The sequence below is a fragment of the Brevibacterium sp. R8603A2 genome, assembly GCF_023072605.1.
In the GTDB taxonomy this organism is placed as follows: Bacteria; Actinomycetota; Actinomycetes; order Actinomycetales; family Brevibacteriaceae; genus Brevibacterium; species Brevibacterium pityocampae.
The window spans coordinates 57,266-114,936 of sequence record NZ_JALLGN010000008.1; the positions used below are offsets into that span (position 1 = coordinate 57,266).

Annotated in this window: 44 protein-coding genes, 1 pseudogene and 1 riboswitch (1 of these 46 cut by a window edge); of the genes and pseudogenes, 23 read left to right on the forward strand and 22 right to left on the reverse strand. The window is 71.0% G+C overall.

Annotated elements, in window-relative coordinates; genetic code table 11:
- From MTQ12_RS09505 to MTQ12_RS09520, 4 genes are all read left to right on the forward strand, one after another.
- Window positions 1-188 carry the 3' end of an ABC transporter substrate-binding protein gene (locus MTQ12_RS09505; protein WP_247618402.1) on the forward strand. It extends 775 nt beyond the left edge of the window, so the window shows 188 of its 963 coding nt (coding positions 776-963); its start codon lies off the left edge, out of view; its stop codon occupies window positions 186-188.
- A gap of 90 nt (window positions 189-278) precedes the next feature.
- Window positions 279-1,205, forward strand: coding sequence for an iron chelate uptake ABC transporter family permease subunit (locus MTQ12_RS09510; RefSeq protein ID WP_247618403.1), 927 nt, complete (start codon window positions 279-281; stop codon window positions 1,203-1,205).
- Entirely contained in the window at window positions 1,195-2,214 is a 1,020-nt protein-coding gene (locus MTQ12_RS09515; RefSeq protein ID WP_247618404.1) for an iron chelate uptake ABC transporter family permease subunit, read from the forward strand. Before MTQ12_RS09510 ends, MTQ12_RS09515 begins: the two co-directional genes overlap by 11 nt.
- Window positions 2,211-2,966, forward strand: a complete 756-nt coding sequence (locus MTQ12_RS09520) for an ATP-binding cassette domain-containing protein (RefSeq protein ID WP_247618405.1) — start codon at window positions 2,211-2,213, stop codon at window positions 2,964-2,966. Before MTQ12_RS09515 ends, MTQ12_RS09520 begins: the two co-directional genes overlap by 4 nt.
- Window positions 2,967-3,186: 220 nt before the next feature.
- On the opposite strand, the gene MTQ12_RS09525 is transcribed toward MTQ12_RS09520, so the two are convergent.
- Window positions 3,187-4,338 carry a Ku protein gene (locus tag MTQ12_RS09525; RefSeq protein ID WP_247618406.1) on the reverse strand — a complete coding sequence of 384 codons (1,152 nt, stop codon included), beginning with the start codon at window positions 4,336-4,338 and terminating at the stop codon, window positions 3,187-3,189.
- 135 nt (window positions 4,339-4,473) lie between these two features.
- Here MTQ12_RS09525 and MTQ12_RS09530 point away from each other — a divergent pair, with 135 nt between their 5' ends.
- A complete protein-coding gene (locus MTQ12_RS09530) occupies window positions 4,474-6,918 on the forward strand; it encodes an ATP-dependent DNA ligase (RefSeq protein WP_247618407.1) in 2,445 nt (814 codons plus the stop codon).
- Between the two features lie 77 nt (window positions 6,919-6,995).
- On the opposite strand, the gene MTQ12_RS09535 is transcribed toward MTQ12_RS09530, so the two are convergent.
- Window positions 6,996-7,523, reverse strand: coding sequence for a hypothetical protein (locus MTQ12_RS09535; RefSeq protein WP_247618408.1), 528 nt, complete (start codon window positions 7,521-7,523; stop codon window positions 6,996-6,998).
- A 123-nt stretch (window positions 7,524-7,646) separates the two neighbouring features.
- Here MTQ12_RS09535 and MTQ12_RS09540 point away from each other — a divergent pair, with 123 nt between their 5' ends.
- The 5 genes from MTQ12_RS09540 to MTQ12_RS09560 all read left to right on the forward strand — a co-directional run bounded on the left by MTQ12_RS09540 (window position 7,647) and on the right by MTQ12_RS09560 (window position 16,227).
- The gene (locus tag MTQ12_RS09540; RefSeq protein WP_247618409.1) at window positions 7,647-9,311 is read left to right on the forward strand and encodes an amidohydrolase; all 1,665 of its coding nucleotides are present in this window, start codon (window positions 7,647-7,649) and stop codon (window positions 9,309-9,311) included.
- A gap of 230 nt (window positions 9,312-9,541) precedes the next feature.
- Window positions 9,542-9,689: riboswitch (glycine riboswitch) on the forward strand.
- 128 nt (window positions 9,690-9,817) lie between these two features.
- Window positions 9,818-12,949 carry an aminomethyl-transferring glycine dehydrogenase gene (gene gcvP, locus MTQ12_RS09545; RefSeq protein WP_247618410.1) on the forward strand — a complete coding sequence of 1,044 codons (3,132 nt, stop codon included), beginning with the start codon at window positions 9,818-9,820 and terminating at the stop codon, window positions 12,947-12,949.
- Window positions 12,946-14,136 (forward strand): glycine cleavage system aminomethyltransferase GcvT, encoded by a 1,191-nt coding sequence (gene gcvT, locus MTQ12_RS09550; RefSeq protein ID WP_247618411.1) that lies wholly within the window; start codon window positions 12,946-12,948, stop codon window positions 14,134-14,136. The genes gcvP and gcvT overlap by 4 nt, the downstream gene beginning before the upstream one ends.
- Before the next feature lie 136 nt (window positions 14,137-14,272).
- The gene (gene gcvH, locus MTQ12_RS09555) at window positions 14,273-14,668 is read left to right on the forward strand and encodes a glycine cleavage system protein GcvH (protein WP_247618412.1); all 396 of its coding nucleotides are present in this window, start codon (window positions 14,273-14,275) and stop codon (window positions 14,666-14,668) included.
- A gap of 14 nt (window positions 14,669-14,682) precedes the next feature.
- Complete coding sequence (locus MTQ12_RS09560; protein ID WP_247618413.1) at window positions 14,683-16,227, forward strand: L-serine ammonia-lyase; 1,545 nt, start codon at window positions 14,683-14,685, stop codon at window positions 16,225-16,227.
- A gap of 142 nt (window positions 16,228-16,369) precedes the next feature.
- Here the strand turns inward: MTQ12_RS09560 and MTQ12_RS09565 are convergent, their stop codons facing one another.
- Window positions 16,370-17,287: a siderophore-interacting protein gene (locus MTQ12_RS09565; RefSeq protein WP_247618414.1), complete on the reverse strand. Its 918-nt coding sequence runs from the start codon at window positions 17,285-17,287 to the stop codon at window positions 16,370-16,372.
- A 93-nt stretch (window positions 17,288-17,380) separates the two neighbouring features.
- On the opposite strand from MTQ12_RS09565, the gene MTQ12_RS09570 reads away from it, so the two are divergent.
- Window positions 17,381-18,733: an MFS transporter gene (locus MTQ12_RS09570; RefSeq protein ID WP_247618415.1), complete on the forward strand. Its 1,353-nt coding sequence runs from the start codon at window positions 17,381-17,383 to the stop codon at window positions 18,731-18,733.
- 192 nt (window positions 18,734-18,925) lie between these two features.
- Here the strand turns inward: MTQ12_RS09570 and MTQ12_RS09575 are convergent, their stop codons facing one another.
- Window positions 18,926-19,957 (reverse strand): proline racemase family protein, encoded by a 1,032-nt coding sequence (locus tag MTQ12_RS09575; protein WP_247618416.1) that lies wholly within the window; start codon window positions 19,955-19,957, stop codon window positions 18,926-18,928.
- Window positions 19,958-20,311: 354 nt separating this feature from the next.
- Between MTQ12_RS09575 and MTQ12_RS09580 the strand changes: the two are divergent.
- Window positions 20,312-22,342, forward strand: a pseudogene (locus MTQ12_RS09580) (heavy metal translocating P-type ATPase); the annotation flags it as partial.
- Between the two features lie 66 nt (window positions 22,343-22,408).
- Here MTQ12_RS09580 and MTQ12_RS09585 read toward each other — a convergent pair.
- A complete protein-coding gene (locus tag MTQ12_RS09585) occupies window positions 22,409-23,452 on the reverse strand; it encodes an NAD(P)-dependent alcohol dehydrogenase (protein ID WP_247618417.1) in 1,044 nt (347 codons plus the stop codon).
- Between the two features lie 192 nt (window positions 23,453-23,644).
- Here MTQ12_RS09585 and MTQ12_RS09590 point away from each other — a divergent pair, with 192 nt between their 5' ends.
- Both MTQ12_RS09590 and MTQ12_RS09595 read left to right on the forward strand, forming a co-directional pair.
- Window positions 23,645-25,084, forward strand: coding sequence for an APC family permease (locus MTQ12_RS09590; RefSeq protein WP_137318331.1), 1,440 nt, complete (start codon window positions 23,645-23,647; stop codon window positions 25,082-25,084).
- Window positions 25,081-26,877 carry a serine hydrolase domain-containing protein gene (locus tag MTQ12_RS09595; protein WP_247618418.1) on the forward strand — a complete coding sequence of 599 codons (1,797 nt, stop codon included), beginning with the start codon at window positions 25,081-25,083 and terminating at the stop codon, window positions 26,875-26,877. The genes MTQ12_RS09590 and MTQ12_RS09595 overlap by 4 nt, the downstream gene beginning before the upstream one ends.
- A 197-nt stretch (window positions 26,878-27,074) precedes the next feature.
- Here MTQ12_RS09595 and MTQ12_RS09600 read toward each other — a convergent pair whose 3' ends face one another.
- From MTQ12_RS09600 to MTQ12_RS09610, 3 genes are all read right to left on the reverse strand, one after another.
- Window positions 27,075-27,746, reverse strand: a complete 672-nt coding sequence (locus MTQ12_RS09600) for a CDP-alcohol phosphatidyltransferase family protein (protein ID WP_175406821.1) — start codon at window positions 27,744-27,746, stop codon at window positions 27,075-27,077.
- Entirely contained in the window at window positions 27,739-28,926 is a 1,188-nt protein-coding gene (locus MTQ12_RS09605; protein ID WP_247618419.1) for a PLP-dependent aminotransferase family protein, read from the reverse strand. The genes MTQ12_RS09600 and MTQ12_RS09605 overlap by 8 nt, the downstream gene beginning before the upstream one ends.
- A 177-nt stretch (window positions 28,927-29,103) precedes the next feature.
- Window positions 29,104-29,577: a MarR family transcriptional regulator gene (locus MTQ12_RS09610; RefSeq protein ID WP_137318327.1), complete on the reverse strand. Its 474-nt coding sequence runs from the start codon at window positions 29,575-29,577 to the stop codon at window positions 29,104-29,106.
- Between the two features lie 138 nt (window positions 29,578-29,715).
- Here MTQ12_RS09610 and MTQ12_RS09615 point away from each other — a divergent pair, with 138 nt between their 5' ends.
- From MTQ12_RS09615 to MTQ12_RS09630, 4 genes are all read left to right on the forward strand, one after another.
- On the forward strand, window positions 29,716-30,255 hold the full coding sequence (locus tag MTQ12_RS09615) for a general stress protein (protein ID WP_247618420.1): 540 nt from the start codon (window positions 29,716-29,718) through the stop codon (window positions 30,253-30,255).
- 29 nt (window positions 30,256-30,284) lie between these two features.
- The gene (locus MTQ12_RS09620; RefSeq protein ID WP_247618421.1) at window positions 30,285-30,716 is read left to right on the forward strand and encodes a hypothetical protein; all 432 of its coding nucleotides are present in this window, start codon (window positions 30,285-30,287) and stop codon (window positions 30,714-30,716) included.
- A 167-nt stretch (window positions 30,717-30,883) separates the two neighbouring features.
- Entirely contained in the window at window positions 30,884-31,315 is a 432-nt protein-coding gene (locus MTQ12_RS09625) for a hypothetical protein (protein ID WP_137318325.1), read from the forward strand.
- Between the two features lie 56 nt (window positions 31,316-31,371).
- Complete coding sequence (locus MTQ12_RS09630; RefSeq protein WP_247618422.1) at window positions 31,372-31,698, forward strand: hypothetical protein; 327 nt, start codon at window positions 31,372-31,374, stop codon at window positions 31,696-31,698.
- Between the two features lie 120 nt (window positions 31,699-31,818).
- Here MTQ12_RS09630 and MTQ12_RS09635 read toward each other — a convergent pair whose 3' ends face one another.
- Complete coding sequence (locus MTQ12_RS09635; protein ID WP_247618423.1) at window positions 31,819-33,300, reverse strand: M18 family aminopeptidase; 1,482 nt, start codon at window positions 33,298-33,300, stop codon at window positions 31,819-31,821.
- Between the two features lie 20 nt (window positions 33,301-33,320).
- On the opposite strand from MTQ12_RS09635, the gene MTQ12_RS09640 reads away from it, so the two are divergent.
- Together MTQ12_RS09640 and MTQ12_RS09645 are read left to right on the forward strand one after the other, a co-directional pair.
- Window positions 33,321-34,622 (forward strand): MFS transporter, encoded by a 1,302-nt coding sequence (locus MTQ12_RS09640; RefSeq protein WP_247618424.1) that lies wholly within the window; start codon window positions 33,321-33,323, stop codon window positions 34,620-34,622.
- Between the two features lie 68 nt (window positions 34,623-34,690).
- A complete protein-coding gene (locus tag MTQ12_RS09645; protein ID WP_247618425.1) occupies window positions 34,691-36,094 on the forward strand; it encodes a DUF1684 domain-containing protein in 1,404 nt (467 codons plus the stop codon).
- A gap of 193 nt (window positions 36,095-36,287) precedes the next feature.
- Here the strand turns inward: MTQ12_RS09645 and MTQ12_RS09650 are convergent, their stop codons facing one another.
- Window positions 36,288-38,243, reverse strand: coding sequence for a M13-type metalloendopeptidase (locus tag MTQ12_RS09650; protein WP_247618426.1), 1,956 nt, complete (start codon window positions 38,241-38,243; stop codon window positions 36,288-36,290).
- Between the two features lie 107 nt (window positions 38,244-38,350).
- Here MTQ12_RS09650 and MTQ12_RS09655 point away from each other — a divergent pair, with 107 nt between their 5' ends.
- Both MTQ12_RS09655 and MTQ12_RS09660 read left to right on the forward strand, forming a co-directional pair.
- Window positions 38,351-38,920 carry a low molecular weight protein-tyrosine-phosphatase gene (locus tag MTQ12_RS09655; protein WP_348983873.1) on the forward strand — a complete coding sequence of 190 codons (570 nt, stop codon included), beginning with the start codon at window positions 38,351-38,353 and terminating at the stop codon, window positions 38,918-38,920.
- A gap of 86 nt (window positions 38,921-39,006) precedes the next feature.
- Complete coding sequence (locus MTQ12_RS09660; RefSeq protein WP_247618427.1) at window positions 39,007-39,666, forward strand: copper resistance CopC family protein; 660 nt, start codon at window positions 39,007-39,009, stop codon at window positions 39,664-39,666.
- A 227-nt stretch (window positions 39,667-39,893) separates the two neighbouring features.
- Here the strand turns inward: MTQ12_RS09660 and MTQ12_RS09665 are convergent, their stop codons facing one another.
- The 5 genes from MTQ12_RS09665 to MTQ12_RS09685 form a co-directional block, all read right to left on the reverse strand.
- A complete protein-coding gene (locus MTQ12_RS09665; protein ID WP_247618428.1) occupies window positions 39,894-41,033 on the reverse strand; it encodes a glycerate kinase in 1,140 nt (379 codons plus the stop codon).
- Between the two features lie 278 nt (window positions 41,034-41,311).
- Complete coding sequence (locus MTQ12_RS09670) at window positions 41,312-42,544, reverse strand: MFS transporter (protein WP_247618429.1); 1,233 nt, start codon at window positions 42,542-42,544, stop codon at window positions 41,312-41,314.
- Window positions 42,545-42,609: 65 nt separating this feature from the next.
- On the reverse strand, window positions 42,610-44,253 hold the full coding sequence (gene pgm / locus MTQ12_RS09675) for a phosphoglucomutase (alpha-D-glucose-1,6-bisphosphate-dependent) (protein WP_137318316.1): 1,644 nt from the start codon (window positions 44,251-44,253) through the stop codon (window positions 42,610-42,612).
- Window positions 44,254-44,373: 120 nt separating this feature from the next.
- On the reverse strand, window positions 44,374-44,700 hold the full coding sequence (locus MTQ12_RS09680; RefSeq protein WP_247618430.1) for a rhodanese-like domain-containing protein: 327 nt from the start codon (window positions 44,698-44,700) through the stop codon (window positions 44,374-44,376).
- A gap of 78 nt (window positions 44,701-44,778) precedes the next feature.
- Window positions 44,779-46,473, reverse strand: a complete 1,695-nt coding sequence (locus MTQ12_RS09685) for an AMP-binding protein (RefSeq protein ID WP_247618431.1) — start codon at window positions 46,471-46,473, stop codon at window positions 44,779-44,781.
- A gap of 297 nt (window positions 46,474-46,770) precedes the next feature.
- Between MTQ12_RS09685 and dctP the strand changes: the two genes are divergently transcribed.
- A complete protein-coding gene (gene dctP, locus MTQ12_RS09690; RefSeq protein ID WP_247618432.1) occupies window positions 46,771-48,060 on the forward strand; it encodes a TRAP transporter substrate-binding protein DctP in 1,290 nt (429 codons plus the stop codon).
- 141 nt (window positions 48,061-48,201) lie between these two features.
- On the opposite strand, the gene MTQ12_RS09695 is transcribed toward dctP, so the two are convergent.
- From MTQ12_RS09695 to MTQ12_RS09725, 7 genes are all read right to left on the reverse strand, one after another.
- Window positions 48,202-49,707, reverse strand: a complete 1,506-nt coding sequence (locus MTQ12_RS09695) for an acetyl-CoA hydrolase/transferase family protein (RefSeq protein ID WP_247618433.1) — start codon at window positions 49,705-49,707, stop codon at window positions 48,202-48,204.
- A gap of 158 nt (window positions 49,708-49,865) precedes the next feature.
- On the reverse strand, window positions 49,866-50,654 hold the full coding sequence (locus MTQ12_RS09700) for a crotonase/enoyl-CoA hydratase family protein (RefSeq protein ID WP_247618434.1): 789 nt from the start codon (window positions 50,652-50,654) through the stop codon (window positions 49,866-49,868).
- Between the two features lie 136 nt (window positions 50,655-50,790).
- Window positions 50,791-51,552 (reverse strand): SDR family NAD(P)-dependent oxidoreductase, encoded by a 762-nt coding sequence (locus MTQ12_RS09705; protein ID WP_137318311.1) that lies wholly within the window; start codon window positions 51,550-51,552, stop codon window positions 50,791-50,793.
- 112 nt (window positions 51,553-51,664) lie between these two features.
- Entirely contained in the window at window positions 51,665-52,834 is a 1,170-nt protein-coding gene (locus MTQ12_RS09710) for an acyl-CoA dehydrogenase family protein (protein WP_137318310.1), read from the reverse strand.
- A gap of 184 nt (window positions 52,835-53,018) precedes the next feature.
- Window positions 53,019-53,672, reverse strand: coding sequence for a TetR/AcrR family transcriptional regulator (locus MTQ12_RS09715; protein WP_137318309.1), 654 nt, complete (start codon window positions 53,670-53,672; stop codon window positions 53,019-53,021).
- Window positions 53,673-53,935: 263 nt separating this feature from the next.
- Entirely contained in the window at window positions 53,936-56,173 is a 2,238-nt protein-coding gene (locus tag MTQ12_RS09720; RefSeq protein WP_247618435.1) for a TRAP transporter permease, read from the reverse strand.
- A gap of 69 nt (window positions 56,174-56,242) precedes the next feature.
- Window positions 56,243-57,376, reverse strand: coding sequence for a TAXI family TRAP transporter solute-binding subunit (locus tag MTQ12_RS09725; RefSeq protein ID WP_137318307.1), 1,134 nt, complete (start codon window positions 57,374-57,376; stop codon window positions 56,243-56,245).
- Between the last annotated feature and the right edge of the window lie 295 nt (window positions 57,377-57,671).

Sequence of the window (57,671 nt, forward strand, 5' to 3'; positions counted from 1 at the left end):
CCGATGCCGCCAAGGGCACCGAGGGTGCGCAGCCGGCCGAGCAGGTCCTCGACAACGACCTGGTGAAGCAGACGAAGGCCGCGCAGAACGACCGGATCATCTACCTCGATCCCATGACCTGGTACATCATCGGTGTCACCGGACCGCAGGCGCTGTCCGACATGGCCGAAGAAGTGCAGTCAGCCTGATCAGTGCGTAGCGCCGAGCCTCTTTTCTGCGAGACGCAGAAGCGAGGGCGGGCACTCTCCACCATCACGCTCATCGGAGCGGTGCTGGGAGTGCTCGCCCTCGCGGCCGTGTCCCTCTTCATCGGTGTCGCGGAGTTCTCCCTCTCCGATCTGCTGAGCGGGCAGGACAAGGCCGCCGAGGTGTTCGCCATCTCGCGCATCCCGCGCACCGTCTCCCTCATCCTCGCCGGCACCGCGCTCGCCGTCGCCGGCCTCATCATGCAGATGATGGCACGCAACAAGTTCGTCGAGCCCTCGACCGCGGGCACCGTCGAGTCCGCCAGCCTCGGACTCCTCCTCATCACCCTCGCGGTCCCGAACGCCTCGATCTTCCTCAAGATGAGCGCCGGGTCCGTGATGGCGCTGCTCGGCACCGGGCTGTTCCTCCTCATCCTCACCCGGCTGCCGCTGCGCAACACCCTCTTCGTCCCCCTCATCGGGCTCATGCTCGGCGGCGTCATCGCCTCGATCTCGACCTTCATCGCCTACGGCTCGAACCTCCTGCAGACCCTCAACGCCTGGACCACCGGCGACTTCTCCGCCGTCCTCAAGGGCCGCTACGAGCTGCTGTGGATCGTCGGCATCCTCACGCTCATCGCCTACATCGCCGCCGACCGCTTCACCGTCGTCGGCCTCGGCCAGGACTTCACCACGAGCCTCGGCATGAGCTACGGGAAGATCATGGCGATCGGGCTGACGATCGTCGCCCTCGTCACCGCGGTCGTCGTCGTCACCGTCGGTGCGATCCCCTTCCTCGGGCTCATCGTGCCGAACCTCGTCACGCTGCTGTTCGGCGACAACGTCCGGCGCGGCGTGCCCTGGGTCGCGGTGCTCGGCGCCGGCCTCGTGCTCCTGTGCGACGTCGTCGGGCGCATCATCATCTTCCCCGCCGAGATCCCGATCGGCCTGACCATGGGCGTCCTCGGCTCGGGCCTGTTCCTGTTCCTGCTCCTCTGGGGGTCGAAGCGTGAGTACTGAACCCGCAGCCCTGGGCGTCATCGAGACCCCCGAGCCCGAGCGGCGCACCCGGCAGTCGATGCCCGCCGGCATGCGCCTGGCCGTCGTCCTCATCGTCGCCGCCGTGCTGTGCTTCGCGTTCGTGTTCTGGGACATCCGCGGCGCCTTCGAGTACATCGTCGAACGGCGCACCACGGCGGTCATCGGCATGGTCATCGTGGGGGCCGCCGTCGGCACCGCCTCGGTCGCCTTCCAGACGGTCACCGGCAACCGGATCCTCACCCCGTCGATCATGGGCTTCGACGCGCTGTTCATGCTCATCCAGACCGCGCTGACCTTTGCCGTCGGCTCGACCGCACTGGCTCTGTGGAACGTCACCGGACGCTTCTTCGCGGAGATGATCGCGATGGTCATCGTCTGCATGCTGCTCTACACCTGGCTGCTCGTCGGCGCCCGGCGGTCCCTGCAGGTCGTGCTCCTCGTCGGAATCGTGCTCTCGACCCTGTTCCGGTCGATCTCCCTCTTCCTCCAGCGCATCATGGACCCCAACGAGTACCAGGTGCTCCAGGACACCTTCTTCGCGAGCTTCAACTCCATCCAGGCCGAGATCGTGCCGGTGGCCGGGATCATCGTCGCCGTGGCGTGCGCCGGTCTGTGGCTGCTGCGCAACCCGCTCGACGTCATGGGCCTGGGTCGCGACACCGCGATCAACCTCGGCGTGCGCCACCAGCGGGTCACCGTCTGGGTGCTGTTCCTCGTTTCCGTGCTCATCGCCGCCTCGACCGCGCTCGTCGGGCCCTCGACGTTCCTCGGTCTCATCGTCGCGCACCTCGCGTACCAGCTCGCCGGGTCGTACCGGCACGCGGTGCTGCTGCCGTTCGTCATCGGCGTCACCGTCATCACGCTCGTCGGCGGCCAGTTCGTCATGGAGCACCTGCTCGGATTCTCCACCGCGCTCAGCGTCATCATCGAGTTCGTCGGCGGCCTGCTGTTCATCGGCCTGCTGCTGCGCAGAAAGGGCACCACATGATCGAACTGTCCGGCGTCACCAAGATCTACGACCACCAGGTGGTCGTCGACGACGTCACGCTGTCGATCCCCGCCGGGGGCGTCACCTCGATCATCGGCGCCAACGGGGCGGGCAAGTCGACCATGCTGTCGATGATCGCGCGCCTGCTGCCCTCGGACGCCGGCTCGATCACCGTGGCCGGGATGGACGTGTCGACCGTCGCCTCCGACCGGCTGGCCCGGCACCTGGCGATCCTCCGCCAGGAGAACCACATGACCATGCGCCTCACGGTGCAGGACCTCGTGGCGTTCGGCCGCTACCCGTACTCGAAGGGCCGGCTCACCCCGGAGGACACCTTCGAGATCGAGCGCCACATCCAGTACTTCGACCTCGGCGGGCTCCGCAACCGGTTCATCGACCAGCTCTCCGGCGGACAGCGGCAGCGTGCCTACGTCGCGATGGTCATGGCGCAGGACACCGAGTTCGTGCTCCTCGACGAGCCGCTCAACAACCTCGACATGAAGCACTCGGTGCACATGATGCGCCTGCTCCGGCGGGCCGCGGACGACCTCGGGAAGACGATCGTCATCGTCATCCACGACATCAACTTCGCCTCGACCTACTCGGACTCGATCATCGCGATGAAGCGCGGCAAGATCGTGGCCGCCGGGAACTCCTGCGACATCATGACGACGGAGTGCCTGGCGAACATCTACGACATGGACATCCGCATCATCGAGGTCGACGGCCGCCGGATCGGCGTGTACTTCTGAGCCTCCTGGGTGCGGGGGACGGTTCGGGGGTCACCGCAGTGCGGATCCGGTGCCGAAACCGCACTGGTTCGGCCGTGGAATGGGAGAACCGCACTGGGGTGGCCGTGGAGCGGAAGGACCGCACTGGAAGTGGCCGTGGAACGGGAGAACCGCACTGGAGTGGCCGTGGAGCGGAAGGACCACACTGGAAGTGGCCGTGGAGGTCGGGGTCCGGCGCGCCTCAGGCCGACTTCTTCCTCCCGCCGGACTTCTTCGACGATGACGACTTCTTCGACGCTGTCGAGGCCTTCGACGTCTTCGCCGATGACGACGTCTTCGTCCCGGACGCGCTCTTCGAGGACTTCGCGCCGGATGACTTCTTCTTCGAGGCCGGTTTCCTCCCCGACTTCGAGCCCTTCTGCGGGGATTTCTTCGCGCTCGTCTTCGCGGAGTCCGAATTCTTCTTCTTCGACTTCGAGCCCTTCTTCGCGGTGCCCGACTTCGAGCCCTTCGCACTCGCACCCGACCCCGCGGTGCCCGCCTGGGAACCGCCCGCCTGTGAGCCGCCCGCCTGTGAGCCGCCCGTCTGCGAGCCGCGGTGCTTCTCGACGCTGCGCTTGAGCGCCTCCATGAGGTCGATGACGTCTCCGCCGCCCTCGCCGTCTCCGCCGTCCTCGTCGTCGGTGCGGCCGAAGGTCGCGTCCGTGTCGAGCGCGTCCCCCTGGTCGAGCTTCTCGTCGATGAGCGTCCGCAGCTCCTCCTGGTACTCGTCGACGAACCTCTCCGGCTCGTAGTCCTCGGAGAACTGCTCGACGAGCGCACGCGACATCTCCATCTCCCGCTTGCTGATCCTCACCTCGGCCGAGGCGGCGTCGAAGTCCGCATCACGCACCTCGTCGGCCCACAGCATGGTCTGCAGGACGATGACGTCGTCGCGCACGCGCAGCGCCGCCAGCCGGGTCCGCGAGCGCAGCGCGAACGTCACCACCGCGGTCCGTGCGGTCTCCTCGAGCGTCCGGCGGAGCAGGATGTAGGCCTTCGCCGACTTCGCGGCGGGCTCGAGGTAGTAGCTCTTCTCGAAGGTCATCGGGTCGATCTGCTCGTCCGGGACGAACTGGACGACCTCGATCTCCTTGTCCGCCTCCGCCGGCAGCGACTCGAGCTCCTCGTCGGAGAGCACCACGGTGTCCTCGCCGTCGTCGTAGGCCTTGTCGATGTGCGCGTAGTCGACCGTCTTCCCGCACACCTCGCAGCGCCGCTGGTACCGGATCCGACCGCCGTCGGCGTCATGGACCTGATGGAGATCGACATCGTGGCTCTCGGTCGCCGAATACAGCTTGACCGGCACGCTGACGAGGCCGAAGGACACCGTTCCGGACCAGATCGCTCTCATGTTCCACCCCTGTCAGGACGCGTGCACGAGCACTAGGATGCTGTTCCATCAGCCTAGCGAGTACCCGAGCGACCACAAGGCCCCTTGAATCCGCCGCCCCCGGGACCCGACGCGCGGCCCGACGGAGGAGGACGGATGGCGAAGCGGCAGAAGGTCACGGTCGACGGCCGGCAGCTGACGCTGAGCAACCTCGACAAGGTGCTCTACCCGTCCGCGGGGACCACGAAGGCCGACGTCCTGACCTACCTCAGCACCATCGCGCCGGTGCTCGTCCCGCAGGCGGCCGGGCGCCCCGTCACGCGCAAGCACTGGCCGGACGGGGTCGGCACCGAGGCCGAGCCCCGGTCACCGTTCTTCCGCAAGGACCTCGAGGAATCCGCGCCCGGCTGGGTGCCACGGGAGGAACTCGAGCACTCCGACCACACGAACACCTACCCGCTCATCGACGGGCCCTCAGTGCTCGCCTGGCTGGGGCAGGTCGCGGCCCTCGAGATCCACGTCCCGCAATGGCGGTTCGACGCGGACGGCGTCCCGCAGAATCCCGACCGGCTGGTGCTCGACCTCGACCCGGGCCCGGGGCTCGGACTCGCCGAGTGCGCCGAGGTCGCCCGCCTGTGCCGGGACATCCTCACCGACCTCGGTCTCGAGTCGGTGCCGGTGACCTCCGGGTCGAAGGGCATCCACCTCTACGCCGGGCTCGACGGCGCCTCGACCTCGGAGCAGGTGTCCGAGGTGGCCCACGAGCTCGCTCGGTCCCTCGAGGCCGATCACCCCGACCTCGTGGTGAGCCGGATGAAGAAGTCGCTGCGCCGCGGCAGGGTGCTCGTCGACTGGAGCCAGAACAATGCGAGCAAGACCACCGTCTGCCCCTACTCGCTGCGCGGCCGGGCCCGTCCGTTCGTCGCCGCGCCGCGCACCTGGGACGAGCTCGACGACCCGGGCCTGGCGCAGCTCGACCACCGCCAGGTGATGGACCGGGTGGCCGACGGCCTCGACCCGATGGCCGATCTCGGGCAGGGCCAGCGAGCGGACGGCTCGGCCGATGCGCTGGACGCCTACCGGGCCAGACGGGACGCCGCCCGGACGCCGGAGCCGGTGCCGGAGGCCGCACCGCACGGGTCCGCGCGGGGCGGCTCCAGGGGGACGGGCGAGGAGGAAGCCGGGCGGACGGCGGGCTCCGCGGGCACCGAGCCGATCTTCGTCATCCAGGAGCACCACGCCAGCCGCCTCCACTTCGACACCCGCTACGAGCGCGACGGGGTGCTCGTGTCCTGGGCGGTGCCCAAGGGCCCGCCCCTGGAGCCGGGCGTCAACCGGCTGGCGGTGCAGACGGAGGACCACCCGCTCGAGTACGCGCGCTTCGAGGGGAGGATCCCGAAGGGGGAATACGGCGCCGGTGAGGTGACGATCTGGGACTCGGGCACGATCGCCATCGAGAAGTGGCGGGCGGGCGAGGAGATCATCGCCGTGCTCGACGGGCGCCCGGACGGCGGGCTCGGGGGAGTGCCCCGACGCTACGTCCTCGTCCATACCGACGGCGACAGCTGGCTCATGCAGCTGATGAAGGACCAGCCGGCGGCCGCGGCACCCTTCACCGACGACCTCCCGGCCCCGATGCTCGCGACGGCGGGATCGCCGGCGGATCTCGACGCCGACGACGAATGGGCGTTCGAGGGGAAGTGGGACGGCTATCGGGCGATCGCCGGGGTCCGGGAGGACGGGGTCGAGCTCCGCAGCCGCAACGGCGTCGACCTGCTCCCCACCTTCCCCGAACTCGCCGCGCTCGCCGAGCTCGTGCCCGCCGGCACGGTGGTCGACGGTGAGATCGTCGCCCTCGACAGCAGCAGCCGGCCGAGCTTCGGGCTGCTCCAGACCCGCGGGAAGCTCACCCGTCCCCGCGATGTCGAGCGGGCGATGGAGGACACCCCGGCCCACCTCTTCGTCTTCGACCTCCTCCGCTCACCGGAGCACGGCAGTCTGCTCACCCGCCCGTACTCCGAACGCCGCGCACTCCTCGAGGAGCTGCTGGGCGGGGACGGGCGGTCGGGCAGCGACCGCATCCAGGTGCCCGCCGCCCTCGGCGTGCCGGTCGACGCCGCGATCGACATCAGTCGTGAGCTCGGCCTCGAGGGGATCGTCGCCAAGCGGACGGACGACCGCTACCTGCCCGGCCGGCGGTCCCGCGGCTGGATCAAGATCAAGCACGACGCCCACCAGGAGGCGGTCGTCATCGGATACCGGGCGGGGAAGGGGAGCCGCTCCTCGACCCTCGGCTCCCTGCTCCTCGCAGTGCCCGAGGACGGGGAGCTCGCCTACGCGGGGCGCGTCGGCAGCGGATTCGCCGAAGCCGAGCTCGCCGACCTGCGCGCACAGCTCGACCGGATCACGCGCAGGACCCCGGCTGTCGGCGATGTCCCCGCGGCGGACTCCCGCGATGCGACGTGGGTGAGCGCGAAGCTCGTCGGCGAGGTCGCGCACTCCGGCCGCACATCCGAGGGGCGGCTGCGACAGCCGATCTGGCGCGGGCTGCGCCCGGACAAGACCCCGGACGAGGTGCGCTGGGAGTCGCCGGTGGAATGACGGCCCGCCCCGGCAGCCGCTCTGCCGGACCGCGCCTCAGACCGGCTCAGGAGTGCGATCGGCCGGCGCGCCGGCCTTCAGGCCTGCGCGGTGCCGTGCGGGCGGACCGAGGCGCGGACGGCGACGACGAGGAGAACGACGAGCCCGACGATGAGGAGGCCGTCGGCGGCGATGTAGAGGTAGTGCCAGGACGAGCCGCCGTCGTCGACGCCGGCGAGCACCATGTCCGTGCGCCGGTTGAGCAGCGGCCGGATGCCGGCGACCTTGATGAGCAGCACGGCGGTGAGCGCCCAGGTCAGTCCGCGCTGCACCGTGCCGACCCCGGCCCGCAGGGTCGCGAACAGGAGCACGAGGGCGAGGACGACCTCGACGGCGTTCATCGCGGTGAACACGAGCCTCCCGATCCCCAGGCCGAGCGGGATCGTGATGCCCGGCGCCTGGAACTTCAGCGGCGCCTCGAGCAGGGAGATGCCGATGAGCAGGCCGAGCCAGATCGCCGGCAGGACGATCCGCAGCCCGGCGCCGAGGCGCGTGTCCGGACGGGCCGCCCACCCGCCTCGGGCCGGGGCTGCGGGGGAGTCGTGGAGGCGGGGGTCGGAGGTCATGCCCCGCAGTGTACGCCCGCCCGACTGGGCGCCCCGCCGGCCGGCGCCTGCTCTCGCCCCGCAGCTCGCCCCACCCGGCCCGCCCTCTGCCGCTGGGGGCGACCTCGACCGTAGACTGGCCCCATGCGTCTCTTCACCCACGCCGATGTGGCGACGTTCGACCCCGCGAACCCCACCGCACGCGCGATCCTCGAATCGCAGGGGAAGATCCTCGCGGTCGGCAGCGTCCGCGAGCTGCGCGATCTCGCGAGCGACACGGTGCGCGTCGAGGAGATCGACTGCCGCGGCGCCACGATCATCCCCGGTCTCGTCGACGCGCACCTCCACGCCGGGATGTACGCCGACACCCTCGCCGACATCGACCTCCGCCGGGTCCGCTCCGAGCACGAGGCGATCGAGGCGGTCCGCGCCCACGCCCGCACCCTGCCCGAGGGCGTCTGGGTGACCGGCGGCCGCTGGGACTTCAACACCTGGGACCGGCCGGAGCAGCCCGACCGCACCCTCCTCGACGAGGCGTTCCCCGACCGGCCCGTGGCGCTCTGGACGATCGACTACCACACCCTGTGGTGCAACGGCGCGGCCCTGCGCGCCGCCGGGATCCACGACGACACCCCGAGCCCGCGCGGTGGGGAGATCGTCCGCGACGAGCACGGCCGCCCCACCGGCATCCTCCGCGAGGACGCCGCGACGCTCGTCGAGCGCATCATCCCCGTCCTCCCGCTCGAGGTCCGAGTCGACCGGCTGCGGAAGGCGCAGGACTCGTGGCTCGCCGAAGGCCTCACCGGCCTCCACGACATCGACGGCCAGGCCTCCCGGGAAACCTGGGAGGCGCTCCGCGCCACCGGCGAGCAGCGGCTGCGCGTCGTCAAGTACCTCCGGCTCGAGGAGTTCGACTGGGCCAAGCGCACCGGCTGGCGCACCGGCCGCGGCGACGACTGGTACGTCCAGGGCGGCCTCAAGCTGTTCTCCGACGGAGCGCTCGGCTCCCACACGAGCTACATGTCCTCGCCGTTCCCGCACGCCGCAGGCGAGGAGCCCAACCACGGCATCCAGATCGCCACCGAGGACGTGCTCCGCGGCCAGATCGCCGAGGCGCTCGACCGCGGGATCTCGCTGGCGATCCACGCGATCGGCGACCAGGCCAACCACCACGTGCTGTCCGCCCTGGCCGCGAACACCGAGCGCACCGTGCGGGCCGAGCGGAGCTTCGGGCGGGTGTTCCGCCACCGCATCGAGCACGCCCAGTTCATCCAGCCCGCCGATGTCGCCCGCTTCGCCGAGCTCGGCGTCGTCGCCTCGATGCAGCCGCGCCACTGCATCTCCGACCTCCACCTCCTCGACCGGCTGCGGCCCGACGAGTCCCTGGCCGCCTACGCCTGGGGCGATCTCGCCGCGGCCGGCGCGACGGTGGCGTTCGGCTCCGACGGGCCCGTCGAGCCGGCGAATCCCTTCGCCGCGATCTACGCCGCGATGACCCGCGCCGACATCTCCGGCGACCCGGCCACGACCTTTCAGCCCGAGCGCCGGATCAGCGCCTACGCCGCGATCGAGGCGCACTCGGCGGGCGCGGCCTACGCCGCCGGCCTGGAGACGCGCACCGGTCGGATCAGCGCCGGGATGGCCGCGGACTTCCTCGTCCTCGACCACGATCCGCTGCGCGGGGACGGCTACGACGGGATGACCGGCGAGGCCGCCTCGGAGCAGGCACTGTTCGAACACGCCGCGCGGGTGCGCGACACCCGGCCGCTCATGACGGTCGTCGGCGGGCAGGTCGCCCACAGCCGCTGAACCGCGCCCGCGGTTCCCCCCGGCCGCAGCTCCTTCCGGCCGCCGGCTGCGGAGTGTGGGGGATATGCACGAGTGTGGGGGCGTCGATGCACCTACTCTCCGCCGATACCACCACAGTCCGCTCCCGGCCGGCTGAGCGGGTGCTCCCCAGCGGCGGCCGGTGCTCCGCAGCTCCTTCCGGCCGCCCGGCCGGGCCGCTATGATGGACCCCACAGTTGAATAAGCCGTGATGACACGTGTCGGGAGAGCCGTGCGGTCGATGATCCGGAATCCCCGCCCTGCGCAGCAGGCGCGCGGCCCCGGTCCGAGGCCCACCGCGGCGCCGTAGGTGCAATTCCCTCCCCGGGAAACTCTCAGGCCCAGTACCGATGCGTGCAGGCGACTCTGGAAGAGCCGCGCCGTGGTCCCCGCAGACCGCTGGCGCGAGGTGCTGACAGAACGGGGAGGACCACCGTGCCCGACCCTGTGTCCGTCTCCCCGACGTGCACACCACCGTGAGGACTTCCATGACTGCTGGTTCCCTGGACCGCACCTCGACCCTGGCCCACACCTCGGCCCCCGCCGGCGACACCGTGCGCCCCTTCTCCGACCGCCACATCGGCCCGCGCGCCCCGCAGGTCGAGGAGATGCTCGCGGCCATCGGATACGACTCCCTCGAGGCGCTCGCCGCCGAGGCCGTGCCGGCCACGATCACCGAGGACGGCCCGCTCGCGCTCGCCCCGGCCTTCACCGAGGCCGAGGTGCTCACCCGCCTCAAAGAGATCGCGGCGAAGAACGTGCGCCGCGTGCAGATGATCGGGCAGGGCTACTCCGACACCATCACCCCGGCCGTGATCCGCCGCAACGTCGTGGAGAACCCCGCCTGGTACACCGCCTACACCCCGTACCAGCCGGAGATCAGCCAGGGCCGGCTCGAGGCGCTGCTGAACTTCCAGAACGTCGTCCAGGACCTCACCGGCCTCGACATCGCCAACGCCTCCCTCCTCGACGAGGCGACCGCCGTCGCCGAGGCGGTCCTCCTCATGCGCCGGGCGAACAAGAAGGGCTCGGTCGTCGTCCTCGACTCCGAGGTCCACCCGCAGACCATCGCCGTCGTCCGCGCCCGCGCCCGGGCGATGGACTTCGAGGTGCGGATCGCCGACCTGTCCCAGGGCCTCGCCGGCGAGGACGTGTTCGGCATCGTGTGCGCCCAGCCCGGCACCTCGGGCGCGGTGCGCTCCTTCGACGCCGCCGTCACCGGGGCGAAGGAGCGCGGCGCGCTGGTGACCTTCGCCGCCGACCTCCTCGCCCTCACCCTGCTGCAGGAGCCCGCCGCCCAGGGAGCGGACATCGCCGTCGGCTCCGCGCAGCGCTTCGGCGTGCCGCTGTTCTTCGGCGGGCCGCACGCCGGCTTCATGGCGGTGACCGAGAAGCTCAAGCGGATGCTGCCCGGCCGGCTCGTCGGCGTGTCCAAGGACGCCGACGGCAAGCCCGCCTATCGGCTCGCCCTGCAGACCCGCGAGCAGCACATCCGCCGCGAGAAGGCGACCTCGAACATCTGCACCGCGCAGGCGCTGCTCGCCGTGTGCGCGGCGATGTACGCCGTCTACCACGGCCCCACCGGGCTGACCCGGATCGCCTCGCGCATCCACCGACTCGCCCACGCCTTCGCCCAGCAGGTCGCCGCGGCGCCGGACACGGCGGTCGTCACCGAGGCCTTCTTCGACACCGTCACGCTGTCCGTCCCGGACCCGGTGGCAGCCGTCGCCGCCGCGGAGGCGTCCGGCATCAACATCCGTCGCTTCGACGCCGACCACGTGAGCGTGTCCTTCGGCGAGCCCCACACCGTCGTCGACGCCAACGCCCTGCTCGCCGCGCTCGGCGCCCCGGGTCGGATCGACGAGGCGGAGTTCGACACCGCCGGTCAGGGCACCTTCGGCCCCGGCCACGTCGCCGCCCCGCAGCTGCCCGAACCGCTCGTGCGGACCTCGGAGTTCCTCACCCACCCGGTGTTCAACTCGCACGGCTCGGAGACGATGATGATGCGCTACCTGCGCACGCTCGCCGACCGCGACCTCGCGCTCGACCGGACGATGATCCCGCTCGGCTCGTGCACGATGAAGCTCAACGCCGCGGTGGAGATGGAGGCCATCACCTGGCCCGAGTTCGCCACCATCCACCCCTTCGCCCCGGAGTCCCAGACCGCCGGCTGGCGCGAGCTCATCGCCGAGCTCGAGGACATGCTCGTCGAGGTCACCGGCTACGACCGGGTGTCCCTGCAGCCGAACGCCGGCTCGCAGGGCGAGCTCGCCGGCCTGCTCGCGATCCGCGGCTACCACCTCGCCAACGGCGAGCCCGCGCGCCGCATGTGCCTGGTGCCGGCCTCCGCCCACGGCACGAACGCCGCCTCCGCGGTGCTCGCCGGTCTCGACGTCGCCGTCGTCAAGACCGCCGAGGACGGCTCGATCGACCTCGACGACCTCGACGCGAAGATCGAGAAGCACCGCGACACCCTCGCCGGCATCATGATCACCTACCCGTCCACGCACGGCGTGTTCGAGGCCGACGTGCGCACGGTGTGCGAGAAGATCCACGACGCCGGCGGCCAGGTGTACCTCGACGGCGCGAACCTCAACGCGCTGCTCGGCCTCGCGAAGCCGGGCAAGTTCGGCGGCGACGTCTCCCACCTCAACCTCCATAAGACCTTCTGCATCCCGCACGGCGGCGGCGGCCCCGGGGTGGGCCCGGTGGCGGTGCGCGAGCACCTCGCCCCGTTCCTGCCCGGCGACCCCACCGACCCCGCGCTCGTCGCCGGGGACCCGGACACCGCGCACCTGCCGGTGAGCGCCTCGGTCCACGGCTCGGCCGGCGTGCTGCCGATCAGCTGGGCGTACCTGAAGCTCATGGGTCCCGACGGGCTGACCGAGGCGACGAAGACCGCGCTGCTCGGCGCGAACTACCTCGCCCGCGAGCTCGACGACTCCTTCCCGGTGCTCTACACCGGGGCGACCGGGCTCGTCGCTCACGAGTGCATCCTCGACCTGCGCGACATCACGGCGCGCACCGGGGTCACCGCCGAGGACGTCGCCAAGCGGCTCATCGACTACGGCTTCCACGCCCCCACGCTCGCCTTCCCGGTGGCCGGCACCCTCATGGTCGAGCCCACCGAGAGCGAGGACAAGGGCGAGCTCGACCGCTTCATCACCGCGATGCGCGCCATCCGCGCGGAGATCGACGCGATCGGCACCGACTACTCCTACGAGCAGTCACCGCTGAAGAACGCCCCCCACACCGCCACCTGCGTCATGGACGACTGGGACGCCGAGTACTCGCGGAGGACCGCGGTGTTCCCGGTGCGCGGCCTCGAGCTGACGAAGTACTTCCCGCCGGTGCGCCGCATCGACGGGGCCTACGGCGACCGCAACCTCGTGTGCTCCTGCCCGCCGCCGGAGGCGTTCGAGACCGCCGAGGAGCCCGCCGGGTCCGCCGGTGCCGCGGACTCGGGTTCCGCGACCGAGGCGCCCGCGACGGAGGGCTCCGCGGGTGAGCCCGCCACCAGCCCGGCCGATGTCGACGCCTCGGGCGACCGCACCGACGTCGCCGGCGGGGCCGGCGGCTCCGCCTCCACCGATCAGCAGACCGAGGGAGACCAGCGATGAGTGCCGACACCACGCAGCAGGCCGGGGAGCCGACCGGCCCGCGGCAGACCCCGCTCCATTCCGTCCACTCGGCCCTGGGGGCGAGCTTCACCGACTTCGGCGGCTGGGACATGCCGCTCAAGTACGGCTCCGAGCTCGCCGAGCACCGGGCGGTGCGCGACGCGGCCGGGATCTTCGACCTCTCCCACATGGGCGAGGTGCGGGTGACCGGCGCGGAGGCCGCGGCGTTCCTCGACTTCGCGCTGCTCGCGACGTACTCGACGATGAAGGTCGGCAAGGCGAAGTACGGCGTCATCGTCGACGAGTCCGCCGGCATCATCGACGACCTCATCACCTACCGGATGGCCGATGAGGAGTACCTCGTCGTGCCCAACGCCTCGAACACCCCGGCCGTCGCGGCCGCGCTCGCCGAGCGCGCCGAGCAGTTCCGGAGCGCAGGCACCGCGGACGCGGGATCGGTCGACCTCGAGGTCCGCGACGAGTCGGGCGACACCGCGCTCATCGCGGTGCAGGGGCCGGCCGCCGAGGCGATCCTGCTCGCCACCCAGGACGACGCCGGTGCCCGAGCCGGCATCGAGGACCTGAAGTACTACGCGTGGGCGCCGCTCACCGTGTCCGGCATCGACGTCATGCTCGCCCGCACCGGCTACACCGGGGAGGACGGCTTCGAGCTCTACCTGCCGAACGCCCAGGCCGTCAGCCTGTGGGAGGCGCTTACCGCCGCTGGGGAGGGCCACGGCCTCGTGCCCGCCGGGCTCGCCGCCCGCGATTCGCTGCGCCTCGAGGCCGGGATGCCGCTGTACGGCAACGAGCTCAGCCGGCAGACCACGCCCATCGACGCCGGCCTGGGCCGGATGGTCACCGCCGCGCTGAAGAACAAGAGCGAGTTCTGGGCCCGGGCCGCGCTCGAACAGCTCGCCGGCACGGAACCCGCCCGCGTGCTCGCCGGACTCACCTCCGAGGGGCGCCGCGCCGCCCGCGCCGGAGCCGTCGTCTCCGTCGACGGGAGCGAGGTGGGGACCGTGACCTCGGGCCAGCCCTCGCCGACGCTCGGCCACCCGATCGCGCTGGCCTACCTCGACTCCGCTGCCGCGGAGCCGGGCACCGCGGTGAGCGTCGACATCCGCGGCAAGGCGAACGACTTCACCGTCACCGCCCTGCCGTTCTACTCCCGCAAACAGGACTGACGCACCGGCCGGCCCGTCCGCGGGCCGGCCGGGTCGCCGGATGTCACCGGCTCGCCGGCGGCATCCGACGGTCGGCACCCGCACCCATCGCAATCGCACCGCCGAGGCCGCCTCGGCATCCACGAAAGGACACACCATGGCAGATCTGCCCGAGCTCCCGCAGGACTTCTCCTACTCCGCCGAGCACGAGTGGGTGAACGCGAGCGCCGGCGCCGTCACCGGCTCCACCGTCAAGGTCGGCATCACCGCCGTCGCCGCCGACGAGCTCGGCGAGATCGTGTTCGTCGACCTGCCCGCCGTGGGCGACACGATCACCGCCGGTGAGACCTGCGGCGAGGTCGAGTCGACGAAGTCGGTCTCCGACCTCTACTCGCCGGTGACCGGTGAGGTCGTCGCGGTCAACGAGGCCGCCTCCGACGACCCCGGCATCATCAACTCCGACCCCTATGGCGAGGGCTGGCTGTTCGAGGTGGCCGTGTCCGCGGCCGGCGAGCTCATGGACGCCGCCGCCTACGCCGAAGCCACCACCTGATCCGGGGCCGTCCCATGGCGATCAGCGTCTTCGACCTCTTCACCGTCGGCATCGGCCCGTCGAGCTCCCACACCGTGGGGCCGATGCGGGCGGCCGCGAGCTTCGCCGAGCTCATCGGCGAGCGGGTCGATGAGGTGGCCTCCCTCGAGGTCGACGTCTTCGGCTCGCTCGCCGCGACCGGCCGCGGCCACGGCACCTTCGACGCGATCCTGCTCGGCCTCGAAGGGGTGCAGTCGGATCTCGTCGAGCCCGATGAGATCGTCGAGCGCACCGAGAGGATGCGCAGCACCGGGTGCATCCGGCTGGCCGATGCGAAGGAGATCGCCTTCGGGATCGACGACCTGCGGCAGCGCCCGCTGACGATCCTCGAGCGCCATCCCAATGCGCTCGAGCTCCGCGCGCTCGACGCCGGCGGCGAGGAGATCGCCCACGAGACCTACTACTCCGTGGGCGGCGGCTTCGTCGTGTCCGCCACCGAGGACGCCGCGCTCGCGGCGGGTGGCGAGGCCGGGGCCGGAGCCGATGCTCGGGGCGGGGACAGCGCTTCCGATCCGTCCGCCATGGCCCAGCCGGCCGATGGCACGAGCCCGGCGGGTACCTCGGCCGCGGGATCCGGTGAGGCGGGATCCGGTGAGGCGGGATCCGGTGAGGCGGGATCCGGTGAGGCAGGAGGCGTGCCGTTCCCGTTCGAGACCGCCGCGGAGCTCCTCGAGATCTGCCGCCGCGAGGACCTGCGGATCTGGGAGGTCATGCTCGCCAACGAGAAGGTGAGCCGGGACGAGGACGAGATCCGGCGCGGGCTGCTCCACATCTACTCGGTGATGGACCAGTGCACGATGAACTCGCTCGACCGCTCCGGCTACCTGCCCGGCGGGCTCAAGGTGCGCCGCCGTGCCCACGACTGGTTCCTCCGGCTCAAGGCCGAGGACCCGGGCAAGGACCCCAAGTACTACCAGGAGTGGGTCAACCTCATCGCGCTCGCGGTCAACGAGGAGAACGCCTCGGGCGGGCGCGTGGTCACCGCGCCGACGAACGGGGCGGCCGGGATCATCCCCGCCGTCCTCTACTACGCGCTCAACTACGTCACCGAGGTTGTCGAGGGCGGACAGGCGGCGCGCGCCGACGCGATCGTCCGCTTCCTCCTCACCGCCGGTGCGATCGGCGTGCTCTACAAGGAGCGCGCCTCGATCTCCGGGGCCGAGGTCGGCTGCCAGGGTGAGGTCGGATCCGCCTCGTCGATGGCCGCCGGCGGTCTCGCCGAGGTGCTCGGCTGCTCGGTGCAGCAGGTGGAGAACGCCGCGGAGATCGCGATGGAGCACAACCTCGGCCTGACCTGCGACCCGATCGCCGGGCTCGTCCAGGTGCCGTGCATCGAGCGCAATGCGATCGCCTCGGGCAAGGCGATCAACGCCGCGAAGATGGCGCTGTGGGGCGATGGCGAGCACCGGGTGTCGCTCGACGAGGTCATCGCGACGATGCGAGCGACCGGGGCGGACATGAGCGACAAGTACAAGGAGACCGCGCTCGGCGGGCTCGCCGTCAACGTCGTCGAGTGCTGAGCGGGGGGCGCCTGGCCGCTCCCGGTGCACTGCAGTGCGGATACCGGTGAGTATCCGCACTGCAGTGCACCCGGAACCGACGAACCGCACTGAGGTGGCGCCGGAACGGCTGGGATAGCCGGGGTCGAGGTGCGGGCCGGCATCACTCGGTGGGCCGGCCGGCCTGCCAGTAGCCCTTGGAGAACACCGAGCGGCGGGTGAGCGCCGTGCGCGTGAGCAGCAGCCTGCGGATCCGCGCGACCCCGCCGCCCTCACCGCACAGCCACGCGCTCGTGAAGTCCGGGGCGCCCGCCGTGCTGCCCTCACCTGATCTTGCACCCGGCTCCGTGCCGTGGTCCGCTCCCGTCGCGAGCGCTTCGGAGATGGCCCCCGCGAGCAGATCGCCGGGTCGTGCGGACCCGCGCACCACCCAGGTGATGTCGATCGACTCCGGCCGGTCGGCGACGGAGTCCATGCTGTCGACCTCGACGAAGGCGCGGACCCGCGCGGCGTCGGGTGTGCCGGCCAGCTCCTCGGCGATGTGGGCCAGCGCCGGCAGCGCGGTCTCGTCCGCGGCGAGCAGCTGGGGACCCTCGGCGGGACGGCGGTACCCCGCCGAGCCCTCCTTGAGACCGACCTCGTCCCCGGGACGCGCCCGCAGTGCCCAGGCCGACCCCGGGCCTGCGTCCCCGTGCGTGACGACGTCGACGTCGATCTCCCCGCGCCCCGGCCGGTGCCGCCGCACGGTGTAGCAGCGGACGTCGGGTCGGATGTCTTCCGGGAGGTCGCGGACTGCGCGGGCGACCTGGAGGACCTCGGGAGCCGGCAGCGCGAGCGCGACCCCGGGGCGCGGCAGGATGAGTGCGAAGTACTCGTCGGGTCCGACGGGGACGAAGGTGCGCAGCGACTCCGCGGCCAGGGTGATCCGTCGGACGCGCGGGGCGACCTCGACGTTCGCCGTGACGGTGAGCCGGTGGAGGACGTACTCCTCGCGCGGCGGGGCGATCGCCATGAAGCGGCCGTAGACCGCGGTCGCTGCAGACAGGAGCGTCGAGCTCACGGTCCTCGGCGGGGGTGTCATCGCGGCGGGCTCCTCTGTGTTCGGCGGCACCCGGGATCGGGTTTCCGGAAATTAGGTTACACGAACATGCTCAAATGAGGTTAGCCTTATCGCATGACCATGCATGCCCCGTCCGCCGCGCCGACCGCGGCCGGCGGCCTCCCCATCCCGCCGCTGCGCACGAGCGTCCCGCTCCTCGGTAGCCTCTACACCGCCCAGTACGTCGGTGTCGGATTCATCTACTTCGGCCTCGTCGCGATCCTGCGGCGGCAGGGGATCGAGCTCGCGCAGCTCGCCGCGTTCCAGCTCATCGGCGCGGTGTGGGCGCTCAAGTTCCTCTGGGCGCCGCTCGTCGACGCTGTCGGACGCACCCGCACGGGGCACTACCGGAACTGGATCCTCGTCGTCCAGCCGCTGCTCGCGCTCAGCGTCCTCGCACTGCTCCTCATCCGCGAGCCCGCCACGCAGCTCGGGGCGCTCGGACTCATCATCGGCGCCTACGCATTCCTCAGCGCCACCCAGGACATCGCCGCAGACGCCCTCGCCGTGCGGATCGTCGACGCCCGCCACCGCGGGGTCGCCAACGGACTCGCCGGGGCGGGGTCGTGGCTCGGCAACATCCTCGGCGGCGGGCTCGTCGTCGTCATGTACGACGCGATCGGCTGGACGGCCGCGGTCGTCACGCTCACCGTGCTCACCCTCCTCCCGCTCGTCCTCGTGCTCCGGTTCGCGGAGCCTCTGCCGCGGGGGGCCGGGGTCCTGCCCCGTTCGGCGAGCTCCCACCCGCACTCCGCCGGGGCACCGGCCGGGTTCGCCGGCGCCGCCCACGGTCTGCGCGCCTCCGTGCGGGCGATGCGCTCGCTCTTCGCCCAGTCGGGCTGCCGCTTCTGGGCGCTCGCGGCGATGCCCGCCTTCCTCTGTGGGGTGACCGCGGCCTACGGCCTGCTCACCGTCGCGCTCGTCGACGCCGGCTGGTCACTCACCGCGATCGGCGTGCTCATGGGGATCGTGCTCGGCTTCCCCGCGATCGCCGCCTCGCTCGGCAGCGGGTGGCTCCTCGCCCGGTTCGGCCGCCGCACCATGATCCTCGCCACCGGAATCGCCGCCGCCGCTGCGACCCTCGGCCTGCTGCCGCTCATGGGCGGGGACGGTTCCCGGCTGGCCGTGGTCGCCGGGGTGTGCCTGTACGTCGCGGCGATGGCGGCGGCATCGACCGTCGTGTACACGGTGAACATGGACTACTCGCGGGTCGAATCCGCCGGCGTCGACTTCACCCTGCTCGCCTCGACCGCGATCCTCTTCAGCTATGTGTCCGGGGCGCTCATGACCTGGCTCGCCGGCAGCCTCGGGTACGTCCTCGTCACCGTCATCGCCAGCGGGCTCGCGCTCCTCGGCACCGGGCTCGCCGCCCTCCACGCCCAGCGGCACGGCGTGCGGGCCTTCGCTGCTGAGGAACGGGCACACTGAGCGCAGCGCGGCCGATCGAGCCCGGAATCGGGGTCTTCCCGGGTCACTGCAGTGCGGATACCGGTGAGTATCCGCACTGGAGTGCCCCCGAAGCCGACGGACCGCACTGGGGTGGCGCCGGAACGCCCCGGATAGCCGGGGCCGAGGTGCGGGCCGCGGCACTATCCCTCCGGCTCGTCCCCGGCACCGCCCTCAGCGGAGGACGAAGCCCGGGACCAGGGGGTCGGTGCGGTCGACGGTGAAGGTGTGCTCCCCGGTCCGGTGGGCGCTGCCGGTGACCTCGGGCACGATCGCCTCGAGCCCGTGCGCGCTGGTCTCCTCGAGGATGCGGCCGATGAACCGCGTGCCGACGACCGATTCGTGGACGAGCCGATTACCCAGGTGGAGCACGCCCTCGGCGGCGAGGGTCGCCATCCGTGCCGCGGTCCCCGAGCCGCACGGCGAGCGGTCCACCTGGCCGTCGGCGAACACCGTGACGTTGCGCTGCACCGGGCTGCCGTCGTCTTCGAGCCCCAGGTGCTCGACGAAGATCACCCCGTAGATGCCGCTGAGCCGCGCGTCCTCCGGGTGCCGAGCGAACTCCGTTCCTTCGAGCGCGGCCTTGATCTCCCGGCCGAGTGCGATGAACTCGGGCAGGTTCTCGGGGACCACGAGGAGCCCGAGCGCGGTCGCGTCGACGCTCGCGTAGAGCGCGCCGCCGCTGCTGATCGACACCGGCACCGTGCCGGCACCCGTGTGCACCTCGACGCCGGAGTGGAGGTGGACGCTCGGCACGTTGACGAACGCCGCCGAGGCGACCCGCCCATCCGCATCGGTGCTCACCCGGGCGGTGACCCGCCCGGACGGGACGTCGATGACGACGTCGGTGGTGCCGCCCGCTCCCACGGGCACCCGGCCGGTCTCCACCGCCCAGGTCCCGAGCGCGATCGTCCCGTGCCCGCACGCGATCGAGAACCCGTCCGCGTGCCAGAACAGCACGCCGAAGTGCGCGCCCGGGTCATCGGGTGCGGTGATGAAGCCGCCGTACATGTCGGCGTGGCCGCGCGGCTCCGAGCACAGCAGCCGGCGCAGCCCGTCGACCGCGGGGTCCGCCATCGCCTCGAGCCGCTTGTCCGCGACGGTGGGGGCGGAGAGGGGCGGGGTCTCCGCGACGATCCGGAACGGCTCCCCGGCGGTGTGGTAGTCGGTGGTGCGGATCGGTTCGGACAGGGTGGGGTTCGGCACGTCGGTGTGCTCCTCTGCGGCGGTGGGTGGCGAGCGGATGCGTTCTCCGGCTCCACCCCGATTGTTGCAGGCGCGGGGCGCGCACCGTGACCGACGGAACTGTGGAGCCCCCTGTTCACGATACCCCTAGGGGGTATAAGATCGAAGGGCGAAGTCACCCGACACGATCGAGGAGTTCACATGAGTTCTTCGGACGCCCGTCACCAGGACGCCCACGCCGCGCACGAGGAGCATTCCGACCGCCACGGCCATCCCAGTCGCGGCCATTCCGGTCACGGAGATCACTCCGGTCACAGCGGCCACTCCGACCACGGCGGCCACTCGGGCCACGGCGGTGGACACGGGGATCACGCCGCCATGTTCAGGACCCGGTTCTGGCTGAGCCTGGTGCTGGCACTCCCCGTCATGGCCTTCAGCCCGATGTTCGTCGGGTTCTTCAGTCTGTCCGTGCCCGAGTTCCCCGGTGCCCACTGGGTCGCCCCGGTGCTCGGCACGGTGATCTACCTCTACGGCGGGATGCCCTTCCTGACCGGCGGGATCTCCGAGCTCCGGTCCCGCAGGCCCGGGATGATGCTCCTCATCGCGATGGCGATCACCGTCGCCTTCGTCGCCTCGTGGATCACCAGCCTCGGGGTCGGCGGCTTCCAGCTCGACTTCTGGTGGGAGCTCGCCCTGCTCGTCGTCATCATGCTGCTCGGCCACTGGATGGAGATGCGGGCGCTCGGGGCGGCGTCGGGCGCACTCGATGCGCTCGCCGAGCTCCTGCCCGACGACGCCGAGAAGGTCGTCGACGGCGGGACCGTCACCGTGGCCGTCGCCGAGCTCGCCGCCGGTGACACCGTCCTCGTGCGCTCCGGTGGGCGCGTCCCGGCCGACGGTCGGATCGTCGACGGCCATGCCGAGTTCGATGAATCGATGATCACCGGAGAATCCAGGACCGTGCCGCGCGCCGCGGGGGACACCGTCGTCGCCGGCACCGTCGCGGTCGACGATTCCGTGCGCATCGAGGTCGAGGCGACCGGGGACGACACCGCGCTCGCCGGGATCCAGCGGCTCGTCTCCGAGGCGCAGGACTCCTCCTCCCGCGCCCAGGCGCTCGCCGACCGGGCGGCCGCGCTGCTGTTCTGGTTCGCGCTCGGCGCCGGGATCATCACCTTCCTCGTCTGGCTGCTCATCGGCTTCCCGGACGAGGCGGTCGTCCGCACGGTCACCGTGCTCGTCATCGCCTGCCCGCATGCCCTCGGCCTCGCCATCCCGCTCGTCATCGCGATCTCGACCGAGCGCGCCGCGAGCGCCGGGGTGCTCATCAAGGACCGGATCGCCCTCGAGCGGATGCGGTCGATCGACACCGTGCTGTTCGACAAGACCGGCACCCTGACCCGGGGTGCGCACACCGTGGCGGCGGTCGCCTCCGTCGACGACCTCGACGACGGGCGGGTCCTCGCCCTGGCCGCCGCGGCCGAGGCGCGCAGCGAGCACCCGGTCGCCCGCGCCATCACCGCCGCAGCCGCCGAATACGACGATGCCGCCGGGCACCCGCTGACCGGCAACGACTTCTCGTCGGCTGCAGGGCGCGGGGTCCGCGCCCAGGTCGACGGGACCGAGGTCGCGGTTGGGGGACCGAACCTGCTCGAGGAGATGTCGCTCGAGTCGCCGTCGGAGCTCGCCGACCGGATCGAGGAGTGGACCGGGCGCGGAGCGAGCATCGTCCACGTCATCGCCGACGACCGCGTCATCGGCGCCGTCGCCCTCGAGGACGCCGTCCGGCCCGAATCGCAGGCCGCGGTGAAGGCGCTCCGGGACCGTGGGGTCCAGGTCGCTCTCATCACCGGCGACGCCCGACAGGTCGCCGAGGCCGTCGGCCGGGAACTCGGCATCGACGAGGTGTTCGCCGACGTCCTCCCGCACGACAAGGATTCCGCAGTGGCGGATCTCCAGGGCCGGGGGCGGTCCGTCGCCATGGTCGGCGACGGGGTCAATGATGCGCCGGCGCTCGCCCGCGCCGACGTCGGGATCGCGATCGGTGCCGGAACCGACGTCGCGATGGAGTCCGCGGGCGTGGTGCTCGCGGGCAACGACCCGCGGGCCGTGCTCTCGATGATCGACCTGTCCCGCGCGAGCTACCGGAAGATGATGCAGAACCTCGTGTGGGCCGCCGGCTACAACGTGCTCGCCGTCCCGCTCGCCGCCGGTGTCCTCGCGCCCCTCGGCTTCGTGCTCTCCCCGGCCGTCGGCGCGATCCTCATGTCGCTCTCGACGATCATCGTCGCCCTCAACGCGCAGCTGCTGCGCCGGACCGAGCTCGATCCGCAGAACCTCGCGCCGATCGCCGAGCAGGACGATGCCTCACGCCGGGAGACCGCGGGGGCTGCGGAGCGCGGATGAGCAGCCGAGCGTGCTCCGGCGCCTCGGCGTGCGCGGTCGCGCTCCGTCGCTCCTCTCGTCAGCGGCTCAGAAGGTCTTGGCGTCGATGACGAACCGGTAGCGCACGGCGGAGTCGACCACCCGGTCGTAGGCGTCGTTGATGGCGTCCGCCTCGATGAGCTCGATCTCCGCGGTGATCCCGTGCTCGGCGCAGAAGTCGATCATCTCCTGCGTCTCGCGGATGCCGCCGATGTTCGAGCCGGCGACCGTGTGCCGACCGCCGATGAGCAGTCCCGGCTGCACCGACAGGGGTGCCGGCGGCAGGCCGAGGAGGACGAAGGCGCCCTCGGGGCGGAGCATCTTGAGGTAGGTGTCGGTGTCGAGCGGGACGGAGACGGTGTTGAGGATGAGGTCGAACTCGCCCCGGTGGGCGCGGTGGAAGCCGTCCTCGGCGGTGGAGACGTAGTCCGCTGCACCGAACCTGCGGCCGTCGGCCTCCTTCGCCAGCGAGTGCGAGAACACCGTCACCCGGGCGCCCATCGCGGCGGCGAGCTTGACCGCGACGTGCCCGAGCCCGCCGAGGCCGACGACGGCGACGTGCGAGCCGGGCCCGGCCTGCCACTTGCGCAGCGGGGAGTAGGTGGTGATGCCCGCGCACAGCAGCGGGGTGGCTGCGGCCGGGTCGAGTGACTCGGGGATGCGGATGAGGAAGCGGCGGCTGACAGGGATGTGGGTGGCATAGCCGCCCTGCGTCACCGAGCCGTCGACCCGGTCGGTGCTGTTGTACGTGCCCACGGAGCCGGTCTCGCAGTAGTGCTCGTTGCCCGCCGCGCACTGCGCGCACTCGCCGCAGGAGTCGACGAGGCAGCCCACGCCCACCCGGTCGCCGAGCGCGAAGTCGGTGACCGCGGAGCCGAGCGCGGAGATCCGGCCGACGATCTCGTGGCCGGGCGTCATCGGGTAGCGGCAGCCGCCCCACTCGTCGCGCACCGTGTGGATGTCGGAGTGGCAGATCCCGGCGAACTCGATCTCGATCATCACGTCGTCGGCCCGCAGCTCGCGGCGGTCGAGGGTGCCCTTGGTCAGGGGCTGGTCGGGGGCGGTGGCCTGGTAGCACGCAACAGCAGTCATGCGCAGAAGTCTATGCTTCACCCCGGGGCTTGTGCTCCGGGTCACTCAAAGGTATGTTGGGCAAGCCTTTGAAGATCGAGACCCGAGCAGGACGATCGTCCTGGTGAGACAGGTCGAGCTGGCGCGGGCACCGGCGCCGCGGGGCGCCTCGGGTGCGGTGCGCGGGCCGACCGCAGAGCGAGGAGAACGCACGTGGCCGAGTTGAAGAAATCCCTGGGAGTGTTCCAGCTCCTCGCCTTCGGGGTCGCCGGAGTGGTGGGGTCGAGCTGGATCTACACGAACTCGACGCTGTTCGACTCCTACGGCTCCGGCGGCGTGGTGTTCGGCCTGGCGATCGGCGTGCTGCTCGCGACCTGCGTGGCGCTCGCCTACTCGGAGCTCACGACCGCGTTCCCGCGCGCCGGCGGCGAGGTCGTCTACTCCTACACCTCGATGGGCCGCGGGCCGGCGTTCTTCACCGGCTGGATGCTGCTCGGCGCCTACGTGTCCTCGCTCGCGTTCTACGTCACCGCGTTCGGGTACCTGCTTGGCAACTTCTTCCCCGTGTTCAACACGATCCCGCTCTATACGATCAACGGGGAGACGGTGTACCTCCCCGTCCTCCTCGTCGGCGTCGTGCTCACCGTGCTGTTCTTCGCGCTCAACTGGTTCGGCATCGAGGTCGGGGCGCAGGTGCAGCTCGCGCTGTTCGTCGCGATCATCGTCATCGGCGCCGCGCTCGTCGTCGTCGGCTTCACCACCGGCTCGCCGGACAACTTCTTCCCCGCCTACCACCCGGAGAACTCGGCGATCGCCGACACGCTGCGCTTCGTGGTCCCGAGCATGACCTTCCTCGCCGGCTTCGGCCTCGTCGCGGTGCTCGCCGAGGACGCCCGGATCTCCGCCCGAAAGATCGGCCGCACGGTCGTCATCACCGTGCTCGGCGCCGGCGGCTTCTACTGCCTCGTGCTCGCCGCCACCGCCTGGGTGCACCCATGGGAGGAGATCGCCGCTATGGACCTCGGCACGGTCTCCGCCTTCGACGCCGCCGGCTTCCCGCTGCTCGGGATCGGCGCGTACCTCATCGCCTTCCTCGGCCTGCTCACGAGCTTCCTCGGCCTGTTCGTCGCGAGCTCGCGGATCCTCGTCGCGATGGGCCGGGCGAACCTCCTGCCCGCGCAGCTCGCCGCGATCCACCCGAAGCGCCGCATCCCGCACATCAGCCTGATCTTCACCGCCGCCGTCACCCTGGGCCTCGGCTGGCTGGGCCCGGGCGCGGTCGTGTGGTTCCTCGACACCGGCGGCGTGTACCTGGGCATCGTGTGGTGCATGGTCGTGATCGCGAAGTACCTCCTGCCGCGCCGCTATCCCGAGCTCGAGCGCCCCTACGTGTCGCGCCTGTGGTTCCTGCCCGCGGTCGGCGCGATCGGCGCGCTGCTCGTCATCGTCTGGGCGATCGTGCCCGGCACCGGCGCCTCGCTCGTGTGGCCGGCGGAGTACATCATCCTCGGCGTGTGGATGGTGCTCGGCATCGTCCTCTACGCCGTGTCCCGCGCCAAGCCGCGCACCGAGGCGCTCCGCGCGCTGCTCGGCGACTCCTACGAGCACCTCCACCGCCACGAGGTCGAGGCGCAGCGACGGGAGTCGGAGTGAGCGCGGGGGAGAGCCTGACCGCAGCCGAGGCGGCCGGCGCCGTGCCCGGTGCCGGTCCGGGAGCCGGTACCGAGGCGCGGGCATGCGCCGCCGTGCGCGCCCACCTCGCCGAGGCGTTCGCCGCGCATCCGGCGCCCGAGGTTGCCTGGGGGCTCGTGCTCGACGGCCGGCTGGTCGACGGGGAGAACCTCGACCGGGCGTTCCGCATCGCCTCGATGACGAAGTCCTTCACCGCGGCCGCGGTGCTGGGGATCCGGTACGGGGCGATCCCCGCCCACCGGCGCCTCGACCTCGACGATCCGATTGCCGAGTTCGTGCCGGAGGCGAGTGCCCCGATCCGTGCGATCACCGTCCGCGACGCGCTGACCATGGCCGGCGGCCTGCCCACCGACGACCCCTGGGCGGACCGGCTCGAGGCGATGACCGCAGCAGAATTCAGCGAGCTCGTCACCCGGTCGCCGCTGCGGCGGTTCGCCGCCGGCACCGGGTACGAGTACTCGAACCTCGGGTACGCGCTGCTCGGGCGGGTCATCGAGGAGGCGACCGGCCGGCCCTACACCGAGGTCGTCGCCGAGGAGATCCTCGGGCCGCTGGGCCTGGAGTCTTCCGGGTTCGACGTCGCCGCGCTCCCTCCAGCGGCGGTCGTGCCCGGGTTCCGGCGGACTGCGGACGGCGGCCTCGAGGATCTCGTCCCGACGCGGCCCGGCGCCTTCTCCGCGATCGGCGGACTGTGGTCGACGGTGCCGGACATCGCGGCCTGGATCGGCAGGCTGCTCGACGTGAGAGCGCTCGAGACCGCCGCAGGCCCTGCGAAGGAGTCGGGCGATGGCGCGGGGGCCGACCCGTGGGCGCGCCCCCTGCGCGACCTCCAGCAGCCGCAGCGCTTCATCGGGATCGATGCCTCCGCCGGGGGGCCGTCGGCGAACTCCTACGGCTGCGGCCTCCACTCCTCGACCGACCCGGTGTTCGGCGAGTTCGTCCACCACTCCGGCGGGTACCCCGGCTTCGGCTCGCACATGCGCTGGCACCCGGCCACGCGCTCCGCCGTCATCGTGTTCGGCGATATCACCTACTTCCCGGCCCGCACGATCGCCACCGGCGCCGCCGAGGCGTGCGTCACCGCACTCGGCTGCGACCGCGACCCTGCCGGGCGGCCGGGGGCAGCGGTGTCCGCCGCAGCCGAAGCCGGTGCCGTGACGGGGGAGAACGTCGAGCCGGCGGTGACCGCCGAGGCCGAGCAGCGGACGGCGGCACCCACGGGCGAGCGGCCGACGCCGTCGAGCGAGCCGCTCGTCGAGCGTCTCGGCATCGAGCTGCCGGTCGCCGCGGAGTCCCGCCGTGTCGCGGAGCGGGTCGAGCGGCTCCTCCGGACCTGGGACGACGCCGAGGCGGATGCGCTGTTCAGCCCGAACATGGACCTGGACGTGCCGCGGGCGGAGAGGCGCGCGGTCCTCGACGCCGTGCTCGCCGCCACGGGCGAGGCCGGCGCCGAGGTGGGCGGACCGGTGACGGGTGGTTCCGACTCAGCCGGATCCTGCTCAGGCACCGCCGATGCAGCGGGGGAGTCCCCTGCCGTGCCGGAACCGGCGACCCAGCATAGGCACGGTGCCGGAGAGGGCGCCTCGGCGGGGGTGCCGGATGTGGTGTGGCGGAGCCCCACCCGGGCGCGCTGGACGGTGCATGGACCAGATGCAACCCGCACGGTCGCTCTCGAGCTCAACCCCTTCGGGCAGGTGCAGAAGCTCACGGTCGAGGCGCAGGGCGGGGCCGCGCAGCCAGCACTGCACCGGTGAGAGACGATCAGCGGCGGCTGCGCTGAGCCATCGAGCCGTCAGGTATGCTCGCGCCCTTCCGTCGACCTGTCACTCCGGCTCGATCTCAGCGGGGATTCTCGAGCGCACGTGACAGGTCGACGTGCTGATCGAGCACATGTGGCAGGTCGATGGGCAGACCGCGCATGTGGGGCGGGTGTGCGGCCCCGGGGAGTGAGTCAGCTTCGGGAAGCTGTGCGGCTCCGGGGGGTGCGGATGAGGCGGATGGCGTAGTCGACGCCGGCCGCGAGGTGGAGCACCACACCCGCCGACAGCAGGAACGTGCCGACCTGGTGGAGCGGTGTGTCCGGCAGCTGGCTCGCGGTCGACAGGAGGAGGACCGGCAGCCCGGTCATGATGAGCGCGGTCCGCCCCTTCCCCAGCCAGCTCACGTGCGAGGTCGCGGTCGCATCGAGGCGGACGGTGCCGACGATCCCGAGGAACACGTCGGTGAGCACGATGACGGCGAGCATCCACAGCGGCAGGATGCCGAACCACGTCATCGCCACACAGATGAGGGTGATGCCCAGCCGGTCGGCGACGGGGTCGAGGATCTCACCGACCCGCGTGACCTGCCCGAAGCGTCGCGCCCAGAAGCCGTCGATCCAGTCGGTGGCACCGAACACCGCGAGCGCGATCGTCGCCGCGATCCGGTGCTCCGGCATGCTCATGAGCCAGATCACCACCGGCACGAGGACGACGAGGCGCACCACGCTGATCGCGTTCGGCACGTTGAGCCAGTCGCCGGCGGCCGAGGTCGCGCGCGGGTCGGGGTCCCCGGCGGGCACCTCGGCGCTCGGACCCGGGGACCCGGCCCGCACCTCGGGCTCGGGATCGGGCCGTTCAGGCACCGGCGAACACCGGCGCCAGGCGGGCGAGCCCCTCATGGGTGACCTCGGGGGTGTTCGACACGAAGGAGAACCGGAGGGTGCGCGGGTCCGGGTCGGCGACATAGAACGGGGCGCCCGGGACGAACATCGTGCCGGCCTTGATCGCGTCGTACACGAGCGCGGAGGCGTCGAAGCCCTCCGGCAGACGCGCCCAGACGAACATGCCGCCCTCCGGTTCGGTCAGCGCGGAGCCCGGGGGCAGGACCTCGCGGAGCCCGGTGAGCATCGCATCGCGCCGGCGGGCGTACTCCGCCCTCACCGGGTCGAGCTTCGCCTGGAGGTCGTTGCTCTCGAGGTAGTGTGCGGCGACGAGCTGGTCCACCGTCGAGGTCTGCAGGGCATTGGCCTGCTTGGCGACGCTGATCCGCTCGAGGATCTCCTCCGGCCCCCGGATCCAGCCCACCCGCAACCCGGGTGACAGCACCTTCGACAGCGTGTTGAGGAGGAATGCGCGGTCGTCGAGCCGCGGGTCCGCGCTGATCGGGATCTGCTGCTCGTCGGTGTAGCGGAGCTCGGAGTACGGATCGTCCTCGATGAGCCAGGTGTCCTGGGCGGCGATGATGTCCGCGATCGCGCGGCGGCGGGACTCCGGCATCGTCACGCCCGTCGGGTTCTGGAACGTCGGGATCATGTAGACGGCCTTGGGCTTCCACTGCCGGATCGCCGCGTCGAGCGCCTCGGGCACGACCCCGCCCTCGTCGGTGTCGATCGGCTTGAACTCCGCCCCCTGGAGCCCGAACGCCTGGAGCGCGGACACGTAGGACGGGTTCTCGACGAGCACGACGTCGCCGGGATTCACGAGCGTCTGGCTCAGCAGGCCGAGCCCCTGCTGCGAGCCCGAGGTGATGAGCACCTGGGCGGCCGTCGACGGCACTCCCATCTGCGTGGTCCGCAGCGCTGCGGCCTGACGCATCTCGGGCTCCCCGTCGGTGGAGGCGTACTGGAGGGCCCGCTGACCGGCGGTCTCCATGATGTGGGTGAAGGACTTCGTCAGTCCTTCGACGTCGAACAGCTCGGAGGCGGGGTTGCCGCCGGCGAAGCTGATGAGGGTGGGGTCGAACGAGAGCTCGAACAGGGCTCTGATCGGCGACTTCCCCACCGTCGTCACGTATTCGTTGAGGTGTGAGCGAACCGATTCCATGCCCTCATGCTAGCGGGGATCGGGCCGGTTCCAAGGGGTGTGGGAAGAGCGGTTTCCGGGGGTCGGGATCGAATGACGTCGGGTCATGACGCGGGTGGTGCGTCCGGCGGCAGGGCGACCTGATGGATCGGGTGCGCGTGGGTGGGACCGGTGCGTCGGGCTGGGTGGGGTCCGGTGTCAGTCGGCCCGGTCGGCGAGATCGTCGTCGAGGGCGCGGGCGAACCGGGAGAGGAGTCGACCGAACTCGGTGACATCGGCCGCCGGCCACGCGGCGGTGAGGTCCTCCATCGTCGTTGCGAGGCGCGACCGGTGCTCGCGCATCACCGCGTGCCCGTCCGCGGTGAGGTCCACCTGGACGGCGCGCCGGTCTGCGGGGTCGGGGCCGCGGGTGATGAGTCCGTTGCTCTCGAGGCGGTTGACCTGGGCGGTGATCGTCGAGCGATCCACCGACTGCCAGCGGGCGAGCGCGGACATCCGGGCCGGTCCGCAGTCGGCGATGCGTTCGAGCAGCCACACATCGGTGCGGGTGAGCGAGGCCGCACCGCCGCTCAGGCGCTCCCAGGTGGCGCGCCGGCTGCCCCAGCGCTCGATCGAGGTCAGCGCATGACGCAGCGAGGCGAGGACCTCGGCGGTGCGGGGGCACTCGGGCATCGTGCTCAGCTTTCCCGGAGATTTGGTTGGTATGATCAAATCATTCTAGCGCGGACGGTGCGCGATCGGAATCCCCGAGGTGCTCGCCTCGCCCAGCCGGATCGGACGACCATCCGCGCCCTCGACCGAAAGGACAGCATGACCGAGAACACCGGAACTCCCGCAGGACACCCCGCTGCCGGACAGGACCCCGCCCCGCACCTCGCGCAGTCGCCTGCGACCGGGCAGACCGTGCAGCCCGTCCCCCGTGAGATCGTCGCCCGCTTCCACGACTACCTGCCGGCCCAGAACGCCGTCGATCTCCTCGCGGATTCCGACTTCGAGGTGAGCACGGTGCGGATCGTCGGGCACGACCTCACCACCGTCGAGCACGTCACCGGGAACATGACCTGGGGCAAGGCCGCCGGGTTCGGTGCGCTCTCCGGTGCCTGGATCGGACTGCTGCTCGGGCTCGTCTTCGCCCTCTTCGTCGCCGGGATCGGGTTCTTCTCCGTCCTCCTCTCCACGATCGCGCTCGGCGCGGTCTGGGGTCTGATCTTCGGCCTCATCGCCTTCGCGATCAACGGCAAGGCCCGCAGCTTCCGCTCGGTCCAGTCCCTCAAGGCCTCCGAGTACACCGTCGAGGTCGAGGCGCCGCGCGCCGCCGAGGCCATCCGGATCCTCGCCGCCGGACGCTGATCCGGGCCGGGCCCGGCTAGCCTGGTGCCGTGCGCATCCCTCGTCGGCTCCTCTGGACCCTCGCCGCCGTTCTGGCCCTCGCCGGGACGGCGGCGTTCCTCGTCGACCGGCCGGCCGCCGGTGCCGGTCTGCTCGCCGGCGCGGCCGGACTGGCGATCTTCGCGATCCGGATGAGCGGCCCTCGGCCGCACACGGCGTGGTATCCCGAGCTCGAGGACACCTCGGCGGCGGTCGTCTACTGGAAGGACGGCTGCCCCCACTGCCACACCCTGCTCCGCGCCCTCGCCGGTGACGAGCGGATCACCTGGGTCAACATCCATCTGGATGAGGACGCCGATACCCGGGTCCGCGAGCTCAACCGCGGGAACCGGTTCACGCCCACTGCGGTCGTCGGCCGCCGGGTCCTCCCCGACTCCGCCCCCGAGGACCTCCGCGAGCTGCTCGGCGATCCCGTCCCCTGAGACCGATCCGCCGCTCGATGCAGCTCTTTCTCCCCACGGCGACTGAATCAGCTGCATCGACGGTCGTGTGCAGGGGAATTCGCTTGTCGACAGAAAGAACAGTCGCATCTGCGTGAGCGCGCCACCCCCAGGCGGCCGCGAACCGCCGTGACCGTAGGCTTGTCCCCATGCGCATGACGAACCTGCTGCAGCTCGCGGCCGCCCTGCTCTTCACCGCATCCGGTGTGATCCGGCTCGCCACGGACCCGGGCAGCGTCCTGGGCTGGCTCTTCGTGGTCCTCGGCATCCTCTCCTTCGTGCTGGCATTCTTCGTCCTCAACCGGAAGCCGCACACGCCCTGGTCGGACGACCTGCTGGCGCCGGGCCGCGCGGTGGTCCTGTGGCAGGACGACTGCCCGCGCAGCCGCGCCCTCATGCGCCGTTTCAACACCGACGGGCGGTTCGCGTTCATCGACGTCGACCGCGATGAGACCGCCGCGGCGAAGGTCCGCGCGCTCATGGACGGCGCGCTCGCCACCCCCGTGGTCCTCACCCGCAATGCGCAGCTGGCCAACCCCACCGCGAACGACGTCATGCGCGCCCTCAAGGATTCTCGCTGAACGGCTCGGCCTTCATCGGGCTGCTCGCCCTCATCGGATCCGGGCCGCCGACCGCGATGGTCGTCCTCACCTGGGCCGCGTACTCCGGGTCCTATGAGGGGTGGCGGCGGGTGAGGCCCAGGCTGAAAAATTTCCAGGGTCCCTATTGGGGGCTTCCTGCCGCCATCGTGCCGCAGGCGGCGGCGATCGCCGTCCTCGCGCTCTACGGAATCGTTCTCACCTCCGTGCAGCCTCCCATGGAACCGCTCTGGCACTGGGTGTTCCTCGGCACCGTCGTCGTCCTGCTGAACGTCGGGTGGAGCTTCAGTTACAGGATCCCCCGCGCGTGGAAGCCGGAGTGGCTCCGACTCGAGGAGGAGGCGGAGCGGGAGTCACGTCGCTGAACCCGCCGCTGTTCCCAGCCCTCCGTCGCCCCGGGCCCAGCCGGGATCATCCCCGGCGGGCACGCGGCACCGCTCCCTGCGCAGCGTCGCTCCCACCGCAGAGCCGCCCCGCGCGGGCTCTCAGCGGCCGCTGAGGAAGGCGTGCGCGACGCGGAACAGGTCGTGGACGTCGGACACCGCGCACATCTCGCGCGCGGAGTGCATGCTCCACAGCGCGATCCCGGCGTCGACGGTCGTCATGCCCAGACGCGTCGCGGTGAGCGGACCGATCGTCGACCCGCACGGCATCGCGTTGTTCGACACGAACTCCTGGTAGTGCACCCCCGCCGCCGCGCACGCCCGCGCCCACCGCGCGGTGCCCACGGCATCCGTGGCGTAGCGCTGCTGGGCGTTGATCTTGAGCAGCGGCCCGCCGCCCAGCCGCGGCCGGTTCACCGGGTCGTGGCGCTCGGGGTAGTTCGGATGGACCGCGTGCCCGGCGTCGGACGACACGCACACCGAGCGGGCGAGCGCGCGCAGGTACGCCTCGCGCACGCGCCCCGCACCCGGGGCGCTCGCCTCCCGGATGCCACTGCCGCCCGCGGCATCCGCACCCGAGGCGCCCACCGGACCGGACTCCCCGGCACCCGGCCCGGCGCCGGCCCGAGCCCCGGCGACGATGCCGGCGATGATCCGCTCGGTGACATCGGCGAGGAACGGTCCGCTCGCCCCCGAACGGGTCTCCGAGCCGACCTCCTCGTGGTCGAAGGCCGCGACGAGCGGGATCGAGTCGAGCCCGGCCGGCTCGACGAGCGCGAGCGCGCTGATCCCGGCGTGCACGGAGGACAGGTTGTCGAGGCGCGGGGAGGCGAGGAACTCCTCGTGCAGACCGAACCGTGCCGGCTCCTGGGCCGGGATCGTCACGACGTCGAAGGCCACGACATCGGCGGCCTCGACCCCGGCCGAGGCGGCGAGCGCGCCGAGCACGCCTGCCCCCTCGCCGGCGCCGCCGGTGAGCGCCTCGAGGCCGATGACCGGCTGGACGTGGCGCTGCCGGTCGAGCGCGAGCTTGTCGTTGACCTGCCGGTCGAGGTGGATGGCGAGCTGCGGGATGCGGCCGATCGGCCCGGTCCGGGCGAGCACCTCGGCCCCGTCGACGGTGACGAGCCGGCCGGCGAAGCACAGCTCGCGGTCGAGCCACGAGTTCAGCAGCGGGCCGCCGTAGATCTCCACCCCGACCTGGAGGTTCCCCTCGACGGTGAAGTCCGGGTGGGGCTTGAGCTTGAATGCCGGGGAATCGGTGTGCGCGCCGAGCACGGCGAACCCGGGCACCTCGGCCGAGCCGGCGCCCGCGGCGTCTCCGGCACCCCCGACGCCAGAACCCCCGGCACCCCCGGCCCCGCCGGGCATCACCCAGGCGATGATCGCGCCGTCGCGGACCACCAGGTGCCTGCCGCCGGGACGCAGATCCCACTCCGCGCGCTCGTCGAGCTCGGTGAAGCCCGCCGCGGTCAGCCGCCGGCGGGCGGCGTCGGCGGCGTGGAAGGACGAGGGGGACTCGGTGACGAACTCCGCGAGGTCGGCGGCGACGGCGGTGGGAGCTGATTCTGTCGTAAGCCTCATAGCCGGTAGCCTAGTCAATCGTGTTCACCTCCCTCGGACGCATGTTCGGCTGGGGCTTCCTGCCCCTGGCGCTCATCGCCAAGCTGCCCTTCGCGATGTCGGTCGTCGCCGTCATGACGGCTGTCTCCTCGACCCGGGAGTCCTTCACCCTCGCCGGGGTCACGGCCGCCCTCGTCGGCGTGGGCACCGCGATCTCCGGGCCCGTCCTCGGCGCCTCGGCCGACCGCTGGGGCCAGCGCATCGTCCTCCTCATCGCCGCGGTCGCGAACACGCTCGCCCTGTTCGGCCTCGCCGCCGCACTGCGCGCCGAGGCGCCCACCGCCCTCGTGCTCGGCGCCGGCCTCCTCATCGGGCTCACCGCCCCGCAGGCCTCCTCGATGGTCCGCACCCGCTGGCTCCACGCGATCCGCGCCGAGTTCACCGGGCACCGGGCCCGCAAGGCGACCTCGACGGTGCTGTCCTACGAGTCGATGACCGATGAGCTCGTGTTCGTCTTCGGCCCCGTCGTCACCGGGTTCGTCGCGGTGCTGCTCGGTGTCGTCGTCCCGCTCGAGTTCGCCGCCGCGCTCACCCTGCTCGGCGTCATCGCCTTCGCCGTGCACCCCTCCGTGCGCTACGCCCGGGGGCACCTGCGCGACGCCCGCGACCACCGGGCGGGCGCCTCGGCGGGGGAGACCGTGCGGCCCCCGGACCCCATCGCGTGGGTGCGGCGGCCGGTCGTGCTCCTGCCGGTGGCCGGGATGACGGCGATCGGGCTGTTCTTCGGGTCCTCGCTCACCTCGCTCACCCGCTTCATGCAGGAGTTCGGGCAGGCCGATGCGACGGGCATCTTCTACGGGATCATGGGGATCGGCTCGGCGGTGTGCGCGCTCGGCGTCGTGCTCCTGCCCGAACGGTTCACCCTCACCGCCCGCTGGCTCGTGTTCGCCGGCGTCGCGCTCACCGGCGCGGTGCTGTTCGTGCTCACCCGCGACATCGGCCTGCTCGTCCCCGCCCTCCTCGTCATGGGCGCGGGGATCGGGCCGAGCCTCGTCACGCTCTACTCGATCGCCTCGGAGGTCGCCCCGTTCGGGCGCACGACCACCGTCATGGCGATGATGTCCACCGGCGTCGTCGTGGGCCAGTCCGCGGCGTCGGCGCTCACCGGCGCCGTCGTCGACGTCGCCGGATACCGCGAGGGGTTCTGGCTGTCGTTCGCCTCCCTCACCCTGCTCCTCGTGCTCGGCGCGGTCCAGGTCCTCCTCACCCGCCGGCGCGCCGCGCGCGTCTCCGCCGCCCCTGCCGCGGCCCCCGCACCCGCCCCACCCGGCCCGACGCCGTAGGACCTGCCCGCCCCCGCGGCCGATCCCCTACTATGAACAGCAAGGCGATCATCGAGACGAGGACGAGCGTGGACCAGTACACCGCAGAATGGCACGAATGGCATGATGCGCGCCTGTCCGCTCTCGCCACTCCGTTCGGCTGGCTCAGCCTCACGGGCCTGACCTGGCTCGACGAGGGCGAGACGACGGCCTGGGAGGGCGGACCGGGCACCTTCGTGCGCGACGGCGAATGGGTGCACTTCACCCTCGCCCCGGGCACCAGCGCGGGCCCCGGCAAGGACGCCCTGGAGATCATGGGCCGGCCCGGCCCGGCGGCCGAGGTGCGCGTCGACTCCGATGACCGGATGTCCGCCCGGGTGGCCCCCGGGGAATCGCTCAACTGGATCCTCGTCGGCCACGTGCTCTACGAGCTCCTCAACCGCGACGGCTCGATCGGCCTGCGCCGCCACGACTCCAAGGCGCCGCTGCTCTCGCGCTTCATCGACGTGCCGACCTTCCCGGTCAGCCAGGACTGGGTGGTGCGCGCGGCGTTCACCCCGTACCCGCAGCCGGAGCCGCGCCGGATCGCCTCGGCGATGCCGGGGATCGAGCTCGACGAGCAGCTCTCCGGCGAGGTCGAGTTCGAGCTCGCCGGGCACACCCACCGGCTCCGGACCACCGGCTGCCCCGGGTCGGGCCTCACCGTGCGGTTCCACGACTACACCAACGGCGTGACCACGGCGACCTGGCGGACGCTCAACATCGGGCTGCCCGACGCCGGGAACTCCGTGATCCTCGACTTCAACCGGGTGTACAACGACCCCTTCGCCTTCACCCCGTACGCCACCTGCCCGGCGCCGGTGCCGGAGAACATCCTCCCGCTCGCGGTCGAGGCCGGGGAGCGCAGGCCCACGCAGACCCTGAGCGAGGCCGGCATCAACACGCCCGTCCTCGTCATCGAGACGAGCCCGACCCCCGGCGTGGAGTCGATCCTCGCCCGCTTCGACGAGAACGGCCTCGAGGTCACCCACGTGCAGGTGGCCGAGGGCGAGGCGCTGCCGCCGCTGGCCGGGTTCGCCGCCGTCGTGCTGTTCGGCGGGTTCGAGGGCGATGACCTCAGCGCCGAGCGGCGGGCGGAGATCACCGAGCTCCTCATCGACGTCATGGCGACCCGCCTGCCGGTGGTGGGCGGCGGTTCGGCCGCCCAGTACCTCACGCACGCCGCGGCCCACGACACGCTCACCGCCGGGCGCCTGACCTTCAAGGGGATGCCGGCGGACCTCGGGCGGCTGCCGCTCGCGGTGAGCGCGGACATCGCCGACGACGGGCTGTTCCGCGCGAACATCTCCACCCTGGGGTCCGACGGGATCGGCTACATCGAGATCGACAAGCTCGCCGACGAGGCGCCCGCCGCGACCCGCAACGAGTCGTTGACCATCACCTGGCGCGATCTCGTCGAGCGCTTCGCCCGGCTCGTCCACACGAACTTCTGAGGCCCGCGGCCCGGCCCGGGGCCGAGGTGCTGGATCCACCGAGGTGTCGGGTTGCCGAAGCGCGCAGGCCACCGCGGCGCGCGGGCCGGGCGCGGAGAATGGTGGTTCCGACGAAGAGTATGAACTTCAACGCCACCACACTCCGCCGGAACCACCACAGTCCCGCCGCTTCCGAGGTGCCGGCCGGGTCAGGTCACCAGATCGACACGCGGTCCGCGGGCGCGAGGTGCATCCCGTCGCCCTCGCGCACGCCGAACACCTCGGCGAAGGCGTCGAGGTTCTTGACGATCTGATTGCACCGGAACTCCTCCGGGGAGTGCGGGTCGACCGCGATCCGGCGGATCCGCTCCTCCTTGCGGAACTTCGAGCGCCAGGCGGTGGCCCAGGCGTAGAAGAACTCGCGGCCCTCCTCCTCGGTGAGCTCCCGGTTCTCGTCGCGGGCGAGCAGCTGCAGGGCCTTCCACGCGATCGACATGCCGCCGAGGTCGCCGATGTTCTCCCCGACCGTGAGCGCGCCGTTGACGTGGTGCTTGGCGTCGAGGCCCTCGGGGACGAGCACGTCGAACTGGTCGATGAGGCTCGCCGTGCGCTCCTCGAAGCGGGCGCGATCGTCCTCGGTCCACCAGTCGACGAGGTTGCCGTCGCCGTCGTAGCGCGAGCCCTGGTCGTCGAACCCGTGTCCGATCTCGTGGCCGATCACTGCGCCGATCGCCCCGTAGTTCGCGGCATCGGAGCCGCGCGCGTCGAAGAAGGGCGGCTGCAGGATGGCGGCGGGGAACACGATCTCGTTCATCACCGGGTGGTAGTAGGCGTTGACCGTCTGCGGCGTCATGAGCCATTCGGTGCGGTCGATCGGCTGCCCGATCCGCCCGATCTGGCGCACGTGCTCGGCGTGCGCGGCGCGCCGGACGTTGCCGACGAGGTCGTCGGCGACCATCTCCGCCGGGTACTCCCGCCACACGTCCGGGTAGCCGACCTTCGGGGAGAACCGGGCGAGCTTCTTCAGGGCGCGCTCACGGGTGTCCTCGCCCATCCAGTCGAGCTCGGAGATCGAGGACTCGTAGGCGCGGATGAGCCGGTCGACGAGCTCGGTGATCGCCTGCTTGGACTCCGGCGGGAACTCCCTGGCCACGTAGAGCTTGCCGACAGCCTCGCCGAGCAGGCTCTCGACGAGGGCGACGCCGCGCTTCCAGCGCTCCCGCTGGGTGGGCGTGCCGGACAGGGTGCGGCCGTAGAAGTCGAAGTTCTCCTCCGACAGGGCCTCGGTGAGCAGGCCCGCATAGGCCTCGACGATGCTGAACTGCATCCACGCCTTGAGGTCGTCGAGTGATGTGCGCGCCCACTCCTGCGCCATCCCGACGAAGAACGACGGCTGCGACACGACGAGGTACTCGAGGCCGGTGATCCCGGCGCCCTCGCACCAGGCGGCGAAGTCGAAGCCGGCGGCGAGCTCGTCGAGCTCGACGGCGGCGAACTTGTTGTACGTCTTCTCCGCGTCGCGGCACGACACCCGGTCCCAATGGTGCTCGGCGAGACGCGTCTCGAGGTCGAGGACGAGCGCGGCGAGCTCGTTGTGCGGCCGGCCGGTGAAGCGGGGGAGATCGGCGATCTCGGAGACGCGGGCGACGTGGGCGACATAGGCCTCCCGGATCTCCGTGTAGTCGTCCGAGGAGTAGTAGTCCTCGTCCGGCAGGTGGAGCCCGGCCTGCATCGCATAGAGGATGTACTCCGCGGAGTTCTTCGCATCCGCGGAGACGAAGCCGCCCACCACGGTGGGCACCCCGGAGGCGTCGAGCGCGCCGAGCACGCGCGCGAGCTCCGCATGGTCGGACGCGGCGGCGACGAGCTCGAGGTCGTGCACGACCGGCTCGATCCCGGTCGCCTCGATCGTGTCGGTGTCCATGAAGGAGGCGTAGAGGGCGCCGATCTTCTGCGCCTCGGAGCCGGGTTCGGAGTCCTGCTCGCCGAGTCCGGTGATGAGGTCGCGGACCTTGACCTCGGCGGCATCGTAGAGGGCGCGCATGGCGCCGTCGCCGGCCCGGTCCTCCGGGATCTCGAAGGTGTCGAGCCACGCGCCGTTGACGTGGCGGAAGAGGTCCTCGCGGGCGCTGATCGCGGGGTCGCCGTGGGGCAGTCGAGTTTCGGTCATGGTCCAACGGTATCCGGTCCCGGCCCACCGGGCGCATCTGCGACCATGGTTGCGGTGGTCGGGCGCGGAGCCCGGCCGCGGACAACGGATGACGATGGAGGGCAGCAGTGGCGGAAGCGCGAGGTGCAGAGGAGACGGCGGAGGGGACGAGCACCGCGGACAGGGGCGTCGGCGGGACGGCGGGCGCCTCGGTGGTGCTGGTCTGCACGGGGAACATCTGCCGCTCGGTCATGGCCGAGCGCGTGCTCCGCAGCCGGCTGGCCGCCGAGGGGATCGAGGCGATCGTCGATTCGGCCGGGATCAGCGACGAGGAGTCCGGGAACCCGATCGATCCGCGCGCGGTCCGTGTGCTCACCGAGGCCGGCTACGACACCGCCGACCACGCCGCCCGCCAGATCACCGCGGAGTGGCTGGGCGAGCGTGACCTCGCGCTCGCGATGACGCAGCGGCATCGGGCCGCGCTCGAGCGCCTGGTCGCGGACCTGCCGGCGGAACGGCGCCCGGAGATCCGGATGTTCCGCAGCTTCGACCCGGCCGCGGCCGGGCTCACCGGCACCGAGCTCGACGTCGCCGACCCCTGGTACGGCGACCAGGCCGGGTTCACCACCACGCTCGAGCAGGTCGAGGCCGCAGTGCCCGCCATCGTCGAGGAGATCCGCGCCCGCCGGAGCGCGTGACGGAGATCGACTCGGCGCGCCGGATGGGTGAACTCCCAGGGAGTCTGCGGGATAATGGGGCCAGCAGCCAATCGATTGGAGCCTCCGTGACCGTCCGCAGCACTCGTACGTCCCTGTTCGCCCTGGTGGCGGCGCTGTTCGTGGGCCTCGGCCTGCTGCTCGCGCCCGCCGCGGCCGCCCATGACCAGCTCGTGTCCTCGAACCCGGAGGAGGGAGCGGAGCTCGACAGCCAGCCGGAATGGATCGAGCTCGAGTTCAGCGGTGAGGTCCAGGAGATGGGCTCCGAGGTGCAGGTCATGCACAACGGTGAGAACGTCTCCGCCGGTGAGCTCACCGTCGACGGCACGAAGGTCTCCTCGGCCCTGCCCGCCGACCTCGGCGCCGGCGAGTACACCATCGTGTGGCGCGTCGTGTCCTCCGACGGCCACCCGATCAGCGGCGAGATCCCCTTCACCATCCAGGACGCCGGCGGTGCCGGCGGCGAATCCGCGCCCGCGGGCACCGAGGAGGGCGAGGGCCCGGGCCTTGGCGCCGGAGCCGTCGACGAGGAGCCGCAGCTCGGCGGTGAGCAGCGCGGTTCGCTCGAGGAGGGCGAGGCGGAGAACGCCTCGAGCGGCATGTCGACCCCGATGATCGTGCTGCTCGGCGTCGGCGCGCTCGCTGTCGTCGTCATGGTCGTCCTCCTGCTCATGCGCAAGAACAAGGGCCTCCCCGGCACCGAGGGCGACACCGACCGCAAGCCCTGAGGCGGAGGCCCCTGCCCGGGGGACACGCCCCGCCGTCCCTGAGGCGGAGACCCCGCACCGCTGGTGCAGGCGCGCTCCGCCCGCACCAGCGAGTGGTCACAGATCCACGATTCCCCTACGGGATTCCATGGATCTGTGACCACTCGTCGTTTCCGACCGGAGCCGAGGCCGGGCCGGGGCGAACCGCGCCGAGGCGGGTCCGGGATGTCCGAGCCGGGCGGCGCGGGTCAGTCGGCGGGCGCCTCGAGAGCGGGGGCGAGGAGCTCCGCGGCGAGGCGCTCGAGGACGGGCGCAGGGTCGGCCAGGCAGTCGGCGAGCGCAGCGAGGTCGGTGAGGGTGTGGATCCCGGCGAGTCCGAGCCCACTCGCCTGATCGGCCGGGATCTCGCTCGATCCGCACACCACATGGACCCGCAGGCCGGCGTCCCGGGCCGCTGCGATGACCGCGCCGGGGCCCTTCCCGGACAGCGTCTGCTCGTCGAAGCGCCCCTCCCCGGTGACGACGGCCTCCGCGGTCCCGAGAGCGCGGCCGAATCCGACGAGGTCGAGGACGTAGTCGGCACCGGGCACGGAGGCCGCGCCGAGCACCGCGAAGGCTCCGAAGCCCATGCCTCCCGCCGCCCCGGCTCCCGTCCGGGCGGCGTGATGCGCACCGTCGGGGACCCGTGCGGCGAAGCGCTCGAGTGCGCGGTCGAGCCGTTCGACCTCGGTGGGGCCGGCGCCCTTCTGCGGACCGTAGACCGCCGCCGCGCCCTGGTGCCCGGTGAGCGGGTTCTCCACGTCCGAGGCGAGGATGACGTGGGCTCTGCCCTCGCGCAGGCGGGGATGGAGGTCCGCGGTGTCGACCCGTGCGAGGTGCTCGAGGCCGACTCCACCGGCCGGGACCGGGTGGCCCGACTCGTCGAGCAGGCGGACGCCGAGGGCCGTGAGCATGCCGGCGCCGCCGTCCGTGGTCGCCGAGCCGCCGACGCCGAGCACGATCTCCGTGCACCCGGCGTCGAGGGCCGCGGCGATGAGCTCCCCGGTCCCGGCCGAGGTGGCGGTGAGCGCGGTGTGCGCATCCGGCGCGGAGCCCCAAGCGGAGGTCACGAGCGCGAGGCCGCTCGCCTGGGCCATCTCGATGACGGCGGTGCCCGCCGACTCCGCCCAGACGGCGGTGACGGGTGTGCTCAGGGGACCGGTCACCTCGGCGGTGTGCCGGGTGAAGCCGGCGGACACCGCGGCCTCGACGGTGCCGTCGCCGCCGTCGGCGATGGGGACGGACTCGACGGTATGGCCGGCGGCGGTGAGGGCCGGTGCCAGGCGGGCGTGCACCTCGGGTGCGGTGAGAGTGCCCTTGAACTTGTCGCAGGCGAGGAGGATGCGCATACCCCCACCGTAGTGCGGTGGGCCGGAGCGAGGCTGCGGACCGTCGCAGCGAGCGCGCCGGAGCAGTCGAAACAGGGCGCTGACCTGGAAAGACAGAGCCGTGACAGCCCGACACTTTCTCAGCCTGACCGCCACGGTGAGAACAGCATAACCGATGGGTAATGCGTCGTCATCATGATCCGGGGCACCCTCCCCGGTCGGCCGACGAGGGCCGGTTCCGGGGCGCTGGGCGGAGGGGTCGAGGTCGGTGCCGAGGGCAGGCTCCGCGGATCCCGGGTTCAGCCCTCGGTGTCGACGACCGTGCGGTTGGCGCGGGCGTCATAGCTGCGTCGGCTCGGGTCCATCGAGCGGATGAACAGGGCGACGACGAGCGCGGCGAGCGTCGAGCTCACGCTCGGGACGAGGACCGCGGTGCGGGCGCCGGCGGCTTCGATGATGATGCCGGCGAGCGCGGAACCGATCGCCACGCCGAAGCCCAGCGAGGTGCTGATCCAGGCGAGCGCCTCGGTGAGCCGACGCGGCGGGGCCAGGTTCTTCACCACCGAGGATGCGCTGATGAGGCTCGGGGCGATCGTCAGGCCGATGAAGAACATGATGACGCCGAACCGGATCATGTCGGTGGCGAGCAGCAGCAGCCAGGTGGCGGCGGCGAGCCCGCCCATCATCACGGCGAAGCGGTGGTGCGCCTGCGACTTCCAGGTCACCCCGCCGTAGACCACTCCGGCCGCCAGCGACCCGGCGGCGAAGGTGCTGAGCAGGACGCCGGCGAGGGCCTTGTGGCCCTGCTCCTCGGCGAAGGCGACGGCGATGACGTCGATCGCGCCGAAGTTGATGCCGAGCAGCACCTGGGCGACCACGACGACGAAGATGCCGAGGTTGGTGAGGACCTTCCCCTTGTCGCCCTCGACCGCCCGCATGATCGGCGGCTCGGTGGCCTTCTGGGTGTAGAAGAGGAGGGAGCCGATGATCGTCGCCGTCATCGAGGCGAGGATCCCGGCCGGCGGGAGGACCGCGGTGGCCAGCGTGGTGACGAGGACGGGGCCGGAGACGAAGAGGATCTCGTCGGCGACGGCCTCCCAGCTGAACGCGGTGTCGAGCTGGCGGGGCGTGCGCACTGCGGCGTTCCAGCGCGCGCGCACGAGCGAGCCGAGCGAGCCGACGGTTCCGCCGGAGAGACCCGCGAAGACGAAGACGAGGGCGGTCCACCAGTCGGCGTACACGGTGACGAGCAGGCTGGTGAGGGAGAGGATGTGGACGACGACGACCGGCGCCATCACCCTGGCCTGGCCGAAGTTGTCGACGAGCCGGGCGATGAGCGGATTGGTGATCGCCTGCACCACCATGAAGGTGGCGGTGACGACCCCGGCGATCGCGTAGGAACCCGTGGTGCCCTGGATGAAGAGCAGGATGCCGAGGCCGAGCACTGCGATGGGCAGCCTGGCGAGCAGCCCGGCGAGCGAGAACTTCAACGCCCCGGGCAGGGCGAAGATCTCGAGGTAGTTGCGCAGCACTAGTCGATTCTAGCCAGTGCGCGCGGGGGAGGGTGATGACGTCCGTCACCCTCCCGGGTCCGGCCTCAGCCGCCGATCACCGCATCGACGACGGCCTTGGCCTCCTGCTGGACCTGTGCCAGGTGGTCGGCGCCCTTGAATGACTCCGCGTAGATCTTGTAGACGTCCTCGGTGCCCGACGGGCGGGCGGCGAACCACGCGCTGTCGGTGGTGACCTTGAGACCGCCGATCGCCGCACCGTTGCCCGGCGCCTCGGTGAGCTTGGCGGTGATCGCCTCGCCGGCGAGGGTGTCGGCGGTGACCTGGGCGGGGCTCAGCTGCTTGAGCGCGGCCTTCTGCTCGCGGGTGGCCGGGGCGTCGATGCGCGCGTAGGCGCTGCTGCCGAACTCCGCGGTGAGCTCGTCGAACCGCTGCGAGGGGGTGCGTCCGGTGACCGCGGTGATCTCCGCGGCGAGCAGGCACAGGAGGATCCCGTCCTTGTCCGTCGTCCAGGTGGAGCCGTCGCGGGTGAGGAACGAGGCGCCGGCGGACTCCTCGCCGCCGAAGCCGACGGTGCCGTCCATGAGGCCGGGGACGAACCACTTGAAGCCCACCGGCACCTCGAGCAGGCGGCGACCGCGAGCGGCGGCGACCTTGTCGATGAGGGACGACGACACGAGCGTCTTGCCGATCGCGGTGTCCGGCGACCACTGCTCGCGGTGGGAGAACAGGTAGTCGATCGCGACGGCGAGGTAGTGGTTGGGATTCATCAGGCCGGCATCGGGGGTGACGATGCCGTGGCGGTCGGCATCGGCGTCATTGCCGGTGGCGAGGTCGTACTTGTCGCGGTTGGCGATGAGCGAGGCCATCGCGGACGGCGAGGAGCAGTCCATCCGGATCTTCTCGTCCCAGTCGAGCGTCATGAACGCCCAGGTGGGGTCGACGTCGGGGTTGACGACCTCGATGTTGAGGTCGAGCTGCTCGGCGATCGCCGCCCAGTAGTCGACGCTCGCCCCGCCCAGCGGGTCCGCCCCGATGTGGAGTCCGGAGTCGCGGATCGCCGGGATGTCGATGACGAGTCCGAGGTCCTCGATGTAGCTCGCGGTGTAGTCGAAGTTCGTCGTGTTCTCGAGGTGGAATGCGCGCTGGAACGGGCGGCGGGAGATCGACTGCCAGCCGCTCTCGAGGAGGGCGTTGGCCCGGTCCTCGATCCATCCGGTGGCGTCGGAGTCGGCCGGACCGCCGTGCGGCGGGTTGTACTTGAAGCCGCCGTCGGCCGGCGGGTTGTGGCTGGGGGTGATGACGATGCCGTCGGCCAGGCCCTGGGCGCTGCCGCGGTTCGCGTTGTGCTTGATGATCGCACGGGACAGCACCGGGGTGGGGGTGTAGCCGTCGCGGTCGTCGATCATCGTGGGCACCTCGGCGGCGGCGAGCACCTCGAGGGCGGTGAGGAAGGCGGGCTCGCTGAGCGCGTGGGTGTCGCGGGCCAGGTAGAGCGGGCCGGTGTACCCCTGCTGCCGGCGGTACTCGATGATCGCGGCGGTGATCGCGGCGATGTGGGCTTCGTTGAAGGAGCCCTTGAGGCTCGAGCCGCGGTGGCCGGAGGTGCCGAAGGCCACGCGCTGGTCCGGGTTCGCAGGATCCGGTTCGACGTCGTGGTAGGCGTCGAGCAGCTCGGGAAGGTTGACGAGGTCGGATTCTTCGGCGGGGAGGCCGGCGCGTGAACTCATGGTCCCACTATGCCCAAGTGCGGGCCGTGGGGAGTAGCCGGGACCGGGAAAATCTCGCCATGCGGTCGGCTGTCGAGATGATGGGGCGGAACCGGGCGGCGTCCTCGGGCGGTGCCGGGTCTACTTGACCCAGGGCTCCTCGCCGGCGTCCGAGACGATCGGCAGGCCGTTGTCGAGGTTCCATGCCCCCATCCCGCCGCGCACGTTGATCGCGTCGAAGCCGTTCTGGTTGAGCCAGGAGGTGGCGCGGATCGACCGGCCGCCGGAGCGGCAGATGACGTAGACGTCCTCGTCGAGGGGCACCTCGCCGTAGCGCACGGGGAGGTCGCCGAGCGGGATGTGCTGGGCGCCGTCGATGTGCCCGGCGTTCCATTCGTCGTCCTCGCGGACGTCGAGGATGTTCGCGCCCTCGGGGATTTCGGTCACGGAGACTGTCGGTTCGCTCATGGCTCCAGTGTAGACAGCTGGACGGACACGGGGCAGGGGTGCCGGTGCGGTCGGAGCGCCCGCGGTTCTGGGACGGTCTCAGTCGAGCTGGTCGCGCAGCTCGGTCTTGAGGATCTTGCCCGCGGCCGAGGTCGGCAGCACCTCGACGATGTGGACCTCGCGGATCTTCTGATAGGGCAGCACCCGCTGGGCGACCCAGCCCATGAGCTCCTCGCCGGACAGCGCGACGCCGGGGGCCGCCTCGACGAAGGCCACGGGGATCTCCCCGGCCTCGTCCGCTGGCCGTCCGACGACGGCGATCCGCGCCACGCCCGGGTGCGCCGCGGCGATGTCCTCGAGCTCCCGCGGGTAGACGTTGTACCCCTTGTAGATGAGCATGTCCTTGGCCCGGTCGTGGATCCGGATGAACCCCTCGGAGTCGCGGGAGGCGATGTCGCCGGTGCGCAGCCAGCCGTCGACGAACTGCGCGGCGGTCTGCTCCGGGGCGTTGCTGTAGCCGTCGGTGACCTGCGGGCCGCGCACCCACAGCTCGCCCTCCTGGCCGTCGGGGAGCACCTCGGTGCCGGTCGTGCTGCGGATCTCGATCTCCGTGTCGGACACCGGGATGCCCACGGAGCCGATCTTCTGGGTGGTGCCCGGCTGCACCGGGGTCGAGGTCACCATGCACGTGCCCTCGGTGAGTCCGTAGCCCTCGCCGATCACGGCGTTCGGCATCGCCTCGCCGATCCGCGCCACTGCGGTCGAATCGAGCGGGGCGGCGCCGGAGATCGCGAGCTTCATGCTCGGCATCGACTCCCCGGTGGCCCGGCAGTGCGCGGCGAGCGCGAGGTACATCGGCGGATTGCCCGAGGCGTAGGCCGCCTCCCAGCGGTTGGTGAGCTCGACGAAGGTCTGCGGCTTGAACCGGCCGGACAGGACGATCGTCACGCCGCCGAGCATGAACATCCCGCCGCTGGTCAGGCCCTGGGCGTGGAACAGCGGCGGCACCTGGATGGTCGCGGCCGCACCCGGCTCGACGTACGGGACGCCGAGGTCGGGGATGTGTGTGAGCCGCAGGTGCCCCGTCTCATCGCGGTCGATCGCCGAGTGGAGGCGCCAGGCGGCCATCTGCGTGATGTTGGCGATGACGTTGCGGTGGAGGACGCGCACGCCCTTCGACTTGCCGGTGGTGCCGCCGGTGTAGGCGTAGTGGGCGACCTCGTCCGTGCCGGCGAGGACGGGTTCGAAATCCTCTCCGCCGGCGGCGAGCACCTCGGCGAAGGACCGGTACGGGCCGGTGCCGAGCACGGAATCGGCGAGTGCCTGCTGCTCCTGGTCCACCCCGGCCGACCACGATGGTCCGGTGACGAGCACGCGCGCGAGGCCGAGCTCCTCGGCGACCTCGGTCACCGGGCGGAGGTGCGCGGGGTGGGTGATGAGGGCGGTCGCACCGGCGTCGGCGAGCTGCTTGGCCAGCGCCGGGGCCGGCTGCAGCGGGTTGACGAGGGTGACGGCGGCGCCGGTGAGGAGTGCGCCGTAGTAGGCGGTGAAGTAGTGGAGGATGTTCGGCAGGTGGATTCCGACGACGCTTCCCGGGGCGATCCCGGCTGCGGAGAGGTCGGCGGCCATTGCGCGGGCGCCGGCGAGCAGCTCGGTGTAGCTCAGGGTCTCCTCCCCGTCGACCACCGCGGCCCGCTCGCCGTAGGTGCGGGCGGAGGCGAGGAGCACCTCGGGCACGGCGGCGTCGGGGTAGCTGAGGTGACGGGGCATGCCCGGCGGGAAATAGTGCGACATGGTGGGCCCTTCCTGGCACGGGGGCGGCGTCCGCATCGACGGCCTGCGGCGAGCGCGGAGACCGGAGGTCTGCACCGATAGTAACTGAACAAGTGATCAGTGCCACGGGCCGGGGTGGTCCGCCCTGTCCGTGAGACACCCTTGACGGATGACTTATCGAACGTTCAGACTAGTGAGACTGCTCGGGGTCGTGGATCGATCCGCGCCGGTGCCGGATTCGATGGGGAGACGGCGAGAACCCCCGAGCCCAGCGGTGCCGCACACGGACGTGCGGGCCCCGGAGCCCAGGAGTTTCACATGACTGTTCGTCTGCAGCGTTCGCGCATGCTCGGTCTCATCGCAGGCGCCTCGGCGCTCGGGATCGCCCTCAGCGGCTGCGCCGGTTCGGCCGGCGGCGGTGGCGGTGCGGCGGAGGGCGGCAGCGGCGAAGGCTACGAGTACGGCGCCTCGGACGAGGAGATCAAGGCCGCGTTCGCCGACATCGAGCCGCTCACCATCAACTACCAGCCGTCCGCGCAGTCCGGCGAGGGCCTCGACGCGCACCGCGCGCACGCCTTCATCGAGAACCTCGAGACGCTGTCCGACGGCAAGATCACCGTGGAGACCACCTACGGTCAGGGCATCGCCGGGTACACCGAGCTCGCCGATGCGCTCGTCGACGGCCGCGTGGATGTCGCCTACATGCTCCCGATCTACCAGCCGGACAGGTTCCCCGTGTTCCAGTCGTGGGTCACCGGCACCACGCTCACCGGCACCTCGCCGCTCGTCGACGAGATCGCCGCGAACGCCGCGATCGGCGAGCTCACCTGGCAGGACGAGAACCTCATCAGCGAGTTCCGCGATCAGGGGCTCGAACCGCTCAACATCTTCAACGCCGCCGGCGCGGTCGTGACGATGTGCGCCGAACCGCACACCACCGCCGAGGACTGGCAGGGCAACCAGGTGCGCGCGTCCTCGGTCGCGCAGACGAGCCAGCTCGAGGCGCTCGACGCCTCGCCGGTCTCGCTCCAGTACACCGAGACCTACGAGGCCCTGCAGCGCGGCACCGTCGACTGCACCCTGTCGACGACCCTCGCCGCGGACGCCGCCGGCTTCATGGATGTCGCGCCGAACATGACCTACACCACGGACGTCACCTTCGCCCGCGGGCCGGGCGGCGTCTACGCCGGCAGCGCCTGGCAGGAGTGGCCGCTGGCCGTCCAGCAGCTCGTGTTCGACTCGATGGAGGACGAGTTCAACGAGTCCCGTCGCGGCGACCTCGAGGCGAACGCCGTCGGCGCGAAGACCGTGCGCGAGGCGGGCGGCACCTTCGAGGAGATGGAGTCCGGTCTGCAGGACGAGCTGAAGAACTCCTCGCAGGGACTCGTCGACGAGGCCATCGTAGCGGGCACCCTGCCCGAGGGGTCGACCGAGGCCATCCCGGAGGCCGTCGCGCGCTGGCGCGGGGTCGCCGAGGAGCTCGGCTACGAGGACGAGGGCACCTTCGCCGACTACGACGAGTGGTACCCGATGGGCGACAAGGAGTTCCTCCAGCCCTTCGGTGAGAAGTACTTCGAGGAGATCATGCTCCCGCACCGCCCGAGCTGATCCGCAGGCTCCGCCCGGTCCGAGGCGATTGGGCCGCCCGAAGTGATCGGGCCTGGGCGCCGGCCGGACATGGCAGAATCCCGCGGTTCCTGTTCTCAGGAACCGCGGGATTCTGCTGTCTCACCGTGGGGTGGCCGGAGCTCACATGTGGCCGTCCTCGAGGAACCGCGTGTGCCAGCTCAGCGCCTCGGACAGGATGTGCGGGGTGTGCGCGGCGTTCGGGGATTCGGCGATCGCCCGGTCGAGGTAGTCGTGCAGCCTCTCGCGGTAGTCGGGGTGCGCGCAGTTGTCGATGATCCGCTTGGCGCGCGTGACCGGTGAGGTGCCTCGGAGGTCGGCGATGCCCTGCTCGGTGACGAGCACGTGGACATCGTGCTCGGTGTGGTCGACGTGCGAGGCCATCGGTACGATCGAGGAGATCGACCCGTCCTTCGCCGTCGAGGGGGACACGAAGAAGTTGAGGAACGCGTTGCGGGCGAAGTCCCCGGAGCCGCCGATCCCGTTCATCATCTTCGAGCCGGTGATGTGGGTGGAGTTGACGTGTCCGTAGATGTCGGCCTCGACCATGCCGTTGATCGCGATGATGCCCAGGCGGCGGACGATCTCGGGGTGGTTCGACATCTCCTGGGTGCGGAGCAGGATGCGCCCCTTGTACGACTCGGCGTTGGCGTTGAAGTGCTCGGCGACAGGTCGGGACAGGCTGAACGCCGTTGCGGAGATCGAGTCGAGCTTGCCGGAGTCGAGGAGGCCGAGCAGGTTGTCCTGGATCACCTCGGTGTAGGAATGGAGGTGCTCGAACTCGGACTCCTTGAGCCCTTCGAGCACCGCGTTCGCGACGTTGCCGATTCCTGACTGGATCGGCAGCAGGTTCTTCGGCATCCGGCCGGCGCTCACCTCGTGGCGGAGGAAATCGATGAGGTATTCGGCCATCGCATGGGACTTGTCGTCGACGGGGGAGAAGGAGTTGTCGCGGTCCGGGGCGTTCGTCCGCACCACAGCGACGACCTTGTCGGGGTCGACCCGCAGGTAGGGGTCGCCGATCCGCTGGGTCGGCTCGAGGATCTGGATCGGGTTGCGGTGCGGCGGCAGCTTGGTGCCGTAGTAGACGTCATGGAAGCCCTCGTACTCGCGCGGGTGCCACTCGTTGACCTCGAGGATGACCTTGTCGGCCTGGTCGAGCCAGGTCTTGTTGTTGCCCACCGATGATCCCGGGACCAGCAGCCCGTTGGGGAGCACTGCGGCGACCTCGACCACGGCGCCGTCGAGCTTGCCGAAGTAGCCGAACCACACCTGCTGGGCGAGGTGGCTCAGGTGCGTGTCGATGTACTCGACGTCTCCGGAGTTGATCGCCCTGCGCATGCTCGGGTCGGTGTTGAACGGAGCGCGGAGGTGCACGCCCTCGGCCTCGGCGAGCACGCCGTCGAGCTCCTGAGCCGTCGACGCGCCGGTGAGCAGTCCGATGGTGAACTCCTCGCCGGCGGAGTGGGCCGATTTCATCCGCTCGGCGAGCGCACCCGGCACCTCCTTGGGGTAGCCGCAGCCGGTGAACCCGCTCATGCCCACGTTGTCACCGGGGGAGATGTGTTCCGCGGCCTGCGCGGCAGTGGTGATCTTCTTCGACAGCACGGGGCACGAGATACGCGTCATGGACCAATGTTCTCAAGCGGGGGTGCATCGGCCAAACGGCGGAGGAGTCCTACCGGTGCGTTCGTGGCGAACACCACAGCCGGGGTCGCGCCCCCGAAACAGCAATATCCTGCGGAATCCTTCTCAGGAACCGCAGGATATTGCTGTTTCAGGGTGGGTCAGCGGCCGGTCCACCGGGGAGCGCGCTTCTCCGCGAAGGCGGTCGCACCCTCCTTGGCGTCGGCAGAGGTGAAGACCGGATCGACGATCTCGGACTGCTTGGCGAACTTCTCATCGGTCGACCAGTCGGCGGATTCGACGATGACCTGCTTCGAGGCCTTGACGGCGAGCGGGCCGTTCGCCGCGATCGTCTGCGCGAGCTCGAGCGCTCCGTCGAGCGCCTCGCCGTCGCCGACGATCCGGTTGACGAAGCCGTTGGTCCTGCCGAACTCCGCGGAGTAGATGTCGCCGGTGAGTGCCATCTCCATCGCCACCGCGCGGTGGGTGCGCTGAGGGAGGGTGACGAGACCGCCGGCCGCGGCGGCCAGGCCGCGCTTGACCTCGGGGATCCCGAACTTCGCGGTGTCGGCCGCGACGACGAGATCGCAGGCGAGCATGGTCTCGAAGCCGCCGGCGAGCGCGTAGCCCTCGACCGCGGCGATGAGCGGCTTCTGCGGGGGCGCCTCGGTGAGCGCGAGGAATCCGCGGCCCTCGACGGAGGGGCGCTCACCGCGCACGAACCCCTTGAGGTCCATCCCGGAGCAGAAGGTCTTGCCGGCGCCGGTGATGACGGCGACGAACAGCTCGTCGTTGCTGTCGAAGTCGTCGAGGATCTGCGCCATCTGTGCCGCCATCGCGGCGGTCGCGGCGTTCTTGGCCTTGGGGCGGTTGAGGGTGATGACGAGCACCTGCCCGCGGACCTCGGTGAGGACCTCGGCTTCGGTGGGGGTGTCGGTGGTCTCGGTCATGTCGGATCTCCTTCGATGCTCGACTGCTGTGTCTCGACTGCTGGGTGTGCGGTGCGGGGCCCGGTGCAGCTGTGCCGCAGGCCGGGGTGTCCGGGGACGGCTCAGCGCGAGCCGCCCCCGAACGGTGAGGGCTCGCTCAGCGCGGGGCCATGCGGATCGCGCCGTCCATGCGGATGGTCTCGCCGTTGAGCATCGCGTTCTCGATGATCGACAGCGCGAGGTGGGCGTACTCGTCCGGGCGCGCCAGGCGGGACGGGTGCGGCACCATTGCGGCGAGCGAGTCGCGCACCTCCTGGGAGGCCTTGGCGAGCAGCGGGGTGTCGACGGTGCCCGGCGCGATCGTCACCACGCGGATCTTCTTCGAGGCGTAGTCGCGCGCGGCGCACAGGGTGAGGCCCACGACCCCGCCCTTCGAGGCGGCGTAGGCGGCCTGGCCGATCTGGCCCTCCCAGGCCGCGACCGAGGCGGTGAAGATGATGACGCCGCGCTCGCCGTCGATCTCCTCGTTCTTCGCCATCCGCACGCCGGCCTGGCTGGCGACGATCATCGTGCCGATGAGGTTGACGTCGATGACCTTGCGGAAGTGGTCGAGGTTCCCGGCGGACCCGTCCTTCTGGACGAGGCGCATCGGCCCGCCGATCCCGGCGCAGTGCACGACCGCGCGCAGGTCGCCGAGCTCGGTCGCGGCGTCCATCGCCGCGGACACCTGGGCCTCGTCGGAGACGTTGGTGGCGACGAAGCGCACCGCGTCGCCGAGCTCGGCCGCGACGTCCTCGGCCGGCGGGTTGAGGTCGGCGATGACGACCTGTGCGCCCTCGGCGACGAGCCGCTGCACGGTGGCCAGCCCGAGGCCCGAGGAGCCGCCGGTGACGAGCGCTGCGTGTCCTGAGATGTTCATGGGGTACTCCTTCTGATGGGTGCGGCCGGACCGCCGTGGTCCTGCGCGAACGGTGGGGGAGGGGCGGGGCGATCGCGGGGCCGGCCCGCGCCCCGCCCGGGTCAGGCCCGGGTCAGGCCCGCTTCTCGGACAGGCCCATGTCCTTGGCGATGATCGTCTTCATGACCTCCGAGGTGCCGCCGTAGATCCGGGTGACGCGGGCGTCGGCGTAGAGGCGGGCGATCGGGTACTCGAGGATGTAGCCGTAGCCGCCGTGCACCTGGAGGCACTTGTCGACGACGCGGGCCTGCACCTCGGTGGTGAAGAGCTTGACGCGGGCGGCGTCGGCGGGGCTGAGCTCGTTGGCGTCGAGCGCCTCGATCGCGTGGTCGAGCATGATCTGTGCGGCCTCGACCTCGGTGGAGCACTCGGCGAGCACGAACTTGGTGTTCTGGAAGCTCTTGAGCGGGGTGCCGAACACTTTGCGCTCGTGCGCGTACTCGGAGGCGAACCGGATCGCGGCCTGCGCGCTCGCCACCGCGTTGACGGAGATCGTCATCCGCTCCTGCGCGAGGTTGTGGGAGAGGTACTCGAACGCCTTGCCCTCCTCGCCGAGCAGATCCGTCGCCGGCACCTCGACGTTGGTGAAGGACAGCTCCGCGGTGTCCTGCGTCTTGAGGCCGATCTTGTCGAGATTGCGGCCCTTCTCGAAGCCCGCGCTCTCCGCGTCGACGACGAGGATCGACAGGCCCCCGCGTCGATCGGCCTCGTCATAGGGCGAGGTGCGGGCGACGACGAGCACCCGGTCGGCGTTGATACCGCCGGAGATAAACGTCTTGGCGCCGTTGAGGACGTAGTGGTCGCCCTTCTTCTCCGCCTTGGTGCGGATGCCGGTGAGGTCGGAGCCGGTGCCGGGCTCGGTCATCGCGATCGCGGTCATGATGGTGCCGGCGGCCATGCCGGGCAGCCAGCGCTGCTTCTGCTCCTCGTTCGCGTACTCGAGGATGTAGGGGATGACGAGGTCCTGGTGCACCCGCAGCGTGCCGAGCGTGGTCGCGGCGTAGGCGGTCTCCTCGTTGAGGATGGTGTTGAACTTGAAGGTGTGGCCCTGGCCGCCGCCGCCGTACTCCTCCGGGACCTGCAGGCCGGTGAGGCCGAGCTCGCCCATTTTCGCGAAGAACTCCTTGGCCACCTTCCCGTCCTGCTCGAACTGCTCGTAGGCGGGGACGAGTTCCTTGGCCACGAAGTCGCGGCACATCGAGCGGAAGGCGTCGTGCTCCTCGGTGAAGATGGTCCTGCGCATGGTTCCTCGTTCGTCGAAGGGGTGGGGCGACGAGCACGATCACCTACGATCGAACACTCGATAAGTTGCAGTCAGCGTATCCCTCCCGGGACGCAGCGGCAAGACCCTGTGCCGGAACGACGGGGCTGGTCCTGCGCGTTGGCCGCTGCGCGTGCGGGAATGGCACCGGCTCCGGAAGGGCCCGTCAGTCGTCGAGGAAGCCGGAGTATCCGGACTTCTCCAGCGGCAGGTCGAGCAGCCGGGTGAGCTCGTCGCTGAGCTCGCGGTAGCCGAGCAGCCGCAGGCAGTAGGCGGTGTAGGAGCGCTCGAGCTGGACCGAGTCGAGCGGCCCGTCGTCCTTGTACCAGAGCGGGATGCTGTTGCAGATCGAGAGGATCGCGCGGCCGGCGAGCTCGGGGTTCTCGATCCGGAACTCCCCGGACTCCATCCCGGCGCGCAGCACCCGGACGAGGATCTCGCGGGATTCGCGCTGCAGGGTGCGGATCTGCGTGAACTTCTCCGGGTCGAGGCGCTCGGTGTCGCGCAGGGTGACGCGCCCGAGCAGCGTGTTGCGGCAGCGGTAGCGCACGATGAAGCGGACGAGTACCGCGACCTTGTCCGAGCTCTTCGCCCCGGCGGTCTCCACGAGCTCGGAGGCCTCCTGGATGTACCAGTCGAAGGCGAAGCGGATGAGTTCGAACAGCGCGTCCTGCTTCGAGGGGAAGTAGTAGTAGAGGGCCGACAGGCTGAGGCCGGCCTCCTGCGCGATGTCGCGGATCGAGGCTCCGTCGTAGCCCTTGGCGGCGAAGGTGTTCCGGGCGGCGCGCAGGATCTCTGCTCTGCCGTTCGTCGAGCGCATGGTCTCTCCAGGGGTCGGTCGGGGAGCGGGGAGCCGCGGACGCCGTCGTCCGCCGCTCGGAGGTTCCCTAACGAACAATCAATAAGTCGTTCCCACGCACCCTACCCCACCGGGTCCGATTCCGGCGGGTCATCGCCGAGGGGCGGGCCCCGTGCGCGGATCCGTGAGGATCCGGACGGGACCCGCCCCTCTGTTCAGGCGGTGCCGCGGTCGACCATCGGTGGCGGCTTCTCGGCCGTGGTCCGTGGCCGGCGGCCCTGCGGTCAGCGGGCGGTGCTGCCGGGACCTGCCGGGTCCTCGGGGTCGCGGCGCGCCTCGGCCCCGGCGGCACCCGGGCGGCGGCCCGGGGCGTCGGGCGCATCGCCGCCGTGGACGTGGCCCTGGCGGTCCGAGGCGCCGGCGTGGATGTCCGCGCGGTCGTCATCGGCGAGCACGGTGGCTCCCCCGGAGTCGAGGTCGGTGGCCAGGCCGCGGGTGGCGGTCGGTCCCATGACCCCTTCGGTGGCCTCGCCGCCGGTGTGCGCAGCCGCGTACTCCTTGGAGGCGGCGGCGTCCTTCGCCTCCAGCCGGCGTGCCTTCTCGCGTTCGATCGCAGCGGACTCCTCCGGGCCGCCGTCGTTCCAGAACCGGGTGACGACCATGGCGACCACACCGACGGCCAGGCCGATGAGGCTCGAGGTGAGCTCCGGTGCCAGGGTCGCCAGGCCGGCGGCGAACAGCACCACTCGCATGACGACGGTGAGGCGCCGGGCGACGCCGATCATCCAGCCCTCGAACGCGCAGCCGAGGAAGAACACCCCGATGAGCGCGAAGACGAAGGTGTAGATGATCTGGAACACCGTCGAATCCTGCGCGACGAGCGCCGGGTTGAGGACGAAGGCGAAGGGGATGATGTACTTCACCGATCCCAGGCGCATCGCCGTGAGCGAGGTCGACATCGGCGGGGTGCCGGCGATGTTCGCCGCCGCGAAGGAGGCGAGCGCCACCGGCGGGGTGATGTAGGAGACGGTCGCCCAGTAGATCACGAACAGGTGAGCGGCGATCGGGTTGATCCCCATGCCGGTCAGCGCCGGGGCCATGACGATCGCGAGGAACACGTACACCGCGGACACCGTCATGCCCATGCCGAGCACGAACGAGGTGACCGCGCCGGCGATGAGGATGAGGAACAGGTTGTCGCCGACGAGCGTGATGAGCTCGCGGGCCAGGGACAGGGACACGCCGGTCATCGACAGGCCGCCGACGATGAGTCCGACGCCGGCGATGATGCCGATGATCTCCGCGATGGTCTTGCCGCCGGCGAAGAGGAAGTCGACGAACGACTTCGGGGTGAGGCGGTGGTCCTTCATGAAGATCGCCACGACGAGGAGGAAGCCGACCACCCAGTACGGGGCCTGCGACTCGTTCTTCTGCACGGTGAGCAGGAGGATGAGGCCGATGAGCGCCACGATGTAGGGCCAGCCGAGCAGGGCGGTGCGCCCGGCCCGGGGCAGGAGGTGCTTGGGCACTCCCTTGAGGCCGGTCTTCGCGGAGTAGGCGTCGACCTGGATGTAGATGCCGAAGTAGTACAGGACGGCCGGGATGGCCGCTGCGAGGGCGATCTCGCCGTAGGGCACGCCGACGAAGGACACCATGAGGAAGGCCGCGGTGCCCATGATCGGCGGGGTGATCGTGCCGCCGGTCGAGGCGGTCGCCTCGACGCCGGCCGCGTAGCGCCCGGGGAAGCCGGACTTCTTCATCGCGGGGATGGTCATCGGGCCGGTGGTGAGCACGTTCGACACGGCAGAGCCGCTCATCATGCCCATGAATGCCGAGGAGATCGACGACACCTTCGCCGAGCCGCCGCGATAGCGGCCGAACACCGACTGCGCGAGATCGTAGAAGAAGGTCGCTCCGCCGGTGTGCTGGAGGGCGACGCCGAACAGGAGGAAGCCGATGAGGATCGAGGCCGCGGTCTGCAGCGGCAGGCCGAGGATCGAGTCGACGCCCATGACGTGGATGCGGGCGGCGTCGTCGAGCTGGTAGGGGATGCCCTGGAGGAAGGGCACCGGCACGGCGAGGGCGAACATCGGGTAGATCGAGAACACGAGCGCGATGAGCGTGACGACGAGTCCCGCCGCGCGGCGCAGCGCCTCGAGGACGAGGAGCCAGAAGATGAACGAGAAGACGATGGTGATCGTCGGATACGTCAGCGACTTGTCCCAGCCGAAGTTGACGATGTTCTCGCCGTTGAGACCGAAGTAGAAGGCCACGACGAAGGTGAGTGCTGCGAGCACGACGTCGTAGAACGGCATCGCCCGGTCCTTCTGGGACTTCGCGATGGGGAAGATGAGGAACACGATCGGCAGGAAGAACGCGAGCGTGTAGTAGAGGTAGGAGTTCGTGAGGAAGGTGAGCCCGAAGGGGCTCCAGAAGAAGGCCTGGCTCATCGCCAGCAGCACACCGAGAACGGTGAGCACGACGATGACACCCTTCCACATCGGGGTGATTCTCTGATTCATGGGAGTTCCTGTTCTGCGATCGGGCCGAAGCGGCCGGCCCCGGAGAGAGTGTGAGGAGTGGAGGCGGGGTCAGTCGATGGGTTCGAGGTGCTCGTCCTTCCAGTCCATCCACTGCTGCTTGAGATCACCCGAGGTGTCGGCCTGCGCGAGGAAGTCCGGCCAGGTGGCCCGCATCTCCTGGCCGTAGGCGATGAGCTCCTGGTTGCGCTGCTCGGCCTCCTCGGTCCAGGCGCCGTGCTCCTCGAGGAACTCGACCGTGCCGTCGTGGAACGGGACCTGCGTGGGCATCTTCACGACGTGCTCGATGTCCCAGTTCTCCGTCGTCGCGGTGGCGTCCTCGTACTTCGGGTAGTGCTCCTGGAACGCGTTCGCGGTGTGGTAGGCCTGGGTGTCGGAGACCTCCTCGTAGGAGACGACCGGCAGCGGGTAGATGAACCCGTTGTCCGACTGGCCCTCCTCCTGGCCGGCGCCGCCCTCGAACGGGCCGACCTCGACGGCGGGGGCGACCTCCTTGAGGGCCGCGATGCGCTCGGTCTCGTCCGGGTCGAGCTCGAGCCAGGCGGTGTCGACGGCGCTCTCGAGCTCGTAGAGCGAGGAGCCGTAGACCTGCTGGAACAGCACGTCGATCTTGCCGGCCTGCAGGGCGCCGGGCTGCTCGCTGTAGGAGACTTCGACAGGAACGACATCGTCCCAGGTCAGACCCGCGTAGGCGAGGTAGGCGTCGAGCTTGTTGTTCACCGAGGGGTTCGCGGTGACGCGGGGGACCCGCTTGCCCTCGAGGTCCATCGGGGTCTCGATGCCGGTGTTCGTGCGGGTCATCATGGCGTGGGGGCCGGTGGGGGCCCAGACGATGCGCAGGTCCTGGGGCCCCCAGTCCGCGGTGGTGAAGTCCTCCTCGCCGTGGAAGGCGAAGATGTACTCGTCGCCGGTCCGCGACATCACGGCCTGCTTGTTCCGCAGGGGGCTCAGGCGGCCGACGGCGGTGTCGGAGGTGAGGATGCGGATCTGCGCGTCCTCCTCGGAGGAGATCGTATTCGCCGCCGCGGCGAGGTCGGCGTAGGTCGAGGTGCCGGTGCCGTAGGTCGTCCACGCGGTGAATGCGGGGAAGTCGTCGACCTCCTCGTTGAGCTCGAGCTGCGCGCAGCCCGACAGCAGCATGACGCCGGCGGTGATGGAGGCGAGTGCCCGCGTAAGTCGTGTCATCGTCGGTCTTTCCTGTTCGGGATCGAACGGCGATCGGCCGGGAGCGGCCGAGGCGCCGAATCGGTGGTGCGCCGCCGGGCGATTCAGCAGGGTCGGGCGGATCCGCGGGGGATTCGCCGTTGAATGACTGAGGACTCGGAAGAGCGCGATGGCAGGGCGTGCAGGACGGCCTGCGGCCCTGCGAAATTGTTACACGGAACACATAAGATTCCCAAAATTCATTGCCACAGGTGTATAAATGGTGATGCGGGCCACTGGCGTGGGCCGCACCCCGACCATCGACCGCAGCGCCACC

Coding starts and splice junctions, on each gene's coding strand:
- MTQ12_RS09710 (WP_137318310.1), bottom strand. CDS start 52,834: ATGCGCAGGACCATCTTCACCGAGGAGCACGACGCCTTCCGCTCGATG.
- MTQ12_RS09650 (WP_247618426.1), bottom strand. CDS start 38,243: ATGACCGAAACTCGACTGCCCCACGGCGACCCCGCGATCAGCGCCCGC.
- gcvT (WP_247618411.1), top strand. CDS start 12,946: ATGAGTGCCGACACCACGCAGCAGGCCGGGGAGCCGACCGGCCCGCGG.
- MTQ12_RS09625 (WP_137318325.1), top strand. CDS start 30,884: ATGCGCATGACGAACCTGCTGCAGCTCGCGGCCGCCCTGCTCTTCACC.
- MTQ12_RS09685 (WP_247618431.1), bottom strand. CDS start 46,473: ATGTCGCACTATTTCCCGCCGGGCATGCCCCGTCACCTCAGCTACCCC.
- MTQ12_RS09570 (WP_247618415.1), top strand. CDS start 17,381: ATGACCATGCATGCCCCGTCCGCCGCGCCGACCGCGGCCGGCGGCCTC.
- MTQ12_RS09715 (WP_137318309.1), bottom strand. CDS start 53,672: ATGCGCTCGACGAACGGCAGAGCAGAGATCCTGCGCGCCGCCCGGAAC.
- MTQ12_RS09535 (WP_247618408.1), bottom strand. CDS start 7,523: ATGACCTCCGACCCCCGCCTCCACGACTCCCCCGCAGCCCCGGCCCGA.
- MTQ12_RS09695 (WP_247618433.1), bottom strand. CDS start 49,707: ATGACGCGTATCTCGTGCCCCGTGCTGTCGAAGAAGATCACCACTGCC.
- pgm (WP_137318316.1), bottom strand. CDS start 44,253: ATGAGTTCACGCGCCGGCCTCCCCGCCGAAGAATCCGACCTCGTCAAC.
- MTQ12_RS09605 (WP_247618419.1), bottom strand. CDS start 28,926: ATGGAATCGGTTCGCTCACACCTCAACGAATACGTGACGACGGTGGGG.
- MTQ12_RS09530 (WP_247618407.1), top strand. CDS start 4,474: ATGGCGAAGCGGCAGAAGGTCACGGTCGACGGCCGGCAGCTGACGCTG.
- MTQ12_RS09610 (WP_137318327.1), bottom strand. CDS start 29,577: ATGCCCGAGTGCCCCCGCACCGCCGAGGTCCTCGCCTCGCTGCGTCAT.
- MTQ12_RS09520 (WP_247618405.1), top strand. CDS start 2,211: ATGATCGAACTGTCCGGCGTCACCAAGATCTACGACCACCAGGTGGTC.
- MTQ12_RS09615 (WP_247618420.1), top strand. CDS start 29,716: ATGACCGAGAACACCGGAACTCCCGCAGGACACCCCGCTGCCGGACAG.
- MTQ12_RS09630 (WP_247618422.1), top strand. CDS start 31,372: ATGGTCGTCCTCACCTGGGCCGCGTACTCCGGGTCCTATGAGGGGTGG.
- MTQ12_RS09665 (WP_247618428.1), bottom strand. CDS start 41,033: ATGCGCATCCTCCTCGCCTGCGACAAGTTCAAGGGCACTCTCACCGCA.
- MTQ12_RS09560 (WP_247618413.1), top strand. CDS start 14,683: ATGGCGATCAGCGTCTTCGACCTCTTCACCGTCGGCATCGGCCCGTCG.
- MTQ12_RS09565 (WP_247618414.1), bottom strand. CDS start 17,287: ATGACACCCCCGCCGAGGACCGTGAGCTCGACGCTCCTGTCTGCAGCG.
- MTQ12_RS09700 (WP_247618434.1), bottom strand. CDS start 50,654: ATGACCGAGACCACCGACACCCCCACCGAAGCCGAGGTCCTCACCGAG.
- MTQ12_RS09540 (WP_247618409.1), top strand. CDS start 7,647: ATGCGTCTCTTCACCCACGCCGATGTGGCGACGTTCGACCCCGCGAAC.
- MTQ12_RS09585 (WP_247618417.1), bottom strand. CDS start 23,452: ATGACTGCTGTTGCGTGCTACCAGGCCACCGCCCCCGACCAGCCCCTG.
- MTQ12_RS09725 (WP_137318307.1), bottom strand. CDS start 57,376: ATGACACGACTTACGCGGGCACTCGCCTCCATCACCGCCGGCGTCATG.
- gcvP (WP_247618410.1), top strand. CDS start 9,818: ATGACTGCTGGTTCCCTGGACCGCACCTCGACCCTGGCCCACACCTCG.
- MTQ12_RS09705 (WP_137318311.1), bottom strand. CDS start 51,552: ATGAACATCTCAGGACACGCAGCGCTCGTCACCGGCGGCTCCTCGGGC.
- MTQ12_RS09680 (WP_247618430.1), bottom strand. CDS start 44,700: ATGAGCGAACCGACAGTCTCCGTGACCGAAATCCCCGAGGGCGCGAAC.
- MTQ12_RS09635 (WP_247618423.1), bottom strand. CDS start 33,300: ATGAGGCTTACGACAGAATCAGCTCCCACCGCCGTCGCCGCCGACCTC.
- MTQ12_RS09525 (WP_247618406.1), bottom strand. CDS start 4,338: ATGAGAGCGATCTGGTCCGGAACGGTGTCCTTCGGCCTCGTCAGCGTG.
- dctP (WP_247618432.1), top strand. CDS start 46,771: ATGACTGTTCGTCTGCAGCGTTCGCGCATGCTCGGTCTCATCGCAGGC.
- gcvH (WP_247618412.1), top strand. CDS start 14,273: ATGGCAGATCTGCCCGAGCTCCCGCAGGACTTCTCCTACTCCGCCGAG.
- MTQ12_RS09720 (WP_247618435.1), bottom strand. CDS start 56,173: ATGAATCAGAGAATCACCCCGATGTGGAAGGGTGTCATCGTCGTGCTC.